This window comes from Dactylosporangium sp. NPDC000244, assembly GCF_040300725.1.
GTDB lineage: Bacteria > Actinomycetota > Actinomycetes > Mycobacteriales > Micromonosporaceae > Dactylosporangium.
This window is the reverse complement of the sequence record NZ_JBEPEH010000071.1, coordinates 1-40,611: the sequence shown is the minus strand read 5'-3', so window position 1 is coordinate 40,611 and position 40,611 is coordinate 1. Positions and strand designations below refer to the sequence as shown.

Here is a 40,611-nt window from a genome sequence, read left to right as displayed (position 1 = left end):
CAGCTGGTCCATCTGGCCGTGCTCCTGACCGGCCTCGTAGTGGCCGTAGTCGACGTCGCCGTGACCCGTGTCGCCCATGTCGTAGTCGCTCATCGTGTCCCCCTGAGAAGTCGTTGTTGAGCAATACGTTAGGGGCGCGCCGAGACCGACGAATCCCGGAAACGTGCCACCACGACGGCACGTCAGCGGCGGGGCTGGGGGGTCAGCAGCGGGGGTGCGGACGGCGGCTGGAACGGGGGCGGGTTCTCGATGCCCGCGGCGCGCTCCAGCAGCGCCACCAGGCCGGCTCGCGTCGCGACCACGACCATCGTGTGGGTGCGGTCCAGCGTGCGCCAGCGGTTCTGCTCCGGGGCCCAGAAGGTCTGCACGCCCACGCCCAGGCCCGCGCGGCCGGTCTGGACGGCGACCAGGCGCACCAGTCCCGGCTCGCTGACCGCGCGGAAGTACTGCCCTTCGAGCTGGGAGCCGGCCCCGACGGGCACCTCGGCGACGAGCAGGACCCGGCGGCCGACCGGGATGGTGTCGATGACCTCGCTGCCGACCATGGACGCGGCGAAGGCCGGCGCGGCCAGGTACGACACGCTGCGCGAGAGGTTGATGTCGAACGCGGTCTTGATGCGCTGGGCGAACTCCTCCTCGAACAGGCGCAGCACGACCCGCAGGCTGGTGTGGAGGTTGCGGCCGATCAGGGCGGCCTCGAGGTTCGTCACGTCCGCGGTCGTCACCACGACCAGGCAGCGGGCCGTGGCCACGGACGCGGCGGTGAGCGTGTCCGGGTTGGTGACGTCGCCGATGATGACCGGCAGGCCGAGGTCGCGGGCGACCTGGACGCCGCGGGCGCGTTCGTCGCGGTCCACGGCCACCACGTCGATGCCGAGGTCGTTGAGCTCCCGCAGCACCCGGGTGCCGACGTTGCCGAGGCCGACCACGACCACGTGGCCGGAGAGGGGCTCGGTCAGGCCGCCGGCCGCGATCGCCAGGCGGGCCTTCACCACGATGCCGACGACGGCGGCGGTGATGGCGGGAATGACGGCCACGCCGACGACGACCAGCACCACGTCGACCGCCTGGGACAGGACCGGGGCGTCCTCCTGCGGGTTGGCGCCGCCGAGCGCGGTGAGCACGGCGAGGTACAGCGCCTTCCAGGCCCCGACGTGGCGCACGGCGGCCACCGCGATGGTGCCCAGCGCCAGCACGCCCGCGATGCTCGCCAGGATTCGGCGCAGGCCGCCGCCGATGAGCAGCCGCGACAGGCGCATCGGGTGGCGGTGGCGGGGGCGCGGCGGCTCGGCGTCGCGGTTGCCGTACACGCTCGTGAGCACGAGATCGGCGCGCTCCTCGTCGGCCGGCAGGGTCTCGTTCTCGGCCGTGATCGCCAGGCCGCAGCGCACGTTGCCCGGGTTGGCCGCGGCGCGGTCGAGGGCCATGAGCTGCTGGCCGTCGGAGAGGCGGATGGTGGTCGGGTTGCTGTCGCCCAGCGCGGCGGCGACGAAGGCGGGCGCGGCGATCTCCGAGGCCGAGAGCACCGAGCAGTTGGAGAGCCGCTCGACGATCCCGGCGCCGAGGCGGGTGTTGAACATCCGCAGCACGACCCGGACCGACGGGTCGACCTCGCGGGCGATGAGGGCGGCGTCGACGTTGGCCACGTCGTCGGTGTCGAGGAACGCGATCGCGTCGGCGTCGGTCAGGTCGGCGGTCTCGAACACGGCGCGGGACGGCCGGCGGGCCTCGATGAGCACCGGGCGGCTCAGCGGGTCGTCGTCGGCGCGGATCTCGGCGATCTCAGGTGCCTGCCCGGCGGTGAGGTCGGGGACGATGACCGTCACCTGGGCCGAATACGTGTTGATCAGCTCGCCGACCAGCCGGCGGGCGAGCGCGTTGTCTCCCCAGACGACGAACTTGCGCACGGCGCCGATCGTAGCGACGAAGTGCTACCCGCAATGGGGCGGCAAACCGACCAGAAGATTGACGTTGTACAGCAGGATCGCGTACTTCCCGACGTCGTGGCGCTCCACCGGGGCGCCCCACATGTGCTCGGCCTGCTCGGGGGTGCCGTAGAACGGGCGGTCCTTCTCGAACACGACGAACCGGGCGTCGTGCGCGCCGGCGTCGTACATCGAGTCCTTCGACTGCCAGCAGAACGGCACCAGCCGGTCCCCGCCGCCGACCACGGGCGCGACCACGACCTTGTGCTCGGTGGTCACGGTGATGTTGTTCGAGGCCCAGTACGCGCCGAGGCCGTAGGACAGGCCCCGCTCGCCCAGGTAGTCCGCGGCCTCCTGGGCCTCGGACGGCTCGGCCCGGGGCGGCGAGTAGATCACCACGGTGAGCGCGAAGACCGCGAGCACGGCCGCGAGCGCGCCCCGCCCGATCCGCACCGTCCGCCCGGAGGCGCCGGAGGCCAGCCAGGGACCGGCGTAGCGGGCGGCCAGGGCGGCGGCCATCGGCAGGACCGGCGCGATCTCCCGGGCCGCCATCAGGTCGACGGAGATGGTGGAGACGATCTCGGCGCCGAGGTTGCAGGTGATCGCCGCGATCATCACCGAGTCCACCCGGTCGGCCGTGCCGCGCACCGCGCGTACCAGCGTCACGACGAAGGCGACGAGGGCCACCGCGAACCCGATCAGGTGCAGCAGCGAGAGCAGGATCTCGAACCCGGCCAGGTGCCAGCCGGGGCGGTGGGTGCCGAAGATGACCCCGACCATCCGGGCGGTCATCCAGGCCCGGTGCGGCCAGTCCGACAGCGGCGCCAGCTCGATCGGCGGGTGCGGCGACTGGAACGCGCCGAGCGCGTCGAGCAGGTGGCGGAAGCCGCGCGAGACGACCACCGAGACCACGGCCGCGGCGACCAGCGACAGCTCGTAGAGGCGCTCGCCGCGGCGGATGGCCCGATAGGCGCAGACCACGGCCAGCGGTACGGCTCCCACGAACGTGATGAGCGGGTCGCCCATCGCGCCCCAGCCGAGCAGCAGCGCGACCAGCACCGGGGTCCACACGCGGTGCCGGAGCCGGTCGAGCACGAGCCAGGCCAGGACCAGCGGCACCGCCGAGCCCGTGTGGTTGGGGGAGGACAGCAGCGTCTGGTATCCGGTGCCGGGGACGGGCAGCAGGAGGATCGCGACCGCGACCGCCACCCGCAGCCAGGCCTCCCGGCCCTCGGCCCGGCCCTTGGCCAGCGCCGCCGCGACGAAGACGATCATCGTGTAGGTGATGGCGGCGGTCACGTGCACCTGGTCGGCCGTGACGCCGGTGAACCACTGCACGATGCCGTACTGCACCAGCTCCGTCGGGTAGAAGGACACGTCGGAGAGTGCCCAGCCCTTCAGCAGCGGGTTGCCGTGGAACATGTCCCAGGCCTGCAGCGCGTTGCTCGCCCCGTCGCCGTTGATCGGGAACGCGCGGGCCGTCCGCAGGTACGCCAGGAACAGCCCGACGGCCACGACAACGGACCCGGCCCCGATCATCACCCTCTGACGCACCCGGGCAGGGTACCGGATCTACCCGGATCACCCGTATTCGTCGGCCAGCTCCCGGTAGGCGGCCAGCACCACTTCCGTACGCGAGACCAGGTCGGGCTCCGGCCGCGAGCGCAGCGACCCGAGCAGCGCCTCGGCCGCCGTCACCCGCAGCCGGGCCCGGGTCTGCGCGGCCCGCTGGTCGAGAAAGTCCTGGCACAGCCCCGCCAGCCGGCGCAGCTGCCCGGCCCGCCGGCGCACCTCGGCATCGACGTCGGTGAGCCGCTGGACGATCTCGGCCTGCCGGTCGGTGACGGTGCTGAACAGGCTGCCGGCCCCGATCGGGTCGCCGACGGAGGCGCGCAGGTCCCGGTCGGCCGTGCGCAGCTCGCCGCGCTCGGCGAGGGCCTGAGCCAGATCCCACAGCGCCCGCTCCAGCGTCGGCGTCGGGTCGGCCGGGTCGCCCAGCCGCTCCAGCGCCGGCCAGGTGAGCCGGATGCGGTCGGCGTTGGCCGCGGCCGCCTCGAACTCGGTGCGGTCGCGCGGGTCGGTCAGGTACCGCCGCAGCGCCCGCCCCCGCCGCGTCGGCGTGCGCACGAGGGTGTAGCCGGCCAGCATGAACACGGTCGACGCGACGAGCGCGAGCACCCCGCGCACGGCCGCGGGCGGGTCGATCCAGTGGATGGCGAGCGCCACGGCCGCCGCCGCCGTGAGCCCCAGCGCGTAGAGCGCGTGGACCCACCGGTCGACCGGCCAGAACGGTCCGGCGTCGACCTGGGCCGGACCCGATCGGGGCCCGGTCTCGTCGCTGATCGCGGCGAGGCTGCGCTCCACCGCGTTCCCGCCCCGCCGCAGCACGCCGACACGGAAGCCGCGCAGGTAGTCGATCACCGCGCGCTCCGCGTCCGCCGGGTCCGCCGGGTCCGGGCGGCCAGGCTCGCGACCACGAGCGCGATCAGGGCCCCGAGCACGCCCCAGGCGACCCCGCCGAGCACCGCCGCGGCCGACGCGGCCGGGATGGACAGCGGGCCGAGCCGCCCCGGCAGGTGCTGCGCGGGCGCGGCGGCGAGCGTGACGAGCGCGGCGGCGGCCAGGCCCAGCAGCGGGGCGTACGGCTGCGGCACCAGGGCGGCCAGCACGGCCGTCAGCAGCACCCCGAGCGCCGGCCCGAGCCACGGCAGGACGGTCAGCAGGCCGACCGCGACCGCCGCGGCCTGCGGATGGGCCACTCCGCACGCGGACAGGACCGGCCAGGCGACCGCGGCCGCCAGCGCGCCCCACAGGCATCGGTGGGTGGCGGCGGTCGCGGTCCCGGCGACGCGGGCCGGACGGGAGCCGGAGCGAAGCAGCAGCACCGGCTCCGGCATCGGCTCCACGACCCGGACCGCACTGCCTTTCACAACAGCCGCAGCTCGCGCGCGCGTTCGACGGCCTCGCGCCGGCGCCCGGCGTGCAGCTTGCGGTAGATGTTCTTGACGTGCGTCTTCACGGTGTTGACCGAGACGTACAGCGTGGAGGCGATCTCCAGGTTCGACATGGTGCCCTGCAGGTAGCGCAGCACCGTGAGCTCCCGCTCGGTCAGCGGCTCGACGAGGTTGGTGTCCCCGCCCCGCGTGCCGCCGGCCAGCGGCGACGAGCCGGCCGCGAGTTCGGCCGCGAGCGGGTGGTAGACGGGCAGCAGCGGCGCGAAGTTGGCCAGCAGGTCGCGCACCGGGTGCCCGCCGACGAGGAACGGACGGCGGAAGCTCTCCTCCTCGGCGATGTCCAGCGCCACCTCGAGGCCCCGCAGCACCCGGTTGCGGTCGCCCAGCGTGCGCCCGGCGAGGCTGGTGAGGATGGCCGCCTGCACGGTCCAGGTCAGCGCGGTGTCGACGGACGGGGTGGCGAACTGCGCCGCGGTCGTCGCCGCGGCCGCCGCCTTGCCCTCGATGAGCGCGGCCGAGGCGTCGACGCACGCGGCCCAGCCGGGGAACACGTCCGGGTCGCCGCCGGTGGCCACGAGCCGCCGGGCCGCGCCCAGGTCGCCGCCGCCGATGCGCAGCTCCGCCTCGGTCAGCGCGAGCGCGCGCTCGACCGCCGGGGCCAGCGCGGCCCCGCCCAGGTCGCGGCGGGCGGTGTGCAGCACCTCCAGCGCCGCGGCGAGCCGCCCGGAGCCGTGGCGGAGCTTCGCGCGGACGGTCGCGATCGACACGAGCAGGTCGGCGTCCCCGGCCGCGAGGTCCAGCGCCTCGTCGAGCAGCCGGTCGGCCTCGGCGATGCGGTCCCACTCGCCGTAGACGCCGGCGAGCGCCATCCGCACCCAGCCCAGGTCGACGGCGTCGGTGATGCCGAAGCGGTCCGCGGTCACCAGCGCCTGGCGGCCGAGCCGGGCGCTCGCACGCAGCCGCCCCCGCAGCGACTCCAGCACCGCGAGCCGGCTGGCCGCGCACACCTGGGCCTGGGCCAGTCCCGCCCGCTGGGCCAGGACCAGCGCGCCGTGCAGCGGTGCCCCGGCCGCGCCGAGCTCGCCCAGGCGCAGGCGGGCCTCGCCCTCGTCGAGCAGGGCCAGGGCCCTGGTTTCATCGTTATTTGCCGATATTTCGGACAACTCGGCGAGCATCCGGCGCGGGTCGCCGCCGAGCCACGCCTCGGCCACCGCGAACGCGCGGAACATCGGCGTGGTGTGCTCGTCGAAGTTGCGGATGCCACCGGCGCGGCGCAGGAAGTCGCGGGTCCCCTCGAGGTCGCCCACCCGCAGCCGCTCGGCCGCGAAGGCCAGCGGGAGCCGGGAGTCCGTCGACTCCTCGGCGGCGGGGGCGTGCGGGGCCGACTCGTGCGGGCGGTCGTAGCGCACCCCGGCCAGGATGTCCGGCCACCCGCGCTCGAGCGTCTCGACGGCGCCGGACCAGTCCTCGGCCAGCAGCGCGTGGCGCAGCGCCTCGGCGGGCAGACCGTAGGCGCCGTGCCACGCGGCCGCCCGCCGGTGCAGCTCGGCGACCCGCTCGGGGCTGCGGCGCAGCAGCTCGGCGTGCAGGGTGCGGGCGAAGAGGGGGTGGAAGCGGTACCAGCCGCCCGGGCCGGCGTTGCGGGTCAGGAACGTGTTGGAGCCCTTGAGCTCGGCCAGCACGCGGGCGCCGTCGTCGCGGCCGGTGATCGCCTCGACCAGGCCGGCGTTGAGCCGGGGGGCGATCGCCGTCTCCAGCAGCAGCCGCCGCGTCTCGGCCGGCAGCGGGTCGATCACCTCGCCGGTGAGGAAGTCGCCGACCGCGGTGCTGAACGGGCCGCCGTCGTCGAGCACCCGCTCCGGCTCCGGGTGCCCGCGCATCGCCATCGCGGCGAGGCGCACCCCGGCCGGCCAGCCCTCGGTGATGGAGTGCAGCGAGTACAGCGTCGCGCTGGGCAGCACCACGTCGTGCGCCGCGAGCAGCTCGGCCGTCTCGGCGATGGTGAGCGAGAGGTCGTTCGTGCGCATCTCGGTCAGGGAGCCGTCGACGCGCCAGCGGTACAGGGGCAGGGAGGGGTCGCGGCGGCACGACAGCACCAGTCGCAGCCGGCCCATCCCGTGGCGGACCAGCGCCTCGAGATCGGCCAGCGCGCCCGGGTCGCTGATCTCACGCACGTCGTCGACGACCACGACGTGGGGCCGCTGCAGCTCGTCGACGACCCGCAGCAGGTCGTCGCCGTCGCGCTTGCCGGGCCGCTCGGCCTCCGACAGCGCGCCGAGCAGCTGCCCGGGCACGTCCGCGCCCCGCTCGGCGTGCGAGGTCACCCAGCGCACGACCGGCGGCTCCCCGCCGTCGCCGAGGCGCACCGTGCGCGCCCAGGCGACCAATGCCGCGGTCTTGCCCCATCCGGCGGGCGCGGTCACCAGCGTCAGCGGCGCACGCACCGCGGCGTCCAGCTGGGCGACGACCCGCTCCCGCAGCACGTAGCCAGGCGGCAGGTCCGGCACCGCCACCGATGGTGGCGCCGTGTAACTTCGGCGATCCTGCTGTACCAACGCTTGTGACACCCGTGCCCCCCGAAATCGCTTTCCCGGCCGCGCTTTTCCACTCGTCTTTCATCCGGGCTGAACGAGTTGAGCAAAGCATCGGCGCACGCTGCGCCGCCTCACCCGGCCCGGGTGGTCCACCCGCTCCTGGTCCGGCGATTTCCCTTGTGTGCCAACGGTTCCATTGACACCATTGCAACGCCGCGCCGCCTGCCGGAGCCTCACCCGAAAAGGATGACGCGTGCTCACCACGATGCTCGGCAGCGTTGAGCGCTGCCGCCCGCGCAATCGAGACGCGGGCGTCGGGGAGGAGGACCAGCGAGCATGAGCGCGGTTGTGGGCGAGATCGAGCTGAGCCCCGCAAACGGATTCGAACTGAGCCTGCGGGGCTACCACCGCGCGCAGGTCGATCGGTACATCGCCACCCTGCAGATGCGCCTCACCACAGCGGAGACGGAGCTCGCCGCGGCCCGCTACCGCGAGCAGCAGCTGACCGGCCGGGTGGAGCGCCTGGGCGCCGAGCGTGCCCAGTGCACCTGCGCGGACGAGTCCGCCAAGGTCGTCGGCGGGCGCATCCAGCGGATCATCGAGCTTGCCGAGGAGGAGGCCGGCGCCCTGCGGGCCCAGGCCGAGCAGGACCTCGACAACGCCCGCGCGGCCGCCGAGGCGATGCTCGCCGACGCCCGCGCGCACGCCGAGGACGCCATGCGCGACTTCCAGAGCGCCCTGGCCCAGCGCCGGGCCGAGGAGGCCCGCGTCGAGGCGAACCGGCGGGCCCAGTGGGACGCCCGCCGGCAGCGTCAGCGCGAGGCGGCCGAGAACCTCCTGGCCACCACGCGCTCGGTCGGCACCGACACCGTGCAGGTGGCCCGGCGGCTGCTCGACACGCTCATCGCCGAGCACACCAAGCTGCTCGCCGAGGTGGAGACGGCCGAGAAGGGGATGGCCGACCTCTCGTCGGCGTGATGGCGATCCGGCAGGTGCTTCACCCACCGTGGGTGAGGACGCTTCACTCCGGCAGAGGCCAGGATTGCTTTTGTGACAAGGCAAACGACGGACGGAACAGGGCCGGTGACTGCTGCATCGTCCACTGTGCTCCGTCCGGTCCCGCCAGCCGCGGGCGTCGCGCCGTCGGTGGTCCCCGGCGCGACGGACCCAGCTGGGTCGTTCGGTGAACACCGTCGAGCAGGGGGTACTCGACGGCCCAGGAGTCAGCGGTGAACACGGCCCGCGTCCTGAGCACCGGCCGGCCTTCAGCGAGGGCGGCGGGAGCCGATGGGTGGGCGGCTGATCCGGAGGAGGCCGCCCACCCATCGCAAGTCACCACATGAACGAGGACGGCGCGCTCCCAGGCCCGCGCCGTCCTTTTTCCTTTCTGTCTTTTCTTTCTGTCGTCGTGAGGGGCCGTCGTGAGGGGCACGGCGTCCTCGCTGCTGCACCGGCTGCGGCACGTGCTCACCCCGCACTCGCACGACGCTGCGGACAAGGTCGACCCGGCGATGGAGGGCTCCCGCGAGGGCGTCCGGGCGCTGTGGATCTCCTTCGCCGGGCTCGGGCTCACCGCGGTGCTCCAGGCGCTCGTCGCGGCCTGGTCCGGCTCGGTGGCCCTGCTCGGTGACACCCTGCACAACGCGGCCGACGCGCTGACGGCCGTGCCGCTGGGCATCGCCTTCCTGCTCGGCCGCCGCCCCGCGAACCGGCGGTACACCTACGGCTACGGCCGCGCCGAGGACCTGGCCGGGATCGTCATCGTGCTCACCATCGCCGCGTCCGCCGCGCTGGCCGCCTGGGCCGCGGCCGACCGGCTCGCCCACCCCCGGACCGTGACCGGGCTGCCCTTCGTCGCGGCCGCGGGCCTGGCCGGCTTCGCGGGCAACGAGCTCGTCGCGCGCTACCGCATCCGCACCGGCCGGAGGATCGGCTCGGCCGCGCTCGTCGCGGACGGCCTGCACGCGCGCACCGACGGCTTCACGTCCCTGGCCGTCGTGCTCGGCGCCGCCGGCGTCGCCCTGGGCTGGCCCTGGGCCGACCCGCTGGTCGGGCTGCTCATCACCCTGGCGATCGTGGTCGTGGGCAAGGACGCGGCGCGCGAGGTGTACCGCCGCCTGATGGACGCGGTCGACCCCGCGCTCATCGCCGCCGCGGAGGCGGTCCTGGCCGCGACCCCGGGCGTGCTGCGGGTCTCGGCCCTGCGGATGCGCTGGATCGGCCACCGCCTGCACGCCGAGACCGACCTGGTGCTGGCCCCGGACCTGACCCTGGCGCGGGCGCACGAGATCGCGGTGGACGCCGAGCATCGCCTGCTGCACGCGGTGCCCCGGCTGGCGGCGGCGACGGTGCACCCGGACCCCGAGTCGGCCCACGCCCACGACCCCCTGGAGCACCACCGCCATCCCCCGGCAAGACACCAGCACCGGCACTGACACGAAGAAGCCCGGCGACGCGAGTCGCCGGGCTTCTCGTACTTGCCGCGGGTGCTGCTCAGAGCGGTGTGCCCGGGCCCGAGGTGGGAGCCTCGGCGGCGTCCTCGGCGCGGTGGGTCGCGGCCGTGCGGCCGGACGACGCGGGCGAGTCGGCCTCGTGGGTGTGGGCGGTGGGGCGGGGCTGGTTGATCGGGAACTCGGTGTCCCGCGGCTGGTGATCGGCCCGGTGCACGCCGCCGGCCGCAGCCGGGGCCATGACCTCGCTCGGCACCCAGTGCACGGTCAGCGCGTACAGCACGATCACGTCCAGCGTGATCATGAGCAGCGACCAGACCGGGTACGCCCCGAGCCAGCCGATCTGCGACAGCGCGTGCAGCGCGACGATGACGATCGCCGTCACCCGTGCCACGTTGTTGCGCATCAGCAACCCGGCGCCGCACACCAGCAGCAGCGCGCCGAAGACGATCATCACGATGCCCAGGCCGGTCAGGTTCACCACCACCAGGCTGTCGCCGTCGATGAAGGTGACCTGCCGCCGCAGCAGCGCGACGAGCCCCTCAAGGATGTTCAGCACCCCGATCACGGCGAGCAGGACGCCGGCGAACATGATCCAGCCGAACCAGGCGGAACTCCGCGCAGTACCGCGCGAGGTACCGGTATCAGCCATGTCGTTCTCCTTCCGGGATGGGCCGCGGCGGACAAGAGAGGAGGCGCCGCGGCCGAATCCGGCGAATCTCGTGTGGCGACCTCCCTCGATCAACGGTGCTTTTGCAAGAGATCGTTCGGCTTGCCCGGATGAGCGGGCATCACCCCGCGGGCATGAAGGTCTCCGGTGCCGGTCCTCACCCCGGGTGGGTGAGGACCAGTCACCCCCGGTCGTTCGCACAATGCGCTCGTGGAGATGGCCTGGATCCCCGGTGGCACCTTCGCCATGGGTGCCGAGGGCTTCTATCCGGAAGAGGCGCCCGTTCGCAAGGTCGCCGTCGACAGTTTCTGGATCGACTCGCATCCGGTGACGAACGCCGAGTACGCCCTGTTCGTGCAGGAGACCGGCTACGAGACGCTCGCCGAGCGCGATGCCGATCAGGGGCCGCCGGGCTCGATGGTGTTCGTCCAGCCGCCCGGCCCCGTGCCGCTGCGCGACTGGCGTGTCTGGTGGGAGCTGCGGCCGGGCGCGTCCTGGCGGCACCCCTTCGGCCCGGGCACGGACATCCGCAAGCGCTCGGCTCACCCCGTGGTTCACGTCGCCTACGAGGACGCCGCCGAATACGCGCGCTGGGCCGGCAAGGAGCTGCCCACCGAGGCCGAGTGGGAGTTCGCGGCCCGGGGCGGGCTCGAAGGCGCGCCCTACCCGTGGGGCGACGACCCGGAGCCGGGCCGCGCCAACATCTGGCAGGGCATCTTCCCCTGGCTGGACCGCAGCGACGACGGCCACGGCACGAGCCCGGTCGGGGCGTTCGCGGCCAACGCGTACGGCCTCTTCGACGTGGTCGGCAACGTGTGGGAGTGGACCTCGGACTACTACCGCTCGGGCAACGCGCGCTTCGGCGAGGCCGAGGGTGAGATGCCGCAGAACCCGCGCGTGGACGTTCCACCGGGGGCTACCGTGTTCAGCAGCCGGGTGGTGAAGGGTGGCTCCTACCTCTGCTCGACGGGGTACGACCACCGCTTCCGGCCCGCCGCCCGCCAGCCCGAACCCATCGACAACGGTAGCTGCCATGTCGGCTTCCGATGCGTTCGGCGACAGGCCCCCGGCGGCACGTGACCAGGCGGCCCTCACGCCCCAGTTGATCACGCACCGTATTTGTTCACCCCCTGCGGGTGAGGCGACATCACCTTTTGTCGCCTCACAATCCCGTGGTCATCCGCCGTGCTGCGGTGGGTGGGAGGGGGCGAAATACGTTGGGGCAGAAAACGCTCGTAGACACCATCACCCGTCCCGCACTGCACTTCGCAGTGCCCGAGCCGCCCCGCTATCACGTGCCGCGACCGCGTCTGCTCGACGCTCTGGATCGCGCTGTGGCGGGGCCTTTGACATTGATTTCCGCTCCGGCGGGGTGGGGCAAGACCACCCTGCTGGCCGAGTGGGTGGCGGCCGGGCGAGCACCCTGGCCGCTGGCGTGGTTGACGGTGGAGGCGCACCACGGCCCACGCTTTTGGGAGCACGTGCTCGGCGCCGTCACCCAGGCGACCGGCGAGGAGCCGGGCGAGGCAACCGCGGCCGACGGCCCGGGTGAGGCACTGGAGTCGCTCGTCACCCTGCTGCGCCGGGCCGGGCCGCCGGTGGTGCTGGTCCTCGACGACCTGCAGGAGCTGTCGGTGCCCCGCGTGTGGGGTGAGCTCGAGACGCTGCTTTCCCAGGCGGGTGACCGCCTGCGTCTCGTGATCGCCTGCCGGACCGATCCGGCGCTCACGCTGTACCGCTTCCGGATCCGCGGCGCCCTGAGCGAGCTGCGCACGGGTCCGCTCGGCTTCACCCTGGACGAGACCGCGCAGATGCTGCACGCGCACGGGGTGAGGCTGGCCGAGTCGGCGCTCGTGGAGCTGCACGCGGTGATGCGAGGGTGGGCAGCCGGCCTGCGCCTCGCCGCGCTCGCGGTGCAGGGTCACCCCGAGCCGGACAGCCTGATGCCGCGGTTCGCCCTGCAGGATCGGGCGCTGGGGGAGTACCTGGTCGGCGAGGTCTTCGACACGCTGCCGGAGGACGTCCGCGAAGTCGTGCTCTGCACCTCGGTGCTCGACCAGGTCAGCGCCGAGCTCGTGGAGGCGCTCACCGGCCGGGTGGACGGCGCCCGCATCCTGGCCCAGCTTGAGCACTCGAACCTCTTCGTGGTGCAGGGCAGCGGGAACACCGGGATGTACCGATGTCACCCGCTCTTCGGCCTGATGCTCTACGACGAGCTGCGCCACCGCCGGCCCGAGCAGGTGCGCCAGCTGCACCGGCGCGCGGCCGACTGGTTCGCCGCGCACGACCAGCCCGCGGACGCCCTGCGTCACGCCCTGGCCGCGCGCAACTGGAGCCAGGCCTCGGACCTGCTCGCCGCGAGCTGGCAGGAGCTGGTGCCGGGCGCCCGGCTGCGCACCATCAAGGAGCTGGTGCCGCCGCCTCCGCAGGAGGTGCGCAACGATCCGAAGCTGGCCCTGGCCTTCGCGGCCGAGCGGCTCGACGCGAGCGACCCGCAGGGCACGGAGACGTTCCTGCACCTGGTCGAACGCTCGCAGCACGCGCTGGTCGACTCCGCGCGCGCCGAACTGCGCCCGATTGTCGACAGCTTTCGCATGGCCGAGGCCCATCAGAGCCAGAAGCCTGATCTGGTACTGGCGACAGCGCCGCTGCTGCTGCGCGACGACACCGGCCTCGACGACCAGGACAAGGCCCGCATGCGGGCGCTAGCCCTCGTCGCGGTCGGCGGGGCCCGGCTCATCCAGGGCGACCTCGGCGCCGCCGAGCACGCGCTGCAGGAGTCGCTGCACCTGGCCCGCCGGTGCGGGAGCGTCCAGTCCCAGCTGGCCGCGCTGCGCCAGCTCGCGCAGCTCAACGCGGCCCGGGGCCGGCTCACCGCGGCCCTGCGCTACGGCAAGGAGACGCTGGCGCTGGCCGACCGCGAGGGGCGCACCCAGGGCAGCGACGTGGTGTGGGCCCAGCTCACCGTGGCCGAGGTCTGCTACCTGCAGGCCCGTGTCCAGGCGGCCGGGCACTACCTCGACCGGGCGCTGGACGGCGGTCTCGCCGATCCGGCGCTCGTGGCGGTCGCGACCATGACCCGTGCCCACATCCGCGCCGCGACGGGGGATGCGCGGGCGGCGTGCACGGAGCTGGCCGCGATCCGGCGGCAGCTGGCCGACTGGCGGTACACGCCGAGGATGCAGCACTGCGTCACGCTGGCCGAGGCCGAGCTGCGGCTCGCGGCGGGCGACACCGAGGCGGCCAAGCGGCTGCTGACCCTGGAGCCGGTCGAGATGCTGGCGCCCTGGCTCGGCGTGGTGCGCGCGAAGGCCCACCTGGCCGAGCGCCGGCCGGCCGCGGCGCTCGGGGCGGTGCAGCCCTACCTCGAGCCCACGACGGGTTCGCTGGTGTGGACGGTCGACGCGAACCTCACCAGCGCCCGCGCCCTGCGCGCGCTCGGCGACCGCTCCAAGGCCGGCCGGGCGCTCGAACAGGCCCTGCGCCACGCCGACGACGAGGCGATCCGCTGGCCCTTCGTGGCCGGTGGGCAGCCGGTGCGGGAGCTGCTGGTGACGTACCTGCCGGCCGGCAGCGGCTACCGCGGGCTGGCCGAGGAGATCGCGCAGGAGCTCACCGGGTTCGGGCGCGCCCCGGCCGCGGCGGGGGAGCTGGCCGAGCCGCTGACCGAGCGGGAGCTGGCGGTGCTGCGGTACCTGCAGGGCACGCTGTCGGCGGGGGAGATCGCCTCGATGCTGTACGTCTCCGTCAACACGGTGAAGACGCACATGAAGAACATCTACCGCAAGCTCGGCGTCGGCCGCCGGCGGGAGGTGATCGAGCGCGCTCGTGAACTCAACCTGCTGTAGCGCCCGCCGTCGCTAGGAGCGCGGACCCGATCCCGGGGCCGCGCTCCTTTTTGCGTTGCCGTTCCCACCGTGTTCCCACCGGGTCGCTGTCTTCGTTCCCACCGGGTCGCTGTCTTCCCGCCGGGGTGCGAGTGGCCCCCGGTTTCCCGGCTCCCGCGCCGGCCGCCGACCCGAGTCCCGCCCCGCCCGCAGCGATAGGGGCCAGGACCGCCGGCCCGAACCCGCCCCGACTCGGCGCACAAAGCGAAGCGGCGGCGGCCCCCTGGGGAGGGCCGCCGCCGCTTCGGGCGGGGAGTGGACAGACTCAGCGATTCACGTACGGCCGCGCGCCGATGGCGGCGAGCTCCTCGGCCGCGATCGCCTCCTCCTCGGCCAGGACCAGCGGCAGCGGGTCGATGAGCGGGTCGAGCGACTCGAGGGAGGCGCGCTGGACCGGCATGGCCGCGTCGCCGGCCGGCACGGTGGCCTGGCCCACGGCGCGCACCCAGACCGTCGGGGTGTCCCCGACGAGCTCCGCCTCGACGGTCTCCTCGAGCAGCGCCGCGCTCACCGGCGCCCCCACCAGCGCTTTGACGACCACCGTGTCGTCCTGGTGGCCGCAGGCGGGCGGCTGCATCGGCGACGGGCCCGCGACCACCTCGGGCGGCAGGAGGTCGATGGTGATGATGTCGTCGCGGGAGACGCTGTGCCGCACCGGCGGGCGGCCGGCCTTGTGGCGGCCGCGGTACGCGTCCGAGCGGCTGTTGCGCCGCAGGGTCAGCTTCGCCGTGGGCGCCGGGCGCGCGGGCATGACGCGATCGTCCGGCGCGGCCACGACGCTGCCGCGCGGTACCGTCAGGATGAACAGGATGATCACGTCCAGCGTGACCATGAGCAGCGACCACGCCGGGTAGGCGCTCAGCATGGCCAGCTGCGAGATCGCGTGCAACGCCACCACACTCGCGGCCACCGCCTTCGCGCTGGGGCGCTTGGCCCGCAGCGCGATACCGGCCCCGGCGAGCATCGCGCCCAGCGTCACCGTGGCCGCGGCCCAGGTGCCGGCGCTGGTGAACGCCACATCGTTGCGGTCGAATCCGACCTTGTCGCCGGCGAATCCCACCAGCAGTCCCTGCGCGACGTTCAGCGCGCCCACCAGCGTGAGCATGGACGTTCCAAACGCCCGAAATTCCTTGACCCGCATCCGCCCGTCTTCTCCTCGTTCTCACATGACGGCGTACAACGATGAGGCCGTGCCGATCCCCGGTTCAGCGAACCGAGGACCAGCACGGCCCTATATCCCCCGTGAACTTGTTCCCCCCGGAACAGGCCCGACCCGTGGTGCCCGGTCCCGCCGCCCGCGGGACCGGACACCGGCGCAGACCCCTCCACGCCGGTCCCGGGCTGCCGGTTGATCCCGCCCGCGGACGTGGGCAGATCCCCCGGCCTTCCCGTTCCCGGACTTCGGCGCCTGCCGTAAGCCGGCAACGTGTCGTGCCTGAGAACATGATTCGAGCGGCCCGGGTGAATGCGGATCACCCTCGATGGGTGAACGGCCGGGTGGCGGCTCTACACCGGCTCGGCGGCCAGCAGGCACGCGTCGTCGTCGGGGTTGCCGCGGGGCGCGCAGTCCAGCGCGGTGCGCAGCCGCTCGCCGGGGGCCGAGCCGCGCACGGCCACCCCCACCTCGTCGGCGAGGCCCTGCACGCCCTGGTCGATCGCGCGGTCGCGGCGCTCGACGACGCCGTCGGTGAACATCAGCAGCAGGTCGCCCGGGTCGAGCACCACGCAGGCGGTGGGGTAGGGCGCGGCCGGGTCGACGCCGAGCGCCATGCCGAACGGCTGGGCCAGCGCGCTCACCCCGGCCGTGGTGGCCCGCAGGATCGGCAGGTGCCCGGCCCGGGCCCAGGTCAGCGAGTGATCGGCGGGGTGGAAGCGACCGCACACGGCGGTGGCCAGCACGGTCGACGGGCGGCGGCAGAGCATCCGGTTGAGGGCGGCCAGGATCGCGCCCGGCTCGTCGCCGGCCAGCGCCAGCCGGCTCATCGCGGCTCGCAGGCGCAGCATGGTGGCGGCGGCGGGCCGGCCGTGGCCCATCACGTCGCCGACCGCGAGCATCACGTCCCCGCCGGGCAGGGGCGTGCTGAGGTACCAGTCCCCGCCGACGGGCCCGGAGTGCCTCGCGACGGCGTACCGCACGCCCACCCGCACCCCGTTGACCTGCTCCCGTAAACCGTTCATGCCGGATATCGTGGCCCCGCCCGGGCCCCGGCCGACTCGCCTGCGGCGGGTGAGGGCCTAGATGATGCTCAGCGCGCGTCCACGTCGCACGGCGTCGCGGCGGCGGCTGACGCCCAGCTTGCGGTACACGTGCCGGACATGGGTCTTGACGGTGTTGGTCGAGACGCTCAGCACCGTGGCGATCTCGGCGATGGAGAGCATGCTGCGCAGGTACTGCAGGACCAGGGTCTCCCGCTCGGTCAGCGGGTCGATGATGTGCTCGGCGGCCACGTCGAACGCGCCGGTGACGGGCTCGGCCTCCTCCTCGGCCTCCTCATGTTCGGCTTCCACGTGTTCGGCCTCCTCCCGACGGACTTCCTCACGACGGGCTTCCTCCTGACGGAACTCCGCATGCTCGGCTGCCTCATGGCCGATCTCCTCGCGGCCGACCCGGCGAGTCATCACCGCCCCCTCGAGCAGCGCGGCGATCCACGAGCCGTGCCCGGCAAACGGCGCCCGGATGCCCTCGGGCGCGGCCAGCCGCAGCGCCCGCTCGATCTGCTCGGTCGCGCCGGCGAGGTCGCCGAGGCGGTGCCGGGCCTGGGCCAGCATGACGCTCGCCGCCACCGCCACCACCAGCGAAGCCGCCACCGGCTCGGCGAGCAGTCCCTCCAGGGCGTGCTGCGCCGTCTGCGGCCGGTCCGACGCCAGGGCCACCCGGGCGCGGGCGAGCGCCACAACGGGGGCTCCGGGCCGGTGCCGGTCGAGCTCGTCGAGCACCGCGCGGGCCTTCTCCGGCTGCCGCTCGGCCAGGCACAGGTCGGCGTGCAGGACGCGCGCGGTGAGCTCGGCGGCCGGCGGCAGGGCGCCGATCCGGTCGCCCAGCACCGGCTCCAGCGCCTCCGCCGCGCCGGCCGGGTCGCCGGAGTCGAACAGCAGCAGGGCCAGGCTCAGAATGCCGCTGAGCCAGCCGTGCGGGTCAGGCGGCGCCTCCGCGGTGATGCTCTCGTCGAGGTGGAAGCGCGCCTCGTCGAGCCGGCCGCGGACCCGGCAGATGGTGGCGAGCACCAGCCGGGCGTCGCTGATGTTGCGCGACTCCGCGATGCCCGCGTCCCGGCTCGCGTCCAGCACCCGGCGCGCGCACGCGGCGGCCGCCGAGAGCCGGCCGCGCCGCAGGTGCACCAGCGCCTGCAGCCGGTTCGCCTGCACGACGAGCAGGGGAAAGCCGGACTTGCGGGCCAGCGCGTTGCCCCGCTCCAGGGCCGCGTCGGCATCCTCGACCGCGTCGCGGGCGATCCCGGCGCCCGCGAGCGTGAGGTGCGCGCTCGCGCGGGCGCCGTCGGCCGCGTCGGCGTAGAGGTGCTCGCCGCCGGCCTCCTCGACGCGCTCCAGCAGCCGCTCGGCCGCGTCCGCGAAGCGGTCCAGGTCGTCGGCGGCGATCGCCTCGGCCATGCGCATGGCCGCCAGGATCTCGGCGTCCAGCGGGGCCGGCGCCTCGCCCAGCGCCCGCTCGCCGAGCCGGATGAAGGCCGACATGGCCGCCGCGTCGCCGGTGTCGCGGCAGCAGATGGCCAGCGCGAAGGCGAGCATCGGGCGCTCGGCGATGTCCTGTGGAGGCTGCGGGCCGGTTCGCAACGCCATCGCGCGCGACCCCGACCCGCAGAGCTCCGGCCAGTACTGCAGAAATAATCGCTCGGCGCTCACCCAGTCGGCGCCGAGGACGGCGTGCACGACGGCGTCGCCGGGCAGCCCGTTCGCGGCATACCAGCCGGCCGCCGCCCGGTGCAGGCCGCGCTCCTCGGCGGCGAGGGTGGTGCGCACCTCGGCGCGCAGGACCGCGCGCAGCAGGCGGCGGTAGCGGTACCACGAGTGCGAGCCGCCGTAGAAGGTGGCCAGCGCGTCGGACCGGCTCGCCTGGGCCAGCTGGCGGGTGCCGTTGCGGCTGCCGGCCAGCGCCTCGACCAGCCCCGGGCAGACCGTCTCCACGATCGAGGTGCGCAGCATGACCTCGTGCACGTCGGGGTCCAGGTGGGCCAGGATCTCCCGCTGCACGTACTCGGTCAGCCCCACCTGATCGTTCGGCCCGGCCTCACCCGCGACCAGGTCGGTGACGACCCGCTCGGGCTCGTGGCGGCCGACCATCGCCGAGAGCGCCACCGCGACGGCGGCCGGCCAGCCCTCGGTCACGTGCCACAGCGCGTGCTGGAACTGCCGGGCCAGCCGCACGTCGAGCCGGTCCGCCAGCCCGGCGATCTCGGCCTGGGCGAAGGCGAGGTGGTCGGCGCGCAGCTCGGTGAGCTGGCTGCGCACGCGCCAGCGGTACAGCGACAGCGGCGGCTCGCTGCGAGCGAGCAGCAGGAAGCCGATGCGGTCGCCGAGACGCGTCATCAGCCGCTCGACCCGGCGCAGCACGGTGCGGTTGGTGACGTTGTGCAGGTCGTCGAGGACCACCACGGGGCGCTCCGGGAGCCGGCCGCCGGTCCACGCGTAGGTGGCGGGGTCCAGCGCGATGCCCGCGGCGTTCAGGGCCGCGGTGAGCTGGCGCCACGCCGCGGCGCCGCAGTTCGGCTCGAACCGCACGTAGGCGATGCGCCCGGGCGGGCGCCCGGCGCGGATCCACGACGCGGCGAGCACGGTCTTGCCCCAGCCGGTCGGCGCGCAGACCAGGGTGACCGGCTGCTCCACCGCCGCGTCGAGCTGGTCGAGCAGCCGCCGGCGCTCCAGGTGTACCGCGGGCAGGCCCGGCACTTCCCGGTCGGGCACGAACTCGACCGGCACCGGCCGCACCTCCAGGGGCCGCGCGGGGCCGGCCCAGCTCGCCGAGCCGAGGAACCGCTCGGCGGCGTCGTTGTGCGCCAATCTGCCAAGCGTGGTTTCGCCGTGGTGGCTGGTATGCACCGTCACTCCCGAAGAGGCGGGTCTACGACGTGCCCGGACTGGCACCTTCCCGTTCCAGATCGGCCATGTTCGACGTCGAACACGATAGAACCCGGACCCGGTTTCGTGGAGTGTTTCATCGAATTCAATCGATGCCCAAAGCCGTGGAGGGTCCCCCGTTTCCCCGCTCGCCCGCGTGATCCATAGAGATCTATCGATTTATTGCCACTGTGCAGCGCACGGCGCGTGCGCGATTGCGCCGCCGAATGGGGGGTCTTTGCCCGAATATTTCGGCGAGGTTGCTCGCCGTCGGCCGCGCCATGGCTACCGAGCGTGATTTGCCGTCGTTTACGTCTGGGTAGCGTCACGCCGACCGTGTGTGAAAACGCAGGCGAATGGCGCCCTAACACGACGGAGTTCGGGCCATTACGTACGATCCCGGCGTGTTGCTGCGCCAACTTCCCGGCTAGGCTCGGGACGTTACTCGGAAATCCAACCTACGGCCGCAGGTTCTACTCCAAATTACACGCGTGTCATCAGTGTTATTACTCTGAGATTGAGATCGTCTTACTCAAACCCGTGCCAACCTGCAAATTGCATCCGGAAAGGCCGCGCACAACGGGCGATTCGGACTGCGGGGCGGGCCGGTGACAAATGCCAGTCGTCGATGGGCCGCGAGCGCGATGGTGGCATAAGTGGAAAATGTCCGATAAATCCGAATCGAAAAGGCCAGACATTTCCGCGCGCCTTATCGCGAAGCGGCGGTTCAGCTCGCCTGGGCGGCGGCGTCGTCCTCGGCCACCGGAATGCCCGACGCCTGTGCGAACGCCGAGAGACCCTGCAGCAGGGCCGCGCGGTCGTCCGGGGACATGCGCCGCAGCACCGCCGCGATCGTCTCCTGGCGCTGCCGGCCGAGACCGTCCAGCAGCCGGTGCGCCGTCGGGGTGAGCACGAGCCACACCTCGCGCCGGTCGCGCTCGTCGGCGGTGCGGCGCAGGAGGTCGGCGGCCTCCAGGCGGTCGCACAGGCGGCTGGCCGAGGAGGGCGCGGTGTGCAGGGCCACGGCGAGCTGGGTCAGGTTGACGGACCCGGCCTGGTCGACGACGCCGAGCACGCGCAGCTGGGCGGCAGACACGCCGGAGTTGTCGTTGGCCGCGCTCGTGGCCAGGACCAGCGCCTGGCTCGCGGCATCCGCCAGGGCCGCCGCCCGGGCCAGGTCATCGTGGCTCGACGGGTGCGGTGAGGGTCGGCTCCGCACGTTGTCCTCCGGGTGTCGCGGCGGTCACGGGTCGGCTCGGGGCGACCAGTCCAGGCAGATGATCAGGGCGTCGTCCGCAAGCTCGGCGCCCGCGTGATACTCACGAAGGCTCCGCATGACGCTGCTGATCGCCTCGGCCGGTGGCTGCAACCGGGTCGATCGTATGGCACGGCTCAACTCACGCTCACCGAACGTCGCCTCGTTCGGCCGGATGGCGGCATGCACCCCGTCGCTGACTACGAAAATCCGATCGCCTGGGTTCAACGTGGTGTGTTCCTCGACGTAGCGGGTGTCGCCGAACATTCCCAGCGGCAGCTGGGCATCGAGGGCCATGTCGCGCACCTGCCCGTTGCGGACCAGGATCATGCGCGGCGAGCCGGCGTCGATCATGCGCAGCTCGCCGGTGGTGGTGTTCAGCGCGAGCAGGAGGGTGGCCACGTGCCGCGCCCCGCCGTACTGGGAGTAGATCGCGTCCGCCGCGAGCACCGCCTGGTCGGTCAGGTCGCCGGGGCGGGACTGCCCCGCCGGGATCGAGCGGCGGGCGTTGCGCATCGCGTTGACCGCGAGCGTGGTGAGCAGGGCCGCGTCGAGGCCGCTGCCCATGCCGTTGAGCGCGGTCACGGTGAGCCAGTCGCCGTTGATCGCCCAGTCGAAGTGGTCGCCGCCGACCGTGTAGGCCGGCTCCAGCTGCCCGGCGAACTTCACGCCCGGCTGCTCATAGGCCCGGGCCGGCAGCAGGTCCCACTGCATCTCGGCGGCCATGGTCAGCCGGCCGCTGCGCCGCCGGTCCAGGTGGTAGCGGTCGGTGCGCCGGTAGGCGGCCGACAGCGCCACCGCGAAGCTCTCCGCCAGCTCCTCCAGCCGCGGCCGCTCGGCCGGCACCCGGTCGGCGTCCAACCCGACGCTGAGCACGCCGACCCGCTCGCCCCAGGCGCTCACCGGCAGGTGCAGCCGGGCGAGGGACTGCCCGTCGCGGGCCTCCACCACCGGGGTCTGGCTCGCGAACGCCCGCATCGCCGAGCCGAGCTGCTCGCCGAGGGCCTCCTCGGGCTCGGCTCCGCTCGGCGACAGCGTCGTGGTGCGGTAGTCGGCCAGCCAGACCGTGCTGCTTTTGGTGCCGTGGGTCGCGCTCAGATACGCGTCGAGGGTCTCCACCAGGCGATCCGGTGGAGTGATGCGCAGTGCTTTGTCGATGGAGCCAACGCCGGACATTCGAGCCTTTCGCCAGCCTTTGCTTGCCGTGCGGCAAATAATATAAGGCAGGTATTCCGGCTCTCTTGTACCCACTCCCACGAGAGATCTACACCCAGCGAGAGCCCAGCCACATTCTGGAGAACCACTGGGTATACGAAATGTCCATTCCCGCGTAGATCGGGTAGAAATACGCGAAGCAGGCGGCCACGAGCAGCATGTAGGCGCCGACGATGATCGAGCCGATGAGCCGCTGGTCACTGTTGGGCCGCAGCTTGCGGGCCGGGCCGAGGATCGCGCCGAGCACGTAGACCACGGCCAGCACCAGGAACGGCTCGGCCGGCAGGCAGTAGAAGTAGAACATCGTGCGGTGCTCGGGCATCTCGTTGAACCAGGGCAGGATGCCGGTCAGCGCGCCCGCCATGATCAGCCAGGCGCGGCCGTCGCGGCGGGCGACGGCGAGCCAGCCGAGCGCGACGAGCGCGGGCAGGAACGACCACCACAGCAGCGGGGTGCCGAGCAGCAGGATCTCGGAGGCGCAGCTGGGCGCGCCGCAGGGGCCGGACTGGTCCCAGTAGAAGGCCACCGGGCGGCCCAGCAGGAGCCACTGCCACGGCCACGACTGGTACTGGTGCTTGGTGCTCAGCCCGGTGTGGAACGCGTACGCCTCGGAGTGGTAGTGCCACAGGTTCACCAGCGGGTCGATGAACCGGTCGTGCGGCAGGCCGTTGCTCTCGGCGTACCAGTGCCGGAAGTACCCGCCGTCGGAGAGGAACCAGCCCCACCAGCAGTTGATGTAGACGACCAGGGCGATGACGAAGATCGCGAAGAACCAGATCGAGGCGGTGCTGAGGAAGGTGTCGAGCACCCAGTGCTTGACACCGGCGCTGCGGCGGGCGCTGAGATCGAACAGCCAGATGGCGACGGCGAAGATCGCGACGTAGTAGATGCCGCTCCACTTCACGCCGCAGGCCAGGCCCAGCGAGATCGCGCACAGCAGGCGGTACCAGGGGAAGCCGAGTCGTGCGCGCAGGCCCGGCTTGCTCGCGTCGAACCCGTCCTCGAGGAGCCTCAGCCAGCGGGCCCGGCGTTGCTCGCGGTCGAGGACCAGGAAGAAGAACGCGACCACGATCCAGAACATCAGGAAGACGTCGAGCAGAGCCACCCGCGAGAGCACGAAGTGCATGCCGTCGAGGGACATGAGCAGGCCGGCGGCGCCCGCGAGGATCGTGGACCGGAACAGCTTGTAGGCGGCGATGATGATCAGCAGGATCGAGATGGCGCCGACCGTGACGGCGGAGATGCGCCACCCGAAGGAGTTGTAGCCGAAGAGCTGCTCGCCGATCCCGATCATCCACTTGCCGATGGGCGGGTGCACGACATACTGCGGCGTGTTGTCCTCGGGGTTCCACTCGACCCCGCGCTGCAGCAGGTCCTGCGCCTCGTTGGCGTAGTAGACCTCGTCGAAGATGACGTCCTTCGGATGCGCGAGATTGACCAGGCGCAGTAAGAGGCCGACGCCGGTGATCAGCGCCGCGACGAGCCAGAAGTTCAGGCCGCCCTTCGGCGCCCGGGCCAGCCGGCGGCGGACGATGTCGGGCACCACGCGCACCGTGGGCTCCGGCGCGGGGGCGGGGCTCTCCGGCTCGCTTGTCTGGGTCAGCACACCCGAGGTCATTGGGCGATCGTAGGGGTCGGGATGCCACCATCGCACATGTGCCGTTGATTCTGCTCGGAGCGCCGCTGGGAAATCCCGAGGACGCGTCCCCCCGCCTGCGTGAAACACTCGCAACCGCCGATGTCGTCGCGGCCGAGGACACGCGCCGGCTGGGGCGGCTCGCGCAACACCTCGGCGTCGAGATCACCGGTCGATTGGTGAGCTATTTCGAGGGCAACGAGGAGCGGCGCACCCCGGATCTCGCCGAGGAGCTCGCCGCCGGGCGCACCGTCGCCGTGGTCACCGACGGGGGCATGCCGAGCGTCTCCGACCCCGGCTTCCGGCTGGTGCGCGCCGCCGTGGCGCTCGGCGTGCCGGTCACCGCCGCCCCCGGCCCGAGCGCCGTCGTGACCGCGCTCGCCGTGTCGGGACTGCCGTGCGACCGCTTCTGCTTCGAGGGGTTCCCGCCCCGCAAACAGGCAGAGCGGCGTTCGTACTTCACGGCGCTGGCCGCCGAGCCGAGAACCCTGGTCTTCTTCGAGTCCCCGCACCGCATCGCCGCCACGCTGGCCGATCTCGCGCAGGCCTTCGGCGACGACCGCCCGGCGGCGCTGTGCCGCGAGCTGACGAAGACGTACGAGGAGATCCGCCGCGGCACCCTGGCCGCCCTGGCCGCGGACGCCGAGACGGCCCGGGGCGAGATCACGCTCGTGGTCGCGGGCGCGCCCCCGGTCGCGGCGGGGCGCCCCTCCGACGAGGCCCTGGCGGCCGAGGTGGCCGAGCTGGTGGCCGCGGGGGCCGATCGCAAGGAGGCGACCCTGGACGTGGCCAAGCGGCACGGCCTGGCCAAGCGCGAGGTCTACGCGGCGGTCATCGCACACAAGTAAGGCCCTCTCGGCAGCGTGTCTCGGTCGGCTGGGTTCGCGGCGCTCTCTGTTTGCGGCGGTCTTTGTTTGCGGCGGTCTTTTTTTGCGGTTGGCGCGGTCGCGGTGCTGGTTCAGTACGCGGCGAGCACGATCGCGGCGGCCAGCACGATCGGGGCGGTCATGGTCAGGGTCCAGGCCGTGAGGCGGTCGCGCAGGCGGGCGAAGCGCCAGGCCCCGGTCAGCCAGGCCAGCAGGAGCCCGCACAGCAGCACCAGCCCGAACCCGGTGGCCCAGCGCACCCGCAGGCCGGACGGGTTGCCGGCGTAGGCGACCCGGCCGCCCGGCACCATCACCGCGGCCACCGAGGAGCCGGTGGGCTCGTCGAGCCCCATCAGCCGGGTGCCGTCGACCGCCTCCGCGCCCGGACGGGTGAACTCGGCCAGGCACCGGCGCAGCACTCCGGTGCCCTTGCACGAGGTGATCTCGGCGGTGCCCCGCACCCGGTGCCCCATGTCCAGCCAGAACGGCTCGGCGCTGGTCCACGCGAAGAACCCGGTGAGCAGCGCGACGACGAGCATCGCGGTGAGCCCGGCGACCGGGCCGCGCGCGGGCCGCACCCGGCGCTGGCGGGCCCGGCGCTGGGGGGCGCTGCGGCGGTCGTCGCGGGGCTGGCGCATGACCCGCATCGCCGGCGGCGGCCACGCCTCGGACCGCCCGGCGAGGTGGTCGGCGACGGCGGCCCGCCCGGCCTCGTGCGCCGCGAGCTCGTCGGCCGCGGTCTTGTAAGCCTCGGTCGAATACGTCCCGGTCGAATATGCCTCGGTCGCGTCGGCTTCGGTCGCATCGGCTCCGGCGTGCGCCGCCGAGCTGTCGTGCAGTGCCAGCGTGGTGGTCGTCGGCCACAGCGGGAAGTGCTCGGCGGCGGTCTCCCCGGCGGCCGACGGGGGCACGGCGGCGCCGCGCTCCTCGGAACCGGACGCGGGCTGAGCGGCGGCCGGCACCAGGACCCGGACCGGCGGAATCCCCGCGGCCTCACCCCGCCATCCCCGGGTCGCGGCGGTGTTCCCTGCCCCTGCACGCCGAACTGCCCCTGCGCGCCGAACTGCCTCTTCGCTCACGTTTTCATTGGACAACGGGCGATAGCCGACTTTTCGGACGTGGCACGCGTGTCGGGAGAACTTATCTGGTTCCGCAACACAACTATCCTGTTCGCGGAACACCACGACGGGTCACTACGCTTTCAGGTCATGAGTCGTGTTCTCGCCGCGGTCGCCTGGCCTTACGCCAACGGCCCGCGCCACATCGGTCACGTGTCCGGATTCGGGGTGCCCTCCGACGTCTTCAGCCGCTACATGCGGATGGCCGGCCACGACGTGCTGATGGTCTCGGGCACCGACGAGCACGGCACGCCGATCCAGGTGCAGGCCGACGCGGAGGGCGTGACCCCGCGCGAGCTGGTGGACCGCTACAACCGCGTGATCGTCGAGGACCTGCACGGCCTCGGGCTGTCCTACGACCTGTTCACCCGCACCACCACCGGCAACCATTACCAGGTCGTGCAGGAGCTCTTCGCGGGGCTCTACGACAACGGGTACATCATCGCCAAGACCACGCTCGGCGCGATCTCCCCGTCGACCGGGCGCACGCTGCCCGACCGGTACATCGAGGGAACCTGCCCGATCTGCGGCTACGACAGCGCCCGCGGCGACCAGTGCGACAACTGCGGCAACCAGCTCGACCCCGACCAGCTGATCAACCCGCGCTCGAAGATCAACGGGGAGACCCCGGAGTTCGTCGAGACCGAGCACTTCTTCCTCGACCTGCCCGCGTTCGCCGACCAGCTCAACGCCTGGCTCGACACCCGCGAGGGCTGGCGGCCCAACGTGCTGAAGTTCTCCCGCAACCTCATCGACGACCTCCAGCCGCGGGCGATCACCCGCGACCTGGAGTGGGGCGTGCCGATCCCGCTGGAGGCGTGGCGCGACCGCGCCGACAAGCGCATCTACGTGTGGTTCGACGCGGTGATCGGCTACCTGTCGGCCTCGATCGAGTGGGCCCGCCGCACCGGCGACCCCGAGGCCTGGCGGCAGTGGTGGCAGGACCCGCAGGCCGAGGGCTACTACTTCATGGGCAAGGACAACATCGTCTTCCACTCGGTGATCTGGCCCTCGATCCTGCTGGGCTACTCCGGGCCGAAGCCGCAGTCCCTGGGCGCGCTGAACCTGCCCACCGAGGTGGTCTCCTCGGAATACCTCACGATGGAGGGCAAGAAGTTCTCCTCGTCCCGCCGCGTGGTCATCTACGTGCGGGACTTCCTCGAGCGCTACGACGCCGACGCGCTGCGCTACTTCATCGCCGTGGCCGGCCCCGAGTCCAACGACACCGACTTCACCTGGTCGGAGTTCCGCCGGCGCAACAACGACGAGCTCGTGGCCGGCTGGGGCAACCTGGTCAACCGCTCGATCTCGATGGCCGCCAAGAACTTCGGCGAGATCCCGGCCGCGGGCGAGCGCACCGCGGAGGACGACGCGCTGCTGGCCGCCGTCCGGGCCGGCTTCGAGTCGGTCGGGCAGCTGCTGGGCAAGCACCGGCAGAAGGCCGCCATCACCGAGGCGATGCGGATCGTCGGCGAGGTCAACAAGTACTTCTCCGACCAGGCCCCGTGGAAGCTCAAGGAGGACAAGGCCCGCATGGGCACCGTCCTGCACGTGGCGCTGCAGGCCGTGCGCGACTGCAACACGCTGCTCACGCCGTTCCTGCCGCACGCCGCCCAGCGCATCCACGAGCTGCTCGGCGGCACCGGGGTGCACGCGCCGATGCCCGAGATCCGCGAGGTCGAGGACCTCGACAACGGCCTCTCCTACCCGGTGCTGATGGGCGACTACACCGTCGGCACCAAGTGGGAGCCGGTCGACATCGAGGCCGGGACCAAGCTCGAGGCCCCGACCCCGGTGTTCAAGAAGCTGGACGAGTCGATCGTGGAGGAAGAGCTCGCGCGCCTGCAGAGCTAGCCGCGGCCGAGCTGACCGCCGGGCAGCAGCGCGAACGCGCCGGCAAGAAGTGCCCGCGAAGCGCGGCAAGAAGTGCCCGCGAAGCGCGGCAAGAAGTGCCCGCGAAGCGGGCATGGGGGGTGCGGGGTGGGAACCCCCCGCCGCGTACCCCGCGAAGCGGGCGCCAGGCCTATAACTGATACCAGTGGTCGCTCTCGTGGGCGTCGGTCACCTCGCTGGCCGGCGCCCACGCCTCGTAGAGGCCGCGCTCGACGCAGTGGGCGCCTAGCCGGGCTACCTGGTCGCCGTCCGGGCGGGACAGACGCAGGCGCAGCCAGTCGCCCTCCTGGCGGATCACCGTGCAGCGGGCGTCGCGCCAGGTGGCCCACGGCACCCGGCGGGCCAGGGTCTCCAGGGGGTAGCGGGCCGCGCGGGTCTTCGCCGCCACCCGGAACTCGCCCGGCGGGTCGACGATCGCCTCGAACACGTTGTCGCGGTAGGAGCCCACGTAGCGGGTCATCGGCGGGGTGACCGGGAAGTACTCCTGGTCGGAGGAGTTCGGCAGCAGGTGGCGCCACTGCGGGCCGTGCATCCGGCTCCAGGCGCGCTGCTCCGGCAGGTAGGTGTAGAGCGTGACCTCGGTGCCGTCGCCGGTGTAGGCGACCAGCGACGTGTTCGCCGGCACCGGCAGCTCGGCCAGGTCGGCGGTGACGAACTCGGGCACGATGTGCCTGCCGCTGGGGGCGAAGCCGGTGCCGATCACGGGCGGGCCGAGGCGGTCGTGCGGGGGCATGGTCACCAGCCCGCCGTAGTTGCCCGCCAGCGGCACGTCGTAGTCGTGGGCGTCCACGGCCCGCCAGCGCACCGCGAAGACCACGCCGCCGGTGTTCTCGCCGGACAGGATGGCCAGGTCCTCGGGGGTCCGCAGGTGGGCGACGTCGAAGGCGCGGTAGCAGAAGCCGCTGATCGGCCAGCCCTTGAGGTACCCCTGCAGCTGCCGGCCGGAGAGGAACTTGATCATCCGGGTGCCCCGCCGGACGACCGCGGTGCGGCGGATCGGGGCGAGCGCGGACGCGGCGGCCGGGGTCTGGCTCAGCCGGTGGATGGTGGGCCAGTCCAGCGCCCGGGTGACCGGCATCAGCAGCGGCTCGTCCTCCAGCCCGTCGAGGGCGGACGTCACCTCCGTGGCGTGCACGAAGCGGCGGTACGGCCACTTCGCGCCCGGCCTCGGGTTGGGCAGGAACCCGGGGGCCGCGTGGGTCGCATACACCTCGTAGGCCGCGCCCTGGGCGATCTCCTCGGCCGGGTAGCTGACCCCGTCGATCGTCACGCTGTGGGTCGCGGACCCTTCCGCGTGTCCGATTACCGTCACCTGCCCGACGCTAGGGCCGGGTGATTGTGACTCGGTGAACGGCGCGTTAACGGAAAATCGAGGGTGGCATGCTTGACCCCGATGAGTGCGAGAAAACACAGTCGCCAGGGCGCCTTCCCGCCCGCGCCCGAGCCGCTGCCGGTCAGGGTGCTCGACAGCCACACCCACATCGACATCACCCTCGACGGGGATGCGGCCGACGGGCCGGCCACGATCGAGGACGCGATCGCCCGCGCGACCGCCGCCGGCGTGGACCGCCTGGTGCAGGTCGGCGTCGACGTCGAGTCGTCGCGGTGGGGCGTCGAGGCCGCACAGCGCCACCCGGCGGTGCTCGCCACCGTGGCGCTGCACCCCAACGACGCGCCCCGGCTGGCCGACCTCGACGGCGCGCTGCGCGAGATCGAGCGCCTCGCCGCCCACCCGCGGGTGCGGGGCATCGGCGAGACCGGGCTGGACTACTTCCGCACCGGCGACGAGGGGCGCAAGGCCCAGCACGAGAGCTTCCGCGCGCACATCGCCATCGCCAAGCGGCACGGCAAGGCGCTGGTCATCCACGACCGCGACGCGCACGAGGACATCCTGGCCGTCATCGACGAGGAGGGCGCGCCGGACCAGGTGGTCATGCACTGCTTCTCCGGCGACGAGGACTTCGCCCGGGAGTGCCTCGACCGCGGCTTCCTGCTCAGCTTCGCGGGCACGGTGACCTTCGGCAACGCCGCCCACCTGCGCCGGGCGGCGGCCATCACCCCGCTGGACGCGATCCTGGTCGAGACCGACGCGCCGTTTCTCACCCCGATGCCCTTCCGCGGCCGGCCGAACGCGTCCTACCTGATCCCGCTGACGGTCCGGGCCCTGGCCGAGGTCACCGGGCACGACCTGGCCGCCCTCTGCGCCGCGATCTCCGCCAACGGCGAACGAGCCTTCGGCAGCTGGACGTGACCCTCCTCGGCCCCGCCGACGTGCGGCAGCTGGCGGACCGCCTCGGCATCCGCCCCACGAAGCAGCTCGGGCAGAACTTCGTGCATGACCCCAACACGGTGCGCCGGATCGTGCGCGCCGCCGATCTCGCCCCCGGCGACCTCGTGCTGGAGGTCGGGCCGGGGCTGGGCTCGCTGACCCTGGCGCTGCTGGAGCACGGCAACCCGGTCTGCGCCGTCGAGATCGACCCGCCGCTGGCCGCGGCGCTGCCCGAGACGGTGCGGCAGTTCGCGCCGGAGCAGGCCGAGCGGCTCACCGTGATCGCCGGGGACGCGCTGCGGGCCGACCTGTCCGGGGTGAAGCCGACGGCGCTGGTGGCGAACCTGCCGTACAACGTCGCCGTCCCGGTCGTGCTGCACCTGCTGGCGACCGTGCCCTCCCTGCGGCGCGGCCTGGTGATGGTGCAGAAGGAGGTCGCCGACCGGCTCACCGCCGGGCCGGGATCGCGGGTCTACGGCGTGCCGAGCGTGAAGCTGGCCTGGTATGCGACCGCGCGCCAGGCCGGCAAGGTGCCCGCCGCCGTCTTCTGGCCCGTGCCGAACGTCGAGTCCGGGCTGGTCGGCTTCGAGGTGCACGACGGGCCCGGCAGGGTCGGCTCTGATCGCGCGCCGACCTTCGCCGTGATCGACGCCGCCTTCGCCCAGCGCCGCAAGACGCTGCGGGCCGCCCTGGCCGGCTGGGCCGGGGGCGCGCCGGAGGCCGAGCGCATCCTGCGGGCGGCCGGGGTCGACCCGGGGCTGCGCGGCGAGCAGCTCACGGTGGACGACTTCACCCGGATAGCGAGCCAACGCGGTCCCGGCAACTCGCCCGGGTAGGGTGCAGCAGTGACCGAGCCGCTCTTCTCCGAGGACGAGGAGTTCGATCGGCCGCGCCTGGCCGCGCACGGACCGGTCCGGGTCCGCGTGCCCGCGAAGATCAACCTCCACCTGCACGTCGGGCCGGCGCGTCCGGACGGCTTCCACGAGCTGACCACCGTCTACCACGCGATCGGCCTCTACGACGAGCTCACCGCCCGCCGCGGCGACACGCTCACGCTCACCATGGAGGGCGAGGGCACCGGCGCGCTGTCGCTGGGCGAGGACAACCTCGTCATGCGCGCGGTGCGGGCGCTGGCCGCCGAGACCGGGCACGACGCCCACGCGCGGCTGCACCTGAAGAAGCAGATCCCGATCGCGGCCGGGCTGGCCGGCGGCAGCGCCGACGCCGCCGCCGCGCTCGTGGCCTGCGACCACCTGTGGGGCACCGGGATGTCCCGCGACGACCTGGCCGCCATCGCCGCCACGCTGGGCTCGGACATCCCGTTTCTGGTGCTCGGCGGCACCGCGCTGGGCACCGGGCGGGGCGAGCTCGTGAGCCCCGTGCTCACCGGCGGGCACGCCTGGCACTGGGTGCTCGCCGTGGCCGACGAGGGGCTGTCGACGCCGGTGGTGTACCGCACGTTCGACCAGCTCGGCGGCAACTCCACCGCCGGAGCGCCGGACGACCTGCTCGCGGCGCTGCGCCAGCGGGACCCCGAGGTGCTCGCCGACCGGCTCGCCAACGACCTGCAGGCCGCCGCGCTGCACCTGCGCCCCGAGCTGCGCGCGGTGCTCGACGCCGGGCTGGACGCGGGCGCCCTGGCCGGCCTGGTCTCCGGCTCCGGCCCGACCTGTGTGTTCCTGGCCGAGGACGCCCGGCACGCCGCGCTGCTCGCCGCCGAGCTGGAGTCGCGCCAGTGCTGCCGCGCCGTGAAGACCGCCGTCGGTCCCGTCCCCGGCGCCCGAGTGCTGTGAGGGCGTAGATGGCCAACATCGTCAGTCTCGACAAGGTCTCCAAGACCTACCCGGCCGGGCGCATCTTCGACGAGGTGTCCCTCGGCATCGACGACAGCGACCGGATCGGCATCGTCGGGCTCAACGGCGCCGGCAAGACGACCCTGCTGCGGATGCTCACCAAGGCCGAGGAGCCCGACGAGGGCCGGGTCACCCACCGCCGCGACCTGCGTGTCGCCGCGCTGCCGCAGACCCTCGACCTGCCGCCGCAGGCCACCGTCCGCGACGTCATCGTCGGCACCGCCTGGCTGCCGGCCGGGTTCGCCGCCGAGCACGAGTGGGCGGGCGACGCGGGCGTGCGCACGGTGCTGGGCGGGCTCGGCATGCCGCACCTGGGCCTGGACGCGCCCGTCGGCCCGATGTCCGGCGGCGAGCGGCGCCGCGTCGCGCTCGCCGCGCTGCTGGTGCGCCCGGCCGACCTGCTCATCCTCGACGAGCCCACCAACCACCTCGACGTGGCCGGCATCGCCTGGCTGGCCCGGCACCTGCTGCAGCGCCGCGGCGCGCTCATCGTCGTCACCCACGACCGCTGGTTCCTCGACGCGGTGTGCACGACCACGTGGGAGGTCGCCGACGCGACCGTGCGCGCCTACGAGGGCGGCTACGCGGCCTGGACGCTGGCCCGGGCCGAGCGGGTGCGGGTGGCGGCCGAGACCGAGTCCCGCCGGCAGAACCTGCTGCGCAAGGAGATCGCCTGGCTGCGCCGCGGCCCGCCGGCGCGCACCAGCAAGCCCAAGTTCCGCATCGACGCGGCCAACGCGCTCATCGCCGACGTCCCGCCCGCCCGCGACACCGTGTCGCTGCAGCGCCTCGCCGTGACCCGGCTGGGCAAGCAGGTCTACGAGCTCGACGGCGTCACGCTGCAGGCGGGGGAGCGGACCCTGCTCGGGCCCACCGACTGGATCGTCGGGCCCGGCGACCGCATCGCCGTGCTCGGGGCCAACGGCGCGGGCAAGACCACGCTGCTGCGCGTGCTCGCGGGCGTCCGCGAGCCCGACGGCGGCCGGGTCCTGCGCGGCACCACGGTCCGCCCGGCGTTCCTGTCACAGGAACTGCGCGAGCTGCCCAACGACCTGCGGCTGCTGGAGGCGGTCGAGGAGGTGGCCAAGCGGGTCAAGCTCGGCGACCGGGAGCTGTCCGCCGCCCAGCTGGCCGAGGTCTTCGGCTTCACCGGGGCCCGGGTCTGGACCCCGGTCGGCGACCTCTCCGGCGGCGAGCGGCGCCGGCTGCAGCTGCTGCGCCTGCTGGCCACCGAGCCCAACGTGCTGCTGCTGGACGAGCCGACGAACGACCTGGACATCGACACCCTGGCCGCGCTCGAGGACCTGCTCGACACCTGGCCGGGCACGATCATCGTGGCCAGCCACGACCGGTACCTGGTCGAGCGGGTCGCCGACGCGGTCTACGGCATGCACGGCGACGGGCGGCTGCGGCACCTGCCGGGCGGCGTCGACGAGTACCTGGCCCACGTGTCGGACTCCTCGGGCTTCGGGGCGGCCAAGCCCCAGCCGACCGTCGCGGACCGGGCGCCCGACCTCAGGGCGAGCGAGAAGGACCAGAAGGCGGCGAAGAAGGAGCTGGCGAAGCTCGAGCGCAGCATCGACAAGCTGAGCCAGAAGGAGGCGCAGCTGCACGCGCAGCTCGCCGAGCACGCCACCGACTACGGGAAGATCACCGAGCTGGACGCTCAGCTTCGGGCCCTGCAGCAGGAAAAAGCCGATTTCGAGGAGCAATGGCTCGCCCTGGCCGAGATCGCCGGTTGAGGTCATCTTAGGATTGGCCCATGGCCTCACACTTCCCGGTCAACCACCACCTCCGGCCGCTCTACCGGCTGCTCTGCGTGGTGGCGGGCCTCTACATGCTCGTCTACGGCGTGGTCGGCTTCATCGCGACGTCCGGCTCGGACTTCTTCACCCGTGACGAGGCCGAGTGGGTGCTGGGCCTGCGCACGAACCCGGCGTTCGCCCTGCTCTCGATCGTCGCCGGCGTGATCGTGATCGGCGCGAACATCATCGGCCGCAACGTGGCCCACGCGATCAACACGCTCGCGGGCGTGGTGCTGACCGCGGTCGGCATGGCGTCGCTGGCCCTCATGCAGACAGAGGCGAACGTGTTCGCCTTCTCCATGGTCAACGTGATCGTCACCTTCATCCTCGCCGGGATCATCGGCACCGCGAGCCTCTACGACCGCGTCGGGCCGCCGGCCGCGGCCACGGCCGAGGAGCAGCACCGCCACAACGCCCGCGTGGCCTGACCGCCTGCCGGTCGCACGACCGTTCGCCAGGAGTTCGCACCGATTCCTTGCCCGCGCCGCCCCGCGGTGCTGGGCTGGGAAGATGCCGGACGCGCTACTGATCACCGAAGGTGATGACGAGCCGCCCGCCCGGGGCGAACTCCTGCTGCATGCGGACCTGCACAACCACACACGGCTCTCCGACGGGATCGGCTGGGCCGGCGAGGCGTTCGCCTCGATGCGGGCCGCCGGCCTCGACGTCGCCGCGGTGACCGACCACGCGTACGGCCCCTGCGAGCCCGCCAAGACCATCGACGACGAGGGCTGGCGGCGGCTCGGCAAGCTCGCCGACGCGGCCGACGAGCCCGGTGCGTTCGTGGCGCTGCGCGGCTTCGAGTGGTCGAGCACGGCGCTCGGGCACATGAACGTCTGGGGCGGCGACCGCTGGGTCGAGCCGCTGCAGACCGGCGGCGCGAGCACGGCGATCCCGGCGTTCTACGAGTGGCTCGCGGCCGGGGACGAGCTCGCCGGCTTCAACCACCCCGGGCGCGAGCCGGGTCGCTTCGGACTGTTCCGGTACGACCCGCGCCTGGCTCGCCGCCTGGTCGCACTCGAGATGTTCAACCGCGACGAGGACTACCTCTTCGAGGGCGTCGACGGCGGGGAGTTCTCGCCGCTGGTGGCCTGCCTGGACGCGGGCTGGCGGGTCGGGCTGGCCGGAGTGACCGACGAGCACCGCGAGGGCTGGGGATTCCACGAGGGCCTCGGGCGCACGGGCCTGTGGGCCCCGAGCCGCACCCGCGACGGGGTGCGGGCGGCGATGCTGGGCCGGCGCATGTTCGCGACCCGGGAGCGCGGGCTGCGGGCCGACGCGCGGCTGAACGGCACGGCGATGGGGCGGCACGTGCGGTACCAAGGCCGGATCGTGGAGATCGAGCTGGATTTCGCGGCGCCGGAGGAGTGGCTCGGGCACCCGCTGCGCCTGCAGGTGCTGCAGCGCGGCGAGCCGGTGCCGGAGGTGGTCGCCGAGCACGACTTCCGCGTCTCGGGCGGGACGCTGCGCCTGCGCACGCCGCTGGCCGAGGGCGACTGGACCGTCCTGCGGGTCACCGACCCGGCCCGCCCGGCCGACCCGCGGGCCGGGGACCTGCCCGGCTACCGCTCGGCCGGGCACGCCGTGGCCTACCTGAGCCCGTTCTTCACTTCCCCGCGCGGGTGACCAGGGTCGGCTTGCCCTCCATGTTGGACAGGCCGTTCCAGGCGAGGTTGACCAGGTGCGCGGCCACCACTTCCTTCTTGGGCTTGCGCACCTCCAGCCACCAGCGGCCGGTCAGCGCCACCATGCCGACGAGCGCCTGGGAGTAGAGCTCGGCGAGCTTCGGGTCGAAGCCGCGCCGCTTGAACTCCGCGCCCAGGATGTGCTCGGCCTGGTGGGCCACGTCGTTGAGCACGCTCATGAAGTTGCCGGTCGGGGACATCACCGGGGACTCGCGCACCAGCACCCGGAACCCGTCGGTCTCCGCCTCGATGTAGTCCAGCAGCGCCAGCGCCGCCTGCTCGAGCAGCTCGTGCGGGTGGCCGGCGGTCAGCGCGTTGGTGATCCGGTCGAGCAGCGAGCGCACCTCGCGGTCCACGACGACCGCGTAGAGGCCCTCCTTGCCGCCGAAGTGCTCGTAGACCACCGGCTTGGACACCTTCGCCCGTGACGCCACCTCCTCGATGGAGGTGGCGTCGAAGCCCCGCTCGGCGAACAGGGCGCGCCCGATGGCGATGAGCTGCTCACGGCGCTGTGCGGAGGGCATCCGCACCCGTGACTTGGTCGAGATCGCGGGCGGCGGCAGCGGCGGCCGCGGCTGCGCATGGTCCTCCGGGCGCTCGGTCACCCGTTCATCGTGCCAGCCGCGACGCGCTTGGCGTCGAGCCGGTCGCGCTTGGGCCAGCGGACGTTGGTCGCCCAGCCGAACTTCTCGAAGATCCAGATCAGCCGCGCGTTGATGTCGATCTGGCCCTTGTCCACGCCGTGGCGGGCGCAGGTCGGGTCGGCGTGGTGCAGGTTGTGCCAGCTCTCGCCGAAGGACAGGATCGCCAGCGGCCAGAAGTTGCTGGCCTTGTCGCCGTCGCGGGTCTCGAAGGGCCGCTCGCCGTAGACGTGGCAGATCGAGTTGATCGACCAGGTGACGTGGTGCAGCAGGCCGATGCGGATCAGGCCGGCCCAGAAGAACGCCGACAGCGCGCCCTGCCACGACCAGGTGACGAGGCCGGCGATGATCGCGGGCAGGCTCGCCGACAGGGTGACGATGAGCGGGAACGCCTTGTCGATGCGCTGGATGTCCTTGTCGGCCATCAGGTCGGGGGCGAAGCGCTCGCGGTTGGACAGCTCGCGGAAGAACAGCCAGCCCACGTGGGCGTAGAAGAGGCCCTTGACCAGGCCGCCGAAGGACTCGCCGAAGCGCCACGGCGAGTGCGGGTCGCCCTCGCGGTCGGAGAACGCGTGGTGGCGGCGGTGGTCGGCCACCCACTGCGTCGGGTTGCCCTCGATCGCGGTGCTGCCCGCGATCGTCAGCGCGATGCGCAGGCCGCGGTTGGCCTTGAACGCGCCGTGGGTGAGGTACCGGTGGAAACCGGTCCCGATGCCGAGTCCCCCGATGATGTAGAAGATCGCGCCGAGGACGACGTCGAGCCAGCTCAGGCCCCAGCCCCAGGCGACCGGGACGGCGGCGACCAGCGCGACGAACGGCAGGATCACGAAGGCCCACAGCGCGACGATGATCCCCGGGTGCTGCTTGCCCTCGGTGAGCGGCTTCGGCCCGCGATCGGGGCCGTCGGTGGACGTGGGATCAAGGACCGATACGGACATGGCACCTCTCAAGGGGAATCGTCACCGGGCGGAGCTACGCCTACGTCACCGTAACTTACGGGTGCGTAGGTTGGCCATATGGTGCTCGTGTCAAGGTGGTGACCCGGTGTTCCATTGTGATCTTCGTCGGTCCTGGCCCGACCCGGACGGCTGAACCTCGTTCCGCGGGGTGCCGGATGCCCCTGGGGCAAAAGGGATCGACGCGCAGGCTAGGCTTCAAACGGCGGTGGCAGTGGGGTGTGGGGTAACGGCAGCCCGCAGGCCTTTGGAGCCTCGCAGTCCTGGTTCGAATCCAGGCACCCCAGCCACCTGACTACGATGAGGCGCACCGACACCGTCGAGGAGCGCTCCGTGAGAAACGTGATCATCCTGGCCGCCGGCGAAGGCAAGCGGATGAAGTCCGCGGTCCCCAAGGTCCTGCATCCCCTGCTCGGGCGCACCCTGCTCGGGCACGTGCTGGCCGCCGCGGAGCCGTTCCTGGACAGCGGCACCGTGACCGTGGTCGTGGGCCACGGCGGCGCCCAGGTCCGCGAGCACCTGGCCGAGGTGGCGCCCGAGGCGCGGCCCGTCACCCAGGAGGAGCGGCGGGGCACCGGCCACGCCGTGCGCATCGCCCTCGACGCCAACCCCGAGCTGACCGGGACCGTGGTCGTGCTCAACGGCGACATCCCGCTGCTGCGTGCCGAGACCCTGGCCGCGCTCGTGCACACCCACGAGGCCACGAAGGCGGCGGCCACCGTGCTCACCGCCGAGGTCCCGGACCCCACCGGGCTCGGGCGCATCGTGCGCAACCGGGGCGGGGAGTTCGCGGCCATCGTCGAGGAGCGCGACGCGACGCCGGACCAGCGCGCGATCCGGGAGATCAACTCGGGGGCCTACGTCTTCGAGGCCACCGCGCTGCGCGAGATGCTCGGCAAGCTCTCCACGGACAACGACCAGGGTGAGGAGTACCTCACCGACGTCATCGCCCTGCTGGCGGCGGCCGGCTCCGCGATCGTCGCCCACCGCGCCCCGGACGCGACCGAGACCCTCGGCGCCAACGACCGCGCGGAGCTGGCCGGCCTGCGGGCGCTCATGCGTGACCGGATCAACACCGAGTGGATGCGCGCCGGGGTGGCCATCATCGACCCGGCCACCACCTGGATCGACGTGACCGTGACCCTCGAGCGCGACGCGGTCGTCGAGCCCAACACCCACCTGCGCGGCGCGACCAGCATCGGCGAGGGTGCCGTGGTCGGCCCGGACAGCTCGCTCATCGACGTGGTCGTCGGCCCCGGCGCCACGGTCGTGCGCACCCACGCCGTGTCCGCGCACGTCGGGCCGCAGGCCTCGGTCGGGCCGTTCGCCTACCTGCGCCCCGGCACCGAGCTCGGGCGCAAGTCCAAGGTCGGCACCTTCGTGGAGACCAAGGCCGCGACGCTGGGCGAGGGCGCGAAGGTGCCGCACCTGTCCTACGTCGGCGACGCCTCCATCGGCGAGCACACGAACATCGGCGCCGCCACGGTCTTCGTCAACTACGACGGCGTGCGCAAGCAGCGCTCGACCATCGGCGCCCACGCCCGCACCGGCGCCGACAACATGTTCGTGGCCCCCGTGACCATCGGTGACGGGGCGTACACGGCCGCCGGCAGCATCATCGTGAAGGACGTCCCGGCCGGCGCGCTCGGCGTCTCGCGTGCCCAGCAGCGCAACATCGAGGGCTGGGTGGAGCGCAAGCGGCCCGGCACCGCGGCCGCCGAGGCGGCGCAGGCGGCTCAGGCACGTGAAGAAAACCACGCCGGGGCCGGTCAGGTGGCTGAAACGGGTCTTCCCGACGAACAATGAGCGCAACCACGAGATCGGGAGCGGGCAACCCCAATGGCCAGCATCAGTTCGGAGAACCGCAAGAACCTCATGCTCTTCTCCGGCCGGGGGTTCCCCGCGCTGGCCGAGGAGATCGGCGCCGTGCTCGGGGTCGACCCGACCCCGATGGACGCCTACGACTTCGCCAGCGGTGAGATCTTCATCCGGTACCGCGAGAGCGTCCGCGGTTCCGACGCGTTCGTCGTGCAGTCGATGGTCTCGCCGATCAACGACTGGCTGATGGAGACGCTCATCATGGTCGACGCGCTCAAGCGCGGCTCGGCCAAGCGCACCACGGTCGTCCTGCCGTTCTACCCCTACGCGCGGCAGGACAAGAAGCACCGCGGCCGCGAGCCGATCTCCGCCCGGCTGATCGCCGACCTGCTCAAGACGGCCGGCGCCAACCGCATCCTCACCGTGGACCTGCACACCGCGCAGATCCAGGGCTTCTTCGACGGCCCGGTCGACCACCTGTTCGCCATGAACACCCTGGCCGACCACATCGAGGCCAAGTACGCGGGCCGCCCGATCACGGTCGTCGCGCCCGACTCCGGCCGGGTGCGCGTCGCCGAGCGGTGGACCGACCGGCTCGGCGGCTGCCCGCTGGCCTTCATCCACAAGACCCGCGACCCCAGCAAGCCCAACCAGGTCGTCGCCAACCGAGTGGTCGGCGAGGTCGAGGGCCGGGTCTGCCTCATCGTCGACGACATGATCGACACCGGCGGCACGATCGTCAGCGCCGCGGACATCCTCTTCAACGAGGGCGCGGCCGAGGTCGTGGTCGCCGCCACGCACCCTGTGCTCTCCGACCCCGCTTGTTCCCGGCTCGACGCCAGCCGGATCAGCGAGGTTGTGGTGACGAACACGCTGCCGCTGCCGCCCGACCGCAAGGTGGAGAAGATCACGCAGCTCTCGATCGCCCCGCTGCTCGCTCGGGCGATTCGTGAGGTGTTTGACGACGGCTCGGTGACGACCCTCTTCGGCGGGCTGTCCTAGAAGTTCTGCCCGAGTCGTGGCCGGGGGGGGACTCCGTCCCCCACGCCCCCGGCGGCGGTTTGTCCTGAGTTTCGGACTGCGTCATGCCTGTGGGGGAGGGTGTTCGTGCGCCGAACCGCCTCGGGTAAGCTAGGCAGGTTGCCACGGCGAGGGTGCTCCCCACGGGCCGGGCGTGCGGTTGTTGTGTGACTGCCGGGTGATTGTCACCCCGGCGGCCACCCACCAACCGGCATGACGGCCGAAGCGGGCTCCGTGATCGACGCGGCGCTTCGGGTCTGTGCCCCGTGCGCCCCCTCGCCCGAGCGCCGCATGAAGACAACTGTTAGCCGGTCGCGCAGGCCGGTGCCCGCCGCACAACCGCATCAGGAGTTCTGTCGTGTCCGAGGTAAAGATCAGCGCCGAGCCCCGCACGGAGTTCGGCAAGGGTGGTGCCCGCCGCACGCGCCGGGCCGGCAAGGTGCCAGCCGTGCTGTACGGCCACGGCGAGGCCCCCCGTCACATCGCCCTTCCCGCCCGTGAGTTCGCCGCGGCCATTCGCCACGGCGGCATGACCCAGGTCTTCAACATCGAGATCTCCGACGGCAGCGCCGCCCTGGCCCTGCCCAAGGCGATCCAGCGCGACCCGATCAAGGACACCTTCGACCACGTGGACCTGCTCGTGGTCCGCCGCGGCGAGAAGGTGACCGTCGAGATCCCCGTCCAGCTCACCGGTGACGCGGCCCGCGACACCCTGGTCATGACGGAGAGCAACACGATCGCCGTGCTGGCCGACGCGACCAAGCTGCCCGAGCACCTGGAGGCCTCGATCGAGGGCCTCGAGGCCGGCAGCCAGGTCAAGGCCGCCGACGTCAAGCTCCCCGCCGGCGTCGAGCTCGCCGCCGACCCCGAGCTGGTCGTCGCGATCGTCTCGGTCGCGCAGGACCAGACGATCGAGCCCGAGGGCACCGAGGAGGCGCCGGCCGAGGAGCCGGAGCCCGCGGCCGCCGAGGCCTGATCGGCGCACCAGCTTCGTCGAGTCGCGGGGGGGGGGGGGGGCGGGGCGCCGCGCGGTCCGCGGGTCGGAGCGGTGGGCGGTGCACCACGCCCCTCCCCCCCCCGGACGGCAG

The 40,611-nt window shown here is 72.8% G+C and carries 31 protein-coding genes and 1 tRNA gene; 16 read left to right on the top strand and 16 right to left on the bottom strand.

What is annotated here, in order from left to right:
* Positions 1–182: 182 nt before the first annotated feature.
* Genes ABT369_RS54950 through ABT369_RS54930 form a run of 5 tightly spaced genes read right to left on the bottom strand, consistent with a single transcriptional unit; the run spans position 183 to position 7,386 of the window.
* Entirely contained in the window at positions 183–1,907 is a 1,725-nt protein-coding gene (locus ABT369_RS54950) for a potassium channel family protein (RefSeq protein WP_350626223.1), read from the bottom strand.
* Positions 1,908–1,931: 24 nt separating this feature from the next.
* Positions 1,932–3,479: a hypothetical protein gene (locus ABT369_RS54945; RefSeq protein ID WP_350626221.1), complete on the bottom strand. Its 1,548-nt coding sequence runs from the start codon at positions 3,477–3,479 to the stop codon at positions 1,932–1,934.
* Positions 3,480–3,506: 27 nt separating this feature from the next.
* On the bottom strand, positions 3,507–4,346 hold the full coding sequence (locus ABT369_RS54940) for a hypothetical protein (protein WP_350626219.1): 840 nt from the start codon (positions 4,344–4,346) through the stop codon (positions 3,507–3,509).
* Positions 4,343–4,831 carry a hypothetical protein gene (locus ABT369_RS54935; RefSeq protein ID WP_350626217.1) on the bottom strand — a complete coding sequence of 163 codons (489 nt, stop codon included), beginning with the start codon at positions 4,829–4,831 and terminating at the stop codon, positions 4,343–4,345. Before ABT369_RS54935 ends, ABT369_RS54940 begins: the two co-directional genes overlap by 4 nt.
* A 20-nt stretch (positions 4,832–4,851) precedes the next feature.
* Positions 4,852–7,386, bottom strand: a complete 2,535-nt coding sequence (locus tag ABT369_RS54930) for a helix-turn-helix transcriptional regulator (protein ID WP_350626215.1) — start codon at positions 7,384–7,386, stop codon at positions 4,852–4,854.
* A gap of 363 nt (positions 7,387–7,749) precedes the next feature.
* On the opposite strand from ABT369_RS54930, the gene ABT369_RS54925 reads away from it, so the two are divergent.
* Together ABT369_RS54925 and ABT369_RS54920 are read left to right on the top strand one after the other, a co-directional pair.
* Positions 7,750–8,391 (top strand): hypothetical protein, encoded by a 642-nt coding sequence (locus ABT369_RS54925; RefSeq protein ID WP_350626213.1) that lies wholly within the window; start codon positions 7,750–7,752, stop codon positions 8,389–8,391.
* A gap of 443 nt (positions 8,392–8,834) precedes the next feature.
* Positions 8,835–9,848: a cation diffusion facilitator family transporter gene (locus tag ABT369_RS54920; RefSeq protein WP_350626211.1), complete on the top strand. Its 1,014-nt coding sequence runs from the start codon at positions 8,835–8,837 to the stop codon at positions 9,846–9,848.
* 58 nt (positions 9,849–9,906) lie between these two features.
* Here the strand turns inward: ABT369_RS54920 and ABT369_RS54915 are convergent, their stop codons facing one another.
* Positions 9,907–10,515: a DUF7144 family membrane protein gene (locus ABT369_RS54915; protein WP_350626209.1), complete on the bottom strand. Its 609-nt coding sequence runs from the start codon at positions 10,513–10,515 to the stop codon at positions 9,907–9,909.
* Between the two features lie 228 nt (positions 10,516–10,743).
* Here ABT369_RS54915 and ABT369_RS54910 point away from each other — a divergent pair, with 228 nt between their 5' ends.
* Positions 10,744–11,613, top strand: a complete 870-nt coding sequence (locus ABT369_RS54910; RefSeq protein ID WP_502891956.1) for a formylglycine-generating enzyme family protein — start codon at positions 10,744–10,746, stop codon at positions 11,611–11,613.
* Between the two features lie 56 nt (positions 11,614–11,669).
* The gene (locus ABT369_RS54905) at positions 11,670–14,381 is read left to right on the top strand and encodes a winged helix-turn-helix domain-containing protein (protein ID WP_350626207.1); all 2,712 of its coding nucleotides are present in this window, start codon (positions 11,670–11,672) and stop codon (positions 14,379–14,381) included.
* 304 nt (positions 14,382–14,685) lie between these two features.
* Here ABT369_RS54905 and ABT369_RS54900 read toward each other — a convergent pair whose 3' ends face one another.
* The 6 genes from ABT369_RS54900 to ABT369_RS54875 form a co-directional block, all read right to left on the bottom strand.
* Entirely contained in the window at positions 14,686–15,561 is an 876-nt protein-coding gene (locus ABT369_RS54900; RefSeq protein ID WP_502891955.1) for a DUF7144 family membrane protein, read from the bottom strand.
* 365 nt (positions 15,562–15,926) lie between these two features.
* Positions 15,927–16,598, bottom strand: a complete 672-nt coding sequence (locus tag ABT369_RS54895) for a PP2C family protein-serine/threonine phosphatase (protein ID WP_350626203.1) — start codon at positions 16,596–16,598, stop codon at positions 15,927–15,929.
* Positions 16,599–16,655: 57 nt separating this feature from the next.
* Positions 16,656–19,436, bottom strand: coding sequence for a winged helix-turn-helix domain-containing protein (locus tag ABT369_RS54890; protein ID WP_350626201.1), 2,781 nt, complete (start codon positions 19,434–19,436; stop codon positions 16,656–16,658).
* 784 nt (positions 19,437–20,220) lie between these two features.
* Positions 20,221–20,712, bottom strand: coding sequence for a MarR family transcriptional regulator (locus tag ABT369_RS54885; RefSeq protein WP_350626199.1), 492 nt, complete (start codon positions 20,710–20,712; stop codon positions 20,221–20,223).
* 24 nt (positions 20,713–20,736) lie between these two features.
* A complete protein-coding gene (locus tag ABT369_RS54880) occupies positions 20,737–21,867 on the bottom strand; it encodes a PP2C family protein-serine/threonine phosphatase (protein ID WP_350626197.1) in 1,131 nt (376 codons plus the stop codon).
* A gap of 145 nt (positions 21,868–22,012) precedes the next feature.
* Complete coding sequence (locus ABT369_RS54875) at positions 22,013–23,581, bottom strand: dolichyl-phosphate-mannose--protein mannosyltransferase (RefSeq protein ID WP_350626195.1); 1,569 nt, start codon at positions 23,579–23,581, stop codon at positions 22,013–22,015.
* 44 nt (positions 23,582–23,625) lie between these two features.
* Here ABT369_RS54875 and rsmI point away from each other — a divergent pair, with 44 nt between their 5' ends.
* Positions 23,626–24,447 (top strand): 16S rRNA (cytidine(1402)-2'-O)-methyltransferase, encoded by an 822-nt coding sequence (gene rsmI / locus ABT369_RS54870; protein WP_497986630.1) that lies wholly within the window; start codon positions 23,626–23,628, stop codon positions 24,445–24,447.
* Between the two features lie 110 nt (positions 24,448–24,557).
* Here rsmI and ABT369_RS54865 read toward each other — a convergent pair whose 3' ends face one another.
* Positions 24,558–25,376: a hypothetical protein gene (locus ABT369_RS54865; RefSeq protein WP_350626193.1), complete on the bottom strand. Its 819-nt coding sequence runs from the start codon at positions 25,374–25,376 to the stop codon at positions 24,558–24,560.
* A 297-nt stretch (positions 25,377–25,673) separates the two neighbouring features.
* On the opposite strand from ABT369_RS54865, the gene metG reads away from it, so the two are divergent.
* Entirely contained in the window at positions 25,674–27,437 is a 1,764-nt protein-coding gene (gene metG, locus ABT369_RS54860; protein WP_350626191.1) for a methionine--tRNA ligase, read from the top strand.
* A gap of 169 nt (positions 27,438–27,606) precedes the next feature.
* Here metG and ABT369_RS54855 read toward each other — a convergent pair whose 3' ends face one another.
* Entirely contained in the window at positions 27,607–28,788 is a 1,182-nt protein-coding gene (locus ABT369_RS54855) for a hypothetical protein (protein WP_350626189.1), read from the bottom strand.
* Between the two features lie 81 nt (positions 28,789–28,869).
* Here ABT369_RS54855 and ABT369_RS54850 point away from each other — a divergent pair, with 81 nt between their 5' ends.
* The 6 genes from ABT369_RS54850 (at position 28,870) to ABT369_RS54825 (ending at position 35,029) form a co-directional block, all read left to right on the top strand.
* Positions 28,870–29,727 carry a TatD family hydrolase gene (locus ABT369_RS54850; RefSeq protein WP_350626187.1) on the top strand — a complete coding sequence of 286 codons (858 nt, stop codon included), beginning with the start codon at positions 28,870–28,872 and terminating at the stop codon, positions 29,725–29,727.
* Entirely contained in the window at positions 29,718–30,581 is an 864-nt protein-coding gene (rsmA, locus tag ABT369_RS54845) for a 16S rRNA (adenine(1518)-N(6)/adenine(1519)-N(6))-dimethyltransferase RsmA (RefSeq protein ID WP_350626227.1), read from the top strand. Before ABT369_RS54850 ends, rsmA begins: the two co-directional genes overlap by 10 nt.
* A gap of 9 nt (positions 30,582–30,590) precedes the next feature.
* Entirely contained in the window at positions 30,591–31,538 is a 948-nt protein-coding gene (locus ABT369_RS54840; RefSeq protein ID WP_350626185.1) for a 4-(cytidine 5'-diphospho)-2-C-methyl-D-erythritol kinase, read from the top strand.
* A gap of 8 nt (positions 31,539–31,546) precedes the next feature.
* Complete coding sequence (locus tag ABT369_RS54835; RefSeq protein ID WP_350626183.1) at positions 31,547–33,340, top strand: ABC-F family ATP-binding cassette domain-containing protein; 1,794 nt, start codon at positions 31,547–31,549, stop codon at positions 33,338–33,340.
* 20 nt (positions 33,341–33,360) lie between these two features.
* A complete protein-coding gene (locus tag ABT369_RS54830; protein WP_350626181.1) occupies positions 33,361–33,831 on the top strand; it encodes a DUF4383 domain-containing protein in 471 nt (156 codons plus the stop codon).
* 82 nt (positions 33,832–33,913) lie between these two features.
* Positions 33,914–35,029, top strand: a complete 1,116-nt coding sequence (locus ABT369_RS54825; RefSeq protein WP_350626179.1) for a CehA/McbA family metallohydrolase — start codon at positions 33,914–33,916, stop codon at positions 35,027–35,029.
* Here the strand turns inward: ABT369_RS54825 and ABT369_RS54820 are convergent.
* A complete protein-coding gene (locus ABT369_RS54820; protein ID WP_350626225.1) occupies positions 35,010–35,612 on the bottom strand; it encodes a TetR family transcriptional regulator in 603 nt (200 codons plus the stop codon). The two genes, ABT369_RS54825 and ABT369_RS54820, sit on opposite strands and share 20 nt — an antisense overlap.
* Positions 35,613–35,689: 77 nt before the next feature.
* Positions 35,690–36,667 (bottom strand): acyl-CoA desaturase, encoded by a 978-nt coding sequence (locus ABT369_RS54815; RefSeq protein ID WP_350626177.1) that lies wholly within the window; start codon positions 36,665–36,667, stop codon positions 35,690–35,692.
* A gap of 233 nt (positions 36,668–36,900) precedes the next feature.
* On the opposite strand from ABT369_RS54815, the gene ABT369_RS54810 reads away from it, so the two are divergent.
* From ABT369_RS54810 to ABT369_RS54795, 4 genes are all read left to right on the top strand, one after another.
* A tRNA-Gln gene (locus tag ABT369_RS54810) sits at positions 36,901–36,975 on the top strand.
* Between the two features lie 10 nt (positions 36,976–36,985).
* Positions 36,986–38,491, top strand: coding sequence for a bifunctional UDP-N-acetylglucosamine diphosphorylase/glucosamine-1-phosphate N-acetyltransferase GlmU (gene glmU / locus ABT369_RS54805; RefSeq protein WP_350626175.1), 1,506 nt, complete (start codon positions 36,986–36,988; stop codon positions 38,489–38,491).
* Between the two features lie 33 nt (positions 38,492–38,524).
* The gene (locus ABT369_RS54800) at positions 38,525–39,505 is read left to right on the top strand and encodes a ribose-phosphate diphosphokinase (RefSeq protein WP_350626173.1); all 981 of its coding nucleotides are present in this window, start codon (positions 38,525–38,527) and stop codon (positions 39,503–39,505) included.
* Between the two features lie 376 nt (positions 39,506–39,881).
* Complete coding sequence (locus tag ABT369_RS54795; RefSeq protein ID WP_350626171.1) at positions 39,882–40,499, top strand: 50S ribosomal protein L25/general stress protein Ctc; 618 nt, start codon at positions 39,882–39,884, stop codon at positions 40,497–40,499.
* Positions 40,500–40,611: the final 112 nt, after the last annotated feature.

Bases quoted from the DNA above. Each gene is read 5' to 3' on its own strand.
- ABT369_RS54925 (WP_350626213.1), top strand. From the start codon at position 7,750: ATGAGCGCGGTTGTGGGCGAGATCGAGCTGAGCCCCGCAAACGGATTC.
- ABT369_RS54915 (WP_350626209.1), bottom strand. From the start codon at position 10,515: ATGGCTGATACCGGTACCTCGCGCGGTACTGCGCGGAGTTCCGCCTGG.
- ABT369_RS54900 (WP_502891955.1), bottom strand. From the start codon at position 15,561: ATGCGGGTCAAGGAATTTCGGGCGTTTGGAACGTCCATGCTCACGCTG.
- ABT369_RS54895 (WP_350626203.1), bottom strand. From the start codon at position 16,598: ATGAACGGTTTACGGGAGCAGGTCAACGGGGTGCGGGTGGGCGTGCGG.
- ABT369_RS54875 (WP_350626195.1), bottom strand. From the start codon at position 23,581: ATGACCTCGGGTGTGCTGACCCAGACAAGCGAGCCGGAGAGCCCCGCC.
- metG (WP_350626191.1), top strand. From the start codon at position 25,674: ATGAGTCGTGTTCTCGCCGCGGTCGCCTGGCCTTACGCCAACGGCCCG.
- ABT369_RS54850 (WP_350626187.1), top strand. From the start codon at position 28,870: ATGAGTGCGAGAAAACACAGTCGCCAGGGCGCCTTCCCGCCCGCGCCC.
- ABT369_RS54835 (WP_350626183.1), top strand. From the start codon at position 31,547: ATGGCCAACATCGTCAGTCTCGACAAGGTCTCCAAGACCTACCCGGCC.
- ABT369_RS54830 (WP_350626181.1), top strand. From the start codon at position 33,361: ATGGCCTCACACTTCCCGGTCAACCACCACCTCCGGCCGCTCTACCGG.
- ABT369_RS54825 (WP_350626179.1), top strand. From the start codon at position 33,914: ATGCCGGACGCGCTACTGATCACCGAAGGTGATGACGAGCCGCCCGCC.
- ABT369_RS54820 (WP_350626225.1), bottom strand. From the start codon at position 35,612: ATGCCCTCCGCACAGCGCCGTGAGCAGCTCATCGCCATCGGGCGCGCC.
- ABT369_RS54815 (WP_350626177.1), bottom strand. From the start codon at position 36,667: ATGTCCGTATCGGTCCTTGATCCCACGTCCACCGACGGCCCCGATCGC.
- glmU (WP_350626175.1), top strand. From the start codon at position 36,986: ATGAGGCGCACCGACACCGTCGAGGAGCGCTCCGTGAGAAACGTGATC.
- ABT369_RS54800 (WP_350626173.1), top strand. From the start codon at position 38,525: ATGGCCAGCATCAGTTCGGAGAACCGCAAGAACCTCATGCTCTTCTCC.